This window comes from Massilia sp. 05N420 (assembly GCF_056397205.1).
In genome coordinates this window covers 1-57,052 of record NZ_JBFTMX010000026.1, presented here as the reverse complement: position 1 = coordinate 57,052, position 57,052 = coordinate 1, and the positions used below count along the sequence as shown (strand labels likewise).

Sequence of the window (57,052 nt, the reverse complement as noted above, 5' to 3'; positions counted from 1 at the left end):
CACAGCCAGCGCACCATCACCGGAATCGAGCCATGGGTGACCACCACCTGCTGCGCGCCGGTGGCTTCGATGGCGCTCAACAGACCAGGCCAGTCGGCATGGTCGGACAGCACGAAGCCGCGGTCGACGCCGCGCCGCCGGCGCGCCCCGCGCAGCAGCATCCAGCCGCTGGCAAAGGCATCGGAATAGTCGCCGAAGCGGCGGGTCCAGGTCGAGCCGGCGGCCGATGGCGGCGCCAGCACCAGGGCGCGCTTCATCTCCTCCTTGCCGGTCTCGCTGACCAGCCGGGTATCCGGCAAGGCAATGCCGCCCTCGCGGTAGACGCGGTTCAGCGGCTCGACCGCGCCATGGCAGACGATGGGACCGATCGAGGTATCCAGGCCGGACAGCACGCGCTGGGCCTTGCCGAAGGCATAGGCGTACAGCACGCTGGTGCGGCCTTCCTCCGCGTTGCGGCGCCACCAGCGGTTGATCTCGTCGAAGACTTCCTGCTGCGGGTCCCAGCGGTAGATCGGCAGGCCGAAGGTGGATTCGGTGATGAAGGTATGGCAGCGCACGGCTTCGAACGGCACGCAGGTTTTATCTGGTTCGACCTTGTAGTCGCCGGACGCGACCCAGATTTCTCCCTCATATTCCATCCGCACCTGGGCGGACCCCAGCACGTGGCCGGCCGGGTGCAGCGAGACCGTCACACCCTTGTGCACGATGCGTTCGCCGTAGGCCAGGCCGTCGATATCGATGTCGGCGCCCAGGCGCGACTTCAGGATGTTCACGCTCTGGCCGGATGCTAGGTAGTGCTTGTGCCCCCAGCGCGCATGGTCGCCGTGTGCATGGGTGATGACGGCGCGGTCCACCGGCCGCCAGGGGTCGATGTAGAAATCGCCTGGTACACAGTACAGGCCCTCCTTCCTTACGACGACCATGTCCGTCATGTGATCCTTTCTGCGGCTAGTGTATGTGTTCGACGAAATCCTTCACGAAAGACCGCTGTTCGCCGTCCGGGAATTCGATCGTCACCTGCTCCCCGACCGCGGCCAGCACCACACCCTCCCCGTACTTCGGCACCTTCACGCGGAGGCCTGCTTCGAAGATGGACGAGGGATCGGGCTCCGGTTCCGGCTCGCGGTCGAATTCGTCGTCGCGGATTTCGATCTCTTCCGTGAGCACGGCCGCCGGCGGGTTCAGGCAGTTGTCGCAGCGGCAGCACTTCTCGAAGCCTTCCACCTCGTCGCCGAAGTAATCCAGCAGCAGCTTCCAGCGGCAGAAGCCGCTGACGGCATAGCCGACCATCTGCTCCAGCGCCTCCTTGTCGCGCTCCTGCTTCTGGCGGTAGACCTCGGCCATGGCGGCGAACAGGCTGTCCTTCGGCGCCTGGGCGGTCACGTTGTAGGCCAGCTTGCGCGACTGGCGCAGCAGTTTCGCATCCTTCAGCAGCTTGAGGCAGACCTTCAGGTGCGGCCCGGCCAGCTCGCCGGCGACGTCGTCGACGCGCTCCGGGGTCGCGGTCTCGTTGTCCGCCAGTTCGCGCACGGCTTCGTAGACGGCGCGGATCTCGTCGGCCGTCGGGTAGTGCTTCACCAGGAAGAACTGCTGCACCCGCTTGTCGTCCTGCAGGAACAGCAGCGTGCATTCGGCATCCTTGCCGTCCCGCCCGGCGCGTCCGGATTCCTGGTAATAGGCTTCCAGGTTGGCGGGAATCTGCAGGTGGATGACGAAGCGCGTGTCCGGCTTGTCGATGCCCATGCCGAAGGCGTTGGTAGCCACCATCACGCGCCGTTCGTCGTCCATGAACAGGTCCTGGTTGGCCTTGCGCTCGGCGGACGGTAATTTGCCGTGGTAGATGGTGGCGGACTCGCCCTGCTCCTGCAGCAAGTGGTACATCTCTTCGGCCATCTTCACGGTGGCGGCATAGACGATGCCCTTGCCTTCGGTCTCGCGGACCAGGCGCAAGGCGGCCGAGAGCTTCTCGTCCGGATTCGTCACCTGCAGCACGCGATAGTGCAGGTTCGGGCGGTAGATGCCGGTATTGATGACCTTCATGCGCGGGCGGCCGAGCTGGCGGCCGATATCCTCGACCACGTCCTCGGTGGCGGTGGCGGTCAGGGCCAGCACCGGCGGCTGGTCCAGGGCGTCGATCGCGCCGGCCATCTCGAGGTAAGCCGGACGGAAGTCGTGACCCCATTGCGAGATGCAGTGGGCTTCGTCGATCACCACCAGGGCGATCTTCACGTGCTTCAGCACCTCGACGAACTCCGTCATCACCAGGCGTTCGGGCGTGCAGAACACGATCTCGCAGCGGTTCTCGCGGATCGCGGCCAGCGCCGCGCGCTCCTCTTCCGCGGACAGGCTGCTGTTGACCTGCACCGCGCGGATGCCCATCTCGTCCAGCTTTTCGAGCTGGTCCTTCATCAGGGAGATAAGCGGGGAGACGACGATGGTCATCCCTTCGAGGATGCGGGCGGGGATCTGGTAGCACAGCGATTTTCCGCTGCCGGTAGGCATGATCGCCAGCGTGTCCTTGCCGTCGAGGACGCTGTCGATCACGCGTTGCTGGCCGTCGCGCAGCTGTTCGATACGGAAGACGGTATTCAGGAGCCGGCGGATGGTGTTGCGGCGCACCGCAAGCAGGCCTTTGTGCAGGAGTTTGGGTTCGTGTCGGGTCATGATGACCCAACTTTAAAATGGGCCGAACTGGGCCGGTATAGGACGCAACCTACAGTTACCGTAGGAGGCGCACCAGAGCTTTCGACACGAGCTCAGACAGAGCGACAAGGTGTTTTCCTACAACTCGGCGGATTGCCCGCCGATAGTTGCTAGACAGCAGCCGACCTATGATGGAGGCATATTCTCCCCAAACCGGCATACCCCTGGAGGTTCATCATGATCCGCATCTTCCCCGCCACCTGGACCGCGCTCCACGTCGGACTGATCAGCATCGCCACCTGGCTGGTGGTGGAAACCGATGCCCTGAACGGCATGGCCCCCATGTTCTTCCACTGAGCGATGCTGCAGACCCCGCAGTCTTGCCGCATCTGCAGTTCCCAGGCGACGCTACCCTGAGTCCTCACGGGTCGGCGCGCTCTCCCACGTCCCTGCTCCTCCAGCCTGTTCAGGCATACGCCTTCGCCGAATCGTAACGATTCGGACGCGACTCCTGCACCCAGAACACGATCAGCACGATCCAGCCAATCAGCGGCACGACGGCCAGCAGCTGCCACCAGCCACTGCGGTCGGTGTCATGCAGGCGCCTGGCGCCAACCGCGAGTGAAGGCAGCAAGGTCAGGAGATTGAATGCCATTTGCAGCTTCTCGCTGAACACCCCGCATACGCAGGAACCCAGGAACAGGAACAGCGCGAACCACCAGTATTCGGAGCGTGCCGCCGTTCCTTCGAAGGTGGCGTATTTGCTGAAGCAGGTCTGGATCGATTCGAGAAAGGTCATGGCATCTCCGGTTGGCGGCCAGGACAGCCACCATGGCCGCCGGCGCTGTCTATCCTACATGGAATTTCCGCCCAGAAATCTCGCGAACTCTCACGAAACGTCCAATGTCAAAGGCTGTGTGCGCGTTGAATGGATCGCGAGCATCGCGCACCCCAGCGCGTGCATCGCTCTGATCGACATGGACGGCACCGAACTGGCGCGCCGCCTGCGGGCCCTGCCGGAAGCCACGCACGCGATCCCGGACCGCGTGCGTGCCTGATACCGCTGCCGATACTGCCTTGCGCGGCGCTGCTTACGCGGCTTCGACTGCCACCGGCATGCGGATCAGGTAGTCGAAAGCCGACAGTGCGCACTTGGCACCGTCGCCGGCCGCGATCACGATCTGCTTGAACGGCGTGGTGGTGGCGTCGCCACCGGCAAACACACCCGGGATATTTGTGCGGCCGTGGGCGTCGACCACGATCTCGCCGAAGCGCGACAGCTCCACGCTGCCCTTCAGCCATTCGGTATTCGGCACCAGGCCGATCTGCACGAACACGCCTTCCAGCTCCACGTGCTTGTCTTCGCCCGACACGCGGTCCTTGAAGCTGATGCCGCCCACCTTCTTGCCGTCCCCTAGGATCTCCGTGGTCTGGGCATTCACGTGGACGGTCACGTTCGGCAGGCTGTTCAGCTTGTTGACCAGCACCGCGTCCGCTTTCAACTGGTTCGCGAACTCGATCAGGGTCACGTGCTGGACGATGCCGGCCAGGTCGATCGCCGCTTCCACACCCGAGTTGCCGCCGCCGATCACAGCCACGCGCTTGCCTTTGTACAGCGGGCCGTCGCAGTGCGGGCAATAGTTCACGCCGGCGTTCTTGTACTCCTGCTCGCCCGGCACGTTGACGTTCCTCCAGCGCGCACCGGTCGACAGGATCACGGTGCTCGACTTCAGCGAACCGCCGTTGGCGAAGCGGACTTCGACCAATTCACCAGGGGCCGACGGCGGGATCAGCTGCGCGGCTTCCTGCTGGGTCATGATGTCGACGCCGTAATGACGGACCTGGGCTTCCAGCGCGCTTGAAAACTTCGGACCGTCGGTTTCCAGCACCGAGATGTAGTTCTCGATCGACATCGTGTCGTTCACCTGGCCGCCCATGCGGCCGGTGGCGATGCCGGTGCGGATGCCTTTGCGGGCCGCGTACACGGCCGCTGCCGAGCCGGCCGGGCCGCCGCCGACGATCAGCACGTCGTACGGCTCCTTGGCGTTCAGCTTGGCGGCGTCGCGTTCGCCGGCGCCCTTGTCCAGCTTGGCCACGATCTCTTCGATCATCATGCGGCCGGAACCGAACATCCCGCCGTTCAGGAACACCATCGGCACCGCCATCACCTGGCGCGCCTCGATTTCCTTCTGGAAGGCGCCGCCCTCGATGACGGTGGTCTTGATGCGCGGGTTCAGGATCGCCATCAGGGACAGGGCCTGCACCACGTCCGGGCAGTTATGGCAGCTCAGCGACATGTAAACGTCGAATTCGTAGTCGCCGTCGAGCGCCTTGATGGTGTCGATGACGTCCTGCTCGACCTTCGGCGGATGGCCGCCGGTCCACAGCAGGGCCAGCACCAGCGAGGTGAACTCGTGGCCCAGCGGCAGGCCGGCGAAGCGCAGGCTCGTGTCACTGCCGGTGCGCTGCAGGCTGAAGGACGGCTTGCGGGCGTCGTTGCCATCGAGGCGCAGGGTGATCTTGTCGGCGCGCAGGCCCTGGATGGTCTGCAGCAGGTCGAGCATCTGCTTCGAGGTCTCGCTGTCGTCGAGCGAAGCGACCAGTTCGAAGGGTTGCTGCACGCGTTGCAGGTAGGCGCCGAGCTGGGTTTTCAGGTCATTGTCGAGAACGCTCATGGTCATTTCCTTTTCTTCAGTCGTGTTCAGGCCGATGGCGGACACATATGAATTCACATGCGGGCGCATCCGGTAATCTAAATAGTGAATCTGGACCGGCAGATCGACTAGTTGGATCGCCTGTCAGTGCTGCGTGGCAGGTCCATCGTCATGGACTGCCTCTGAGGAGGGGTCGGCGCCGGCCGCCCCTCGCGGACGGCGCCTGGTACTGCTTGTACTTCTTGTACCGTAGGGTGGGCGCGGCCGGCGTAGGCACGCCGTGCCCACGCGCATTCGGCTTAGATCTTGCCGACCAGGTCCAGCGACGGCTTCAGGGTTTCGGCGCCTTCGGTCCACTTGGCCGGGCAGACTTCGCCCGGGTGCGCGGCGACGTACTGGGCAGCCTTGACCTTGCGCATCAGTTCCGATGCGTCGCGGCCGATGCCGTTGTCGTGCACTTCCATGACCTTGATCTGGCCTTCCGGATTGATGACGAAGGTGCCGCGCAGGGCCATGCCTTCTTCTTCGATCATGACTTCGAAGTTACGCGACAGGGTGCCGGTCGGGTCGCCGATCAGCGGGTAGTTCACTTTCTTGATGGCTTCCGAGGTGTCGTGCCATGCCTTGTGGGCAAAGTGGCTGTCGGTCGACACGCCGTAGACTTTGACGCCCATCTTCGCGAATTCCGGCTGGAAAGCAGCCAGGTCTTCCAGTTCGGTCGGGCAGACGAAGGTGAAGTCAGCCGGGTAGAACATCAGGACCGACCAGGTGCCCTTGAAATCGGCTTCGGTCAGGTCGATGAACTTGCCGTCGTGGAAAGCGGTTGCCTTGAACGGTTTGATTTCGGTGTTGATGATGGACATGAAAACTCCTCTTTCGGGGTTAAAAAAAACGTTAGGTACGCACTATACCGCGCACGCCGGTGAATGTGAAATTAATTGAACGGATTTCATCAATTGATTTTAGCTATCACGGCGCGTGGGCACGGGGTGCCACGTCAAGGGATTCAGGCGGAAGCCACCGCCGRCATCGCCGCCTCGGTACAAGGCAACAGCAAACTGAAGGTCGCCCCCTGCCCCGGCGTACTCTGCACCGTCAGTTCGCCGCCATGCGACGCAGCCAGCTGGCGCGAGATGTAGAGGCCCAGGCCGAGGCCCTTCGGTTCGCCGCTCCTGGCGCCGCGCTCGTAGGGTTCGAAGATGCGGTCGAGGTAGTCGGGGGCGATGCCCTTGCCGTGGTCGCGCACGTCGATGCGCACATTGCAGCCGACTTCCTGAACGTCGACCTCGACCGTGCCGCCGCCGCCGTAACGCAGGGCATTGGTCAGCAGGTTGACGATCACCTGTTCGATGCGGAACTCGTCCCACCAGCCTTCCACGGGTGCGTGCACGGACAGTTGCAGAGTCGTGTTCGCCGCGGTCGCCTGCAGGGACAGGTCGTTGACGACCCGCTCCAGCAAGCCCATCAGTTCGACCTTGCCCGGCCTGATCGACAGCGTGCCGCTCTTCATGCGCGAGACGTCCAGCATGTCGTCGATCAGGCGGATCATGGCCTTGATCTGGCGTTCGTCGCGCTTGATCATGTTCGCCATCTGCTCGGGGTCGAAGGCCGGCATATTGCCGCGCTTGAGCTGCAGGCTGCGCATCTGGGTTTCCAGGAACAGAGTGTTGAGCGGGGTCCGCAGCTCGTGCGCCACCAGCGACATGAAGTCGTCGCGCATGCGCAGCGAGCGCTGCAGCTCTTCCTGGGTCTTGTTCAGCTCGCGCAGCAGGGTTTCCTGTTCGCCCCGGCTGCGTTCCAGCGCCTCCATCTGGCGGCGCATCTCGCGGCGCTGCTGGTCGAGCGTGACGAAGACGTTGACCTTGCTGCGCACCGCGTCCGGGTCGAGCGGCTTGTAGAGGAAGTCGACGGCGCCCTGCTCGTAGCCCTTGAAGGCATAGTTCAGCTCGCGTCCGGCGGCCGAGACGAACACGATCGGGATGTTGCGGGTGCGTTCGGTGCCGCGCATCAGCTCGGCCAGCTCGAAGCCGTCCATGCCCGGCATCTGCACGTCGAGGATGGCGAGCGCGAATTCGTGCTCGAGCATCAAGGTCAGCGCTTCCTCGCCGGAGCTTGCCTGGAACACCTGGCGCTTGTCGTCGCGGATCAGGGCGTCCAGGGCACGCAGGTTTTCCGGCAGATCGTCGACGATCAGCAATTTGCTTGGGTCTTGTGCGCTCATGGCAATTCAGTCTCCAACATGGGCAGCAACGCCCCGATGCGGGCCAGGGGCAGGATCAGGTGCGGGGAAAAACGGTCGATGGCGCTTTGCGGCATCGTGGCCACCTGGGCGTCATCGGGGTCTTGCACGACGGTCAGGCCGCCGCTGGCATGGATGGCGGCCATGCCGGCGGCGCCGTCCTGGTTGGCGCCGGTGAGCAGGATGCCCACCAGGCCGGGGCCGTAGGCGTCGGCGCTCGATTCCATCAGCACGTCGATGGCCGGGCGAGCAAAATGCACGGGCGGCTCGCAGCTCAGCGAGAAAGTGAAATCCCGCTCCACCGACAGATGGTAGCCCGCACCGGCAAAGTAGACGGTGCCGGGCTCGATCGCCTGCTTGTCGGCGGCTTCCCTGACCGGCAGCGGCAGGCGTTCGCCGAACAGCTCGGGCAGCCGGCTCTCGCGGTCGGCCGGCAGGTGCAGGATGCACACCACCGGCAGGCGGTAGCCGGCCGGCAGCGTGGGCAGCAGCGTGCCGAGCGCCTCGACCCCGCCGGCCGAGGCGCCGATCACCACCGCTTCGATGCGGCGGCCGGCGAGCGCGGCGTGCAGGTCGGCGGTGTCCATCACGGCCCCACCTTGCGGAATACCCGCTCGCGCCTGGCCAGCGGTTCGAAGCGCTGGGCGTAGCTGGAGAAGTCGATGCTTTCCTTGCTGCCAAGGCCGAGGAAACCGCGGTGCACCAGCGATTCGTGGAACAGGCCCAGCACCCGGTTCTGCAGGCGGCGGTTAAAGTAGATCATCACGTTGCGGCAGCTGATGAAATGGGTCTCGGCGAACACGCTGTCGGTGGCCAGGCTGTGGTCGGCGAAGGTGACGTTCTCCACCAGCGAACGCTCGAACAGCGCGCCGCCATAGGCCGCCGTGTAATAGTCCGAGAAGGCGCGGGTGCCGCCCGCCTTCTGGTAATTCTCGGTGTACAGGCGCATGCGCTCGAGCGGCATCACGCCGCGCCGCGCCGCTTCCAGCGATTCCGGATTGATGTCGGTCGCGTAGATCAGGCTGCGCTCCAGCAGTCCCTCTTCCTTCAGCAGGATGGCCAGCGAATACACCTCTTCGCCGGTACTGCAGCCGGCCACCCAGATCTTCAGCGAGGGATAGGTCTCCAGGTGCGGCACGACCTGCTGGCGCAGCGCCAGGTAGTACTCGGGATCGCGGAACATTTCCGTGACCGGAATGGTCAGGAATTGCAGCAGCTGGGCAAAGGCGGCCGGCTCGTGCATCACCCTGGCCTGCAGCGCGGACACGGTGTCGCAGTCCATGGCGCGCATGGCGGCCTGCACGCGGCGCTTCTGCGAAGCGCCGGTATAGTCGCGGAAGTCGTAGTTGTACTTGAGATAGACAGCTTCGACCAGCATCCGCAGTTCGATGTCGATACTCAAATCCGCTCCAGGGTAGGCATCCATACCCGCAGCAGCGAGTACAGCCGGGTCAGGTCGATCGGCTTGGCGAGGTAGTCGTTGGCGCCCGCGGCCAGGCATTGTTCCTGGTCATCCTTCATCGCCTTGGCCGTGATCGCGATGATCGGCAGGCGCGTGAAACGCGCGTCCTGGCGGATCCTGCGCGTCGCTTCCAGACCGTCCATGCCGGGCATCATGACATCCATCAGCACCAGGTCGATCGCGTCCACTTCATTCAGCTTAGCAATGGCTTCGAAGCCATTGCGGCCCACCTCCACATGCGCGCCGCGCTGCTCCAGCGCGCTGGTCAATGCGAACACGTTGCGCACGTCGTCGTCCACCAGCAGGATGGTACGGCCTTCGAACACCCGGTCGCGCCCGCGCACGTTCTTGAGCATGGTCTGGCGTTCGGACGACAGCTGCGACTCCACCTTGTGCAGGAACAGCGTCACCTCGTCGAGCAGGCGTTCCGGCGAACGTGCACCCTTGATGATAATCGAGCGCGAGTATTTCAGCAGCTCCGCTTCCTCCTCGCGGGTCAGGTTGCGTCCGGTGTACACGATGACCGGCGGGAAGGAACACAGCTCTTCCAGCGACATGCGTTGCAGCAACTCGTTGCCCTGCATGTCGGGCAACTTCAGGTCGATGATCATGCAGTCGAAAATCTGCGTGCGCAACAGGGTCAGCGCTTCCTCGCCCGAGCCGACAGCCGCGATCTCGACGTCGTTATCGGAGATCAGCCGGACCACGCTGTCGCGCTGGCGCTCGTCGTCCTCGACCAGCAGCACCCGCTTGACCTTTTGCGAGGACTTGTCCTTCAGCTTGCGGAACACCTCCTCCAGCTGCTCGCGAGTGGTCGGCTTCAGGGCGTAGCCGATCGCTCCCAGGTGCAGGGCTTCGCCGCCGTTTTCCATACTCGACACCACGTGCACCGGGATGTGGCGGGTGGCCGGATTGTCCTTCAGTTGCTGCAGCACCGACAGGCCGGAACGGTCCGGCAGGCGCATGTCGAGCAGGATGGCGTCCGGGTTCTCGCCGGCCGCCAGTTCCAGGCCCTCCTGCGCGCTCAGCGCGACCAGGCAGCGGAAGTCCATGTCGTGGGCCAGGCCGTAGAGGATGCGCGCGAATTCCGGCTCATCCTCGATCACCAGCGCGGTGCGGCGGCCCGACGGCGCTTCGGCGCGGTCGTCGTCGAAGCGCGGACCGGCCGGGACGGCGGGTTCGGCTTCGGCCACGGCCGGCACCGGCACCGGCGCCTGTGCGCGCACCGGCTTGGCCGCATGCACCAGCTGGGGCGCCGGCGGGGTCGCGGCGACGGCGCCGTTGCGCGGCAGGCTCAGGGTGAAGGTGCTGCCCTCGCCCGTCGTGCTGGCGACCGTGAGCGTGCCGCCCAGCAGGCTGGTGAGGTCGCGCGAGATCGACAGGCCCAGGCCGGTGCCGCCGTACTTGCGCGCGGTCGAGCCGTCGGCCTGGTGGAAGGCGTCGAAGATCTTGTCCTGCTGTTCGGGCGCGATGCCGATACCGGAATCCTGCACTTCGAACTGCACCCAGCCCTCGGCATTCGCGCTGACCGTCAGGCTGACGCGGCCGGCATCGGTGAACTTGACCGCGTTCGACAGCAGGTTCTTCAGGATCTGCTCCAGGCGCTGGCGGTCGGTGTGGATGGCCACCGGCACGCCCGGCTCGACGGTGAGCGAGAACTCCAGGTTCTTCTGGTGGGACAGCGGCTCGAAGGTGCGCGCCAGGCCCTCGATCACGCGGCGCAGCGGCAGCTCTTCCGGCACCAGCTCCAGCTTGCCGGCCTCGACTTTGGAGAKGTCGAGGATKTCGTTGATCAGGTTCAGCAGGTCGTTGCCGGCCGAATAGATGGTCTGGGCAAAGCGCACCTGCTCCTCGTTCAGGTTGCCGCCGGCATTGTCCGCCAGAAGCTTGGCCAGGATCAGCGAACTGTTGAGCGGCGTCCTCAGTTCGTGCGACATATTCGCCAGGAACTCGGATTTATAGCGGCTGGCGCGCTCCAGCTCCAGGGCGCGATCGCGCAACTGTTCCTGGACCGTGGTCAGGGCTGCGTTCTTGAGGTCGAGGTTGGCGGCCTGCTCGGCCAGCTGCTCGTTGGTCTGCTCCAGCTCGGCCTGCTGGTTTTCCAGCGCCGTCTGCGATTCCTCGAGGGCGCGCGACTGCTCTTCCAGCTCCTCGTTGGCGGTGCGCAGCTCTTCCTGCTGCACCTGCAGTTCCTCGTTCATGGCCTGCTGCTCTTCCAGCGCCACCTGCAGGCGATGGCGGTAGACGACGGAGGCGACCGAGGCGCCGACGGCCGGGCCGATCAGCTCCATGAACTCGGTATCGCGCTCGCGCACCGCGTGCAGGAAGCCGATCTCGATCACGCCCTTGATCTTGCCGTGGTTCGAGATCGGCGCGATCAGCAGTTCGCGCGGCGCGGTTTCGCCCAGTCCCGAACCCACCTTGATATAGTCGGGCGGCAGCTCGCGCAGGGTCAGGATGCGGTTCTCGTTGGCGGCCTGGGCGGCCAGCGAATCCCTGGACCCGATTACCTTGGCATGGCCGTCCTGGTGGGCGAAACCGTAGGTCCCGATGCGGGTCAGGGTGCCGTCGTCGCTGCGCGCGTACATCGCGGCCACTACGCCGCCGAGGTAGGGAGTCACGAAATTCAGCACGGCGGTGGCCAGCGGCTCCAGCTCATGCATGTTTGCGGTCTTGCCGGCGAGTTCGGTCTGGCCGCCACGCAGCCAGTCCTGGTGGCGCAGCTGGGCATTGTGCTCGGCCTCGTGCGACAGGATCTCGCCATAGGAGTTTGACAGGCTCATCAACTCACGGCGGCCGAACAGGGCCAGCAGGCCGGCCACCGACAGGCTGAACAGCAGGAAGGCGCCGACCGACCAGCCGATCACGCTGCGCGAAGAGGTATTTCTCTCCTGCAGCAGACGCTCCTCGTTGGCGATGAAGGCGCCGAACTGGGTGCGCACCTCGTCGGTCAGCAGCTTGCCGCGGCCGCTCTTGACCAGCGCGATCACGTCGTCGTTCTTGGTGCGGCGGGCAATCACTTCTTCGGCATACCGCTGCCACTCCTGCTGCGCGGCGCGGATGCGCCGGACCCGATCGAGCTGATTGGGATTGTCCTCCACCATGCCGGCCAGCGAAGTGAGTTCGGCGTCGATCCTCGGCTTGGCCTGCAGATAGGGCGCCATGAAGTCGTCGTCGCCGGACAACAGGTAGCCGCGCATGCCGGATTCCATGTCGGCCGACATGCGGCTGACCTCGTTGGCCTTGCCGATCACGCGCTCGGAATGCTCGACCCAGGTGAGCACATTGATGAGGTAAGCGATGATGCCGACGAAGACCAGTGCGCTCAACACCCCCATGCCCAGCGGCATGGCGACATTGCGCGACAGGATGCGGCGGAACTGGCTGCTATCGATACTCGATCCGGTCATGCTTATATGTGTACTCTTAGGAAAAAAATATCCTAAGTGTAACGCAATTGCAAAATTCCGCGTGTTCTGTTGACTGGCTCTTCTTGCATTGCCGAGCAGAAATTAGCAGAAGATCCCGGGCTTTTATCGTAAATATTCAGCCAGATACGGTGCAGTTCGGCTGCGCCTGCTGGCCGCGATCCGCGCCGGCGGACCGGATGCCACCACCGTGCCGCCGGCCTCGCCCGCGCCCGGACCGATGTCGATCACCCAGTCGCAGGCGGCCGCCACCCGCATGGTGTGCTCGACCATGATGACGGTATTGCCGGCGTCGACCAGGCGGTTCAGCTGCGCCACCAGGCGGTCGGTGTCGAGCGGGTGCAGGCCGGTGGTCGGCTCGTCCAGCACGTACAGGGCGCCGCCGCGGGTGGCGCGCTGCAGTTCCGTCGCCAGCTTGATCCGCTGGGCTTCGCCGCCGGACAGCTCGGTGGCGCTCTGCCCCAGGCGCAGGTAGCCGAGGCCCACTTCGCGCAACACCTGCAGCGGCCGCGCCACCGCTTCCTGGTCTTCGAAGAAGGCGTGGGCCTCGTCCACCGTCATGTGCAGCACATCGGCGATGTTCTTTTCCTTGTAAGTGATCTTCAGGGTGTCGGCGTTGTAGCGCGCGCCCTCGCAGGTCGGGCATGGCGCGTACACGCTGGGCAGGAACAGCAGCTCGACCATCACGAAGCCCTCGCCCGCGCAATGTTCGCAGCGGCCCTTGGCGACGTTGAAGGAAAAGCGGCCGGCATCGTAGCGGCGCTTTTTTGCCGCCGGCGTCGCCGCGAACAGCTTGCGCACCTGGTCGAACAGGCCGGTATAGGTGGCCAGGTTCGAGCGCGGCGTGCGGCCGATCGGCTTCTGGTCGACCCGCACCAGGCGTTTTATCCCCTCCATGCCGGCGGCGATGCGGCCTTCCGTTGCGATCCGCGGCTCCTGTTCCAGGCCGGGCTCCTGCTCCGCCTCCTCGTCCGGCGCGCCCTGGCCCAGCGCCGCGGTCACCAGGTCGACCAGCACCTGGCTCACCAGGCTCGACTTGCCGGAGCCGGAGACGCCGGTCACGCAGCTCATCACGCCCAGCGGGAACTCGACCTTCAGCTCGTGCAGGTTGTTGCGGGTGACGCCTTCCAGCTTCAGCCAGCCGCTGGGCTCGCGCAAAGTGCGCGGCTCGGGCCGCACTTCGTCGAACAGGTAGCGCCGCGTATGCGAGCCATCGACTTTCTTGAGCCCATCGGGCGGCCCGCTATACAGAATCTGGCCGCCGCCCTCGCCCGCCTGCGGGCCGACGTCGACGATCCAGTCGGCGCGCCGGATCACGTCCAGCGCGTGCTCGACCACGAACAGCGAATTCCCGGCCGCCTTCAGCTGGGCCAGCGCCGCCAGCAAGGCCTCGGTATCGGCCGGATGCAGGCCGGCCGAGGGCTCGTCCAGCACATACACCACGCCGAACAGGCTGGAACGCACCTGGGTCGCCAGCCGCAGGCGCTGCAGCTCGCCGGGAGACAGGGTCGGCGTGCTGCGCTCCAGCGCCAGGTAGCCGAGCCCCAGGTCGAGCAGCACGCCGAGCCGCGCGCACAGGTCGGCGGCGATGCGCCTGGTGACGATCAGCTGTTCCGGGTGTTTGGCGGCGGCGGTATCGGGCGGCACCTCGCCCCTGGCGAAGGGCTTCATCAGCTGCGCCAGCCGCTCCAGGGGCAGGCGCGACATTTCCGTGATGTCCAGGCCGGCGAAGGTGACGGACAGGGCTTCCCGGCGCAGGCGGCGGCCCCGGCACAGCGGACACTCGGTACTGACCATGTAGCGCGCGACGCGCTTCTTCATCGCCGCGCTTTCGGTGTTGGCGAAGGTCTGCAGCACGTAGCGGCGCGCGCCGCTGAAGGTGCCCTGGTAGCTGGGCGTTTCCTTGCGCTTCAGGGCCCGCTTCGTCTCTTCCGGCGTCAGGCCGGCATACACCGGGACGGTCGGGGTCTCGTCGGTGAACAGGATCCAGTCGCGGTCCTTCTTCGGCAGCTCGCGCCAGGGCGTGTCGACGTCGTAGCCCATGGTGACGAGGATGTCGCGCAGGTTCTGGCCATGCCAGGCCGGCGGCCAGGCGGCCACCGCCCGCTCGCGGATGGTGAGGCTATCGTCGGGCACCATCGACTGCTCGGTGGCTTCGTAGACGCGGCCCAGGCCCGAGCACTGCGGGCAGGCGCCTTCGGCGGTGTTGGGCGAGAAGGATTCCGCGTACAGCAGCGGCTGGCCGGGCGGATAGTCGCCGGCGCGCGAGTACAGCATGCGCAGGGAATTCGACAAGGTGCTGACGCTGCCGACCGAGGAGCGCGCGGTGGGCGTGCCGCGCTGCTGCTGCAGGGCCACGGCCGGCGGCAAGCCGTCGATCTCGTCGACTTCCGGCACCGGCATCTGGTGGAACAGCCGGCGCGCATAGGGCGACACCGATTCCAGGTAGCGCCGCTGCGCCTCCGCGTACAGCGTGCCGAAGGCCAGCGAGGACTTGCCGGAACCGGAGACGCCTGTGAACACGACCAGCGCATCGCGCGGCAGGTCCACGTTGACGTTCTTGAGATTGTGCTCGCGCGCGCCGCGCACGCGCACGAAACCGTGGTCGGCTCGGGCCAATGGGTTGTCGGATGCCTTCATGCGCCTATTGAAGCCTACTCCGGCCTCGCTGGCGGTGCGCTGCCGCACGCAGTACTCCCTGCCGTCCCCGTTCAGGAATCAGGGAATCAGGCGCTCCGCCCGCAAGGCCGTGAACAGGTCGAAGAAGGAATCCTCGGTCGACTGCCAGTTCGAAAAGCCCAGCCGGCGGCTGTTGGCCATGTCGGTCATCACCTCGAGCGGGCGGCCGAGGTCGAGGTCGGTGTGCCAGGGCGAGGCCAAGCGCTTCAGATCGGCTTCCTGCAGGCGGTGGCGGCGCGCCATGTCGGCCCACAATTCGGCATCGTTCGCCATGATGTCTTCCAGCGGCTGCACCGTGCCGCTGAAGCCGGCCGCCGGCACGCCGAACCAGGCCGCCAGGCGGCGCCACAGCCAGCTCCAGCGGAAGTAGTCGCCGTTGGCGATGTTGAAGGCTTCGTCGCGCGCGGCGTCACAGTCGGCGGCCCAGCGCAGCTGCTTCGCCAGCATGCGGGCATCGGTGACGTCGGACAGGCCGTTCCACTGCGCCGCCGAACCGGGAAACTGGAAGGGGCGGCCGGTCTCCTTGCAGATCGAGGCGTACACGGCCAGGGTCGTGCCCATGTTCATGGCGTTGCCGACCGCCATGCCGATGACGGTATGCGGGCGGTGAACGGTCCAGGTGAAACGGTCGCGCGCCGCCGCGGCGTAGACCTCGTCTTCCTGGGCGTAGTAGAAATTCTCGATGGGCAGCCGCGGCTGCGACTCGCGCAGCGGGGTATCCGGCAGGGTGCCGGAGCTCGCATAGGCTTCGAAGGGGCCGAGATAGTGTTTCAGCCCGGTCACCAGGGCCACGTGGCGCAGCGACTTCTTCGGCGACAGCGCGTCGAGCAGGTTGCGCACCATGAGGGCATTGACGCGGATGTTCTCGGCCTCGCTGTCCTGGCGCATCCAGGTCGTGATGAAGACGTGGGTCGGGGCGACGTCCGCCAGGGCCGCCTGCAGGCCGACCTCGTCGAGCAGGTCGGCGACCACCGGAATCAGGCCCGGCAGGTCGCGCGGCGGGCGGCGCGCCAGCCCGTACACGATCCAGCCATGTGCCAGCAGTTCGCGTGCCGTGTAACGGCCGCCGATGCCGCTGGCGCCGACAACCAGTGCGCTTCGTTGCATAGTGATCCCTTCCATGTTTGCCGATGCCTCATTCTTGCGTGCTTCCCGGCTCGCTGGCGCGCCGTTGCCCTGGCTCATCGGCTGGCCTGGCCGGCCAATGCTTCCAGGCGCAGGCGCAAGCCCTGCAGCCCATGTCCGAGTGCGAAGCGGCGACTGATCTTGCGGCAGTGCGGGACCAGCTCCCGATCTCCCAGCAGCTGCTGCAGCGCCCGCGCCAGCCGCACGCCGTTGAGCCGCGGCGCCCTCGCACGAAAGGCCACGCCCAGCGCCGCCACGCGCGCCGCGTTGTCGAACTGGTCGTGCGCCAGCGGCACCACCAGCTGGGGCGTACCGGCGCGCAGGGCTTCGGCCGTGGTGCCGATGCCGCCGTGGTGGACCAGCACCATCGTCCGCGGCAGCAGGCGGCGCAGGGGCACGTAGTCCTGCCACAGGATGGAAGGCGGCAGCTCGGCGGGCAGCTGCTCGCGGTGCGGGGTCAGGAAGATGGCGCGCAGGCCGAGCAGTTCCACCGCCGCGCGCGCATGCTCGAAGTAGGCGCGCGACTGGGTGTTGCCGGTGCCGTGGGTGAAGACGACCGGCGCGCTGCCCTGCCCGTCGTCCAGGAAACATTCGAGTGCGGGCGACAGGGCCGCGTCCGGATGCGGGTCGAACAGGGGAAAGTCGGCGCGGTACAAGGGCTTGGGCCAGTCCGGCTGGGTCGGCGCGAACCATTCCGGAAACAGGGTCACCGACAGGTCCGGCACCGCGAACAGGTGCTCGAGCATGCCTGCCACCTCCGGCATGCCGCGCGCCCGGCGCGCCGCGTTCACCTCGCCCAGCGCCACCGGATCGATGAAACGCGCCGCCAGCCGCCGCAACAGCCAGCGCCGCAGCCCGAGCGGTACCCAGGGCGGCACTGGCCATGGTCCGAACATCAGCGGGTCGTGGACGGTCGGCAGGTTCTGCGGCGCCAGATAAGCCGCCGCCACTTTCAAACCGGGACGCGCGCCCCGGCACAGGTCGGCCTCCGGCAGCGCCAGCGGATGCGCCAGCAGCACCACCGCTTCGTCATGCGGCAAGGCGTCGACGAAAGGCACTATCCCGGCCATAGCCGGCCGCGTGGCGCGCCAGACCACCCCGAAGCCGCGCGTCGGATGCCAGAGGTCGGGGTCGAGCAGCACGGCCGGGTCGGCGGGCAGGCCGACAAAGTGCAGCCCGGTGCCGCGCACATAGGGTTCATGCTGTTGCGGCGCAAGGAAGCTGATCCGATGGCCCGCATCCCGCAGGACCAGGGCCATCGCCATGAAGGGGAACAGGTCGCCGGCCGAGCCGATGGTGACCACCACGAAATGCGTCCTGCCTGCTGCTGGCGTATCGATACCCGCTCCTCCTGTCCCTTGCGTTGCGCTGGGCATACTCTACGCGAAAAGCGGCCAGAGCACGGTTGGCGCAGGATTTCGGCAATGAGGTGCGGCGGATCCTGCTAGAATGACTGATCCATATACAAGGGGGATTCCACCGATGCGCCTGTAATGCCCGCTCTCGCGCCCGCCGCGACAGCACAGAAACCTCATCGCCACGTTCGCAAGGACCTGGTGCGGCTTCGACGCATTACAAGGAGTACTCATGGCCCATCCCTACCACCTGGCCCTGCACGGGGTCGACATCGCCCTCCCCGACGGGCGCATCCTGTTCCAGGACATCCACGACAGCTTCAAAGCCGAGACCGTCGCCCTGATCGGCCCCAACGGCAGCGGCAAGTCCTCGTTCGGCCGCGTCGTCGCCGGACTTGCGCAGCCGGCACGCGGCCGTATCGAGCGCGTCGTCCCCAGCCGTTACGTCGAACAGCAGACCGGCCCCACCTTCGCCGCCAGCCTGGCGCAGCTGGCCGGACTCGATGCGCCGCTGGAGGCGCTGCGGCGGCTGGCGGCCGGCGACGCGCGCGATGAGGACTTCGACCTGATCGGCGAACGCTGGGACCTCGAAGCGCGCTGGCAGGCGATGCTGGACCAGGCCGGGCTGGACGAGGCCATGACGCCGCAATCGCTGTCCGGCGGCCAGCGCACCCTGCTGTCCCTGATCGGCGCCTTCTGCAGCGAGGCGGGCCTGCTGGTGCTGGACGAACCCAGCAACCACCTGGACCGCGAACGGCGGCGCTTCCTGGTCGAGCAGATGCAGGCCTGGCGCGCGGCGGGCCGCGGGCTGCTGCTGGTCAGCCACGACCGCGAACTGCTGGAGCACGCCGAGCGCACGCTGGAAGTGCATGCCTGCGGACTGCGGCGCTATGGCGGCGGCTGGTCATTGGTCGAGGAGCAGCGCGGCGCCGAACTGGCGGCGGCCGGCGCGCGCCTGGAGCGGGCACGGGTCGAACGGAAAACCGCGGAGGCGGCGATGCGGCTCGATGCCGAACGCGCCGCGCGCAGGAACGCCCGCGGCGCGCGCGCAAAGGCGGCCGGCGGCCAGCCGAAGATCGTCCTCAACGCCCTGCCGCAGCGCGCCGAGAAAACGGACGGCGCACGCGCCGAACGCCATGCGCAGCGGCGCCAGGACCTGCAGCAGGACCTGCACGAGGCCTTCGACGCGCTGGACGGGGCGCTGGAGCGGCCCAGCTTTCCGATGCTGGACCTGCAGATTCCGGAGGGCCAGGCCGCGCTGGTGCTGGAAGAACTGGTCGCACCCTGGGGGCCGCGCCAGCCGCTGGACTGGGGCGTCCACGGCGCGGCCAGGATCGCCATCCGCGGACCGAACGGCTGCGGCAAGTCGACCCTGCTGCGCACCATCGCGGGCGAGATCGCGCCGCTGTCGGGCCGCTGCCGCACCTTATCTTCGGTGCTGCTCGACCAGCACCTGGCGCTGCTCGATCCGGCGCGCAGCCTGCTGGACCAGCTGCGCAGCACCGCCCCAGGGCACCACGAAGGCCGGCTGCGCCAGTACCTGGCCCTGGCAGGCCTCAAGCCGGACCGCGTGCTGCGCCCGGCGGACAGCCTGAGCGGCGGGGAAAGGATGCGCGGGGCGCTGCTGTGCGCGGTGCTGCGCGAACCGGCGCCGCGCCTGCTCCTGCTGGACGAGCCGACCAACCACCTCGACCTGCAGGGCGTCGAGGCGCTGGAAGCGATGCTGCAGTCATGGCCGGGAGCGCTGGTGGTGGTGTCGCACGACGAGCGCTTCCTGGCGCGGCTCGAACTCAGCCACCGGATAGACTGGACGGCGGCGGGCTGGCGCTGAGACTACAGGAAGCGGTCGAGGATCTTGCGGCTGCCCCTGTCGATCGCAAACATGTCGCGGATCAGGAAGTGGATGCCGTGGCTGTCCGCGATCAGCAGCRAGTAGGCGCCCAGGCGGCGGATGTCTTCCTCGCCCTTGAGCACGAATTCGGTATCGCCGCGGTCGGTCCTGACGGTCCAGGTGGAGGGGGTGGCGAAGCTGGACACGCCCTTGATCGACTCGATCTCGGGCATGAATTCGCGCCCTTCCAGTTCTTCGGTCACCAGCTTGCGGATCTCGGCCGGCATGGTTTCGAGGTCGTCGATCCAGCCGACTTCCTTGCCGCCCTCGCGCACCAGGGAGATGCCGCGGGTCGGCGCCTGCACCGGGAAGGATCGCACCGGCGCCACGCCGACGAATTCCTCGCCCTCGCTATTCGTCAGCACCAGCTTGCCGAAGGCGTCGCGGCGTAATTCAAAAGCAGTCATCATCATCAATCTTCCTGGCTGGAGTCGTCCGGATCCTGGTCGACGTTGCGCGCCTGCGCCTCGTACAGGCGGTAGTAGGCGCCTTCTTTCGCCATCAGTTCGTCGTGGTTGCCCTCTTCGACCACCACGCCGCGGTCCAGCACCACCAGGCGGTCGGCGCGGTGCAGCGTGGACAGCCGGTGCGCGATCGCGATCGTGGTGCGGCCTTGCACCAGGTTGTCGAGCGCCTTCTGGATCTCTTTTTCGGTTTCCGAGTCCACCGACGAAGTCGCTTCGTCCAGGATCAGGATCGGCGGGTCGATCAGCAGGGCGCGCGCGATCGAGATACGCTGGCGCTCGCCGCCGGACAGGCCCTGGCCGCGTTCGCCGACCATCGAATCGTAGCCCTGCGGCAGGCGCAGGATGAACTCGTGGGCGTGGGCGGCGCGGGCGGCGGCGATGATCTGTTCGCGGGTCGCATCCGGCTTGCCGTAGGCGATGTTCTCGGCGATGGTGCCGAAGAACAGGAAAGGTTCCTGCAGCACCAGGCCGATGTGGCGGCGGTAGTCGGACACGGCAAAGGAGCGCACGTCCTTGCCGTCGAGCAGAATGGCGCCCTCGGCCACGTCGTAAAAGCGGCAGATCAGGTTCACCAGGGTCGACTTGCCGGAACCGGAATGGCCGACCAGGCCGACCATCTCGCCGGCCTTGATCTTCAGCGAAATGCCGCGGTTGACCGCGCGGTTGCCATAGCGGAAGCCGACTTCGCGCAGTTCGATATTGCCGTCGACCTTGTCCAGCTTCACCGGATTGACCGGGTCCGGCACGCTCGACACGTGGTCGAGGATGTCGAAGATGCGCTTGGCGGCGGAGGCCGATTTCTGGGTCACCGACACGATGCGGCTCATCGAATCCAGGCGCACGTAGAAGCGGCCGCTGTAGGCGATGAAGGAGGCCAGCGTACCGACGGTGATCTCGCCGCGGCTGATCTGCCAGATGCCGAAGCACCAGATCACGAGCAGGCCCAGTTCGGTCAGCAGCGACACGGTCGGCGAGAACAGCGACCAGACCTTGTTCAATTTGTCGTTGACGGCCAGGTTGTGCTTGTTCGCTTCACGGAAGCGGGAAGCCTCGCGCTTTTCCTGGGCAAAGGCCTTCACCACGCGGATGCCGGGAATGGTGTCGGCCAGCACGTTGGTGACCTCGCCCCAGACGCGGTCGATCTTTTCGAAGCCRGTGCGCAGGCGGTCGCGCACGACGTGGATCATCCAGGCGATGAAGGGCAGCGGCACCAGGGTGATCAGGGCCAGCTTGGCGTTGATCGAAAACAGGATCACGCCCGTCATGATGATCATCAGGACGTCGGACAGGAAGTCCAGCAGGTGCAGCGACAGGAACACGCAGATGCGGTCGGAGCCGCTGCCGATGCGGCTCATCAGGTCGCCGGTTCGCTTGCCGCCAAAAAATTCCAGCGACAGGCGCAGCAGGTGCTCATAGGTTTCCGAGCGCATGTCCGCGCCCATGCGTTCCGACACCAGCGCCAGGATATAAGTACGACCCCAACCCAGCGCCCAGGCCAGGATGGCAGAGCCGAACAGGCCGCCCATGTACATATAGACCAGCGACGTATCGATCTGCTTGCCGTTCTGGTAAGGGATCAGGACGTTGTCCATCAGGGGCATCGTCAGATATGGCGGGATCAAGTGTGCGCCGGTACTCGCCAGCATCAGCAAGAATCCGACCAGGAGCTGGCCTTTGTACGGCATGGCGAAGCGCCACAGGCGGAACAGGGTCCAGGTCGACGGCGGGGTGTGCAGCACCTTGGTGCAGATCGGGCAGTCTTCCTGGTCCGGCTCGAGCGGCGCCTTGCAGCTCGGGCAGGTGTGCTGCTCGGGCGGCTGGACGGCGACGCCGCTCAGATAGCCTTCGACCTGGTCGTGGAACTGGTCCACCAGGCGGATGGCCTGCAGGTTCTGGCCGAGGGTAAAGCGCCAGGACGCCAGCAGGCCGTTGGCGTCGACCAGCTCGATGTGGCCGACGCCGGCGTGGTCGTAATGACGCAGGGCCAGGCCGGCCCGGTAAGGCCAGTCGCGCCAGTGCTTGTCGCCGGGGCTGAGAGTCAGTAGGCGGAGGCTGGTAACGACCAGTATCCCTTTGGTGAAACGTAATTTCGCGTCGAGGTCAACCTCAAGGGCGCTTAAAACGTTTTCCCCTGGCGCAAGCTTTTTCTGGACGTCCGCCTGCCAGTGCTCAGGCAGGAAACTGGCGGTGACCGCCAGCGGTGCGGAAGGAACAAGTTGTTGATTCGTCATGTGCTTTTGGAAACAGGGTTTGCGCTGAACTGCGCGGCGACCGCAAGGTCGTCAAGGTCATTGGGATGGAACGCTGAGCATGGCACGCCGGTTGACAGGCGTACGGTATTCTATCGGCGGGGCGTGACTGGCAGAATTCGGTTCAGCGCGGTAAGCTTCGTTCCCGCAAGTATACAACATGTGCACTGCAGCAAATGGGCCTCCCCGGTGGGGCAGACCATGGTGTAATGGCACAAACATAAGGCAACGCCGAGCGGTGAGTGAGCGGTCACTGCGGGGCAAGATATTTTTCATGACAAACAAGAAAGACATTAAGATTCTTCGTGTAACCCACTTGCGTGGCCCGAACATCTGGACCTACCGCCCGGTCATCGAGGCCTGGCTCGACATCGGCGAGCTCGAAGAATGTCCTTCGAACACCCTCCCCGGCTTCAACGAGCGGCTGACCGCCTGGCTGCCGGGGCTGATCGAACATCGCTGCGGCGTCGGCGAACGCGGCGGCTTCCTGGAACGGCTGCGCGACGGCACCTGGGCCGGCCACATCCTCGAACACGTGGTCCTCGAACTGCAGAATATGGCCGGCATGAAGACCGGCTTCGGCAAGACCCGTTCCACCGTCGACTACGGCATCTACAAGATGGCCTTCCGCACGCGCGACGAAGTGGTCGGCCGCGCCGCCCTCCAGGCCGGCCACGAGCTGCTGATGGCCGCCATCAACGACACCCCCTTCGACATGAAGACCACGGTGGCGGAACTGACCGAACTGGTCGACCGCTACTGCCTCGGCCCCTCGACCGCCAACATCGTCGATGCCGCCACCGCCCGCCGCATCCCCTCGATCCGCCTGACCGAAGGCAACCTGGTACAGCTCGGCCACGGCGCCGCCCAGCGCCGCATCTGGACCGCCGAAACCGACCGCACCAGCGCCATCGGCGAAAGCATCGCCAGCGACAAGGACCTCACCAAGACCCTGCTCGCCTCCTGTGGCGTGCCGGTACCGGAAGGCAGCGTCGTGCGCAGCGCCGAGCACGCCTGGGAAGAAGCCGAGGACATCGGCCTGCCGGTGGTGGTCAAGCCGGTCGACGGCAACCACGGCCGCGGCGTGACCCTGAACCTGATGAACGAAGCGGACGTGAAAGCCGCCTATGCGATCGCCGCCGAAGCGGGCGACTCCAGCGCCGTGCTGGTCGAGCGCTACGTGCCGGGCAACGAGCACCGCCTGCTGGTGGTCGGCTCGAAGGTCGTGGCCGCCGCCAAGGGCGAATCGCTGTTCGTGACGGGCGACGGCAAGTCGAACGTCATCGCGCTGTGCAACAGCCAGATCAATATCGATCCGCGCCGCGGCGAGAGCGAGGAACACCCGCTCGGCCTGGTCAATCCGAATGACGAAGAAATCAAGCTCGATCTGCAGCGCCAGGGCCTGAGCCCGGAATCCGTCCCGCCAGCCGGCCAGAAAGTGCTGATCCAGCCGAACGGCAACGTCGCCGACGACGTCACCGACGAGGTGCACCCGGACGTGGCCTATGTGGCGGCGCTGGCCGCGCGCGTGGTCGGTCTCGACATCGCCGGCATCGACCTGGTATGCGAAGACATTTCGCGCCCGCTCGAAGAGCAGCGCGGCGCCATCATCGAAGTCAATTCCAGCCCCGGCCTGCTGGCCCACATCAAGCCGGCCACCGGCCAGTCGCGCGAAGTCGGCAAGGCCATCGTCGAGCACCTGTTCGCGGACGCCGGCTACGTGGACGGCGAATGCGGCCGCATCCCCGTGGTGGGCGTGACCGGCAGCGCCGGCGCCAGCCTGGTCGCCAACCTGGTCGGCATGGTGCTGTTCCAGTCCGGGAAGCACGTGGGCGTGGCCAATCGCAATGGCCTGTTCCTCGACCAGCGCCGCGTCAGCGCGGCCGACTCCACCCGCTTCGACGCCGCCCAGCGCCTCCTCATCAACCGCAACGTGCAGGCCGCCGTGTTCGAATCGAACGCGCGCGCGATCCTGTCCGAGGGCCTGCCCTACGACCGCTGCCTGGTGGGCGTGGTGACCGACCTGGGCCGGGTGGCGGAGGTGGAAGACCTGTATGTGCGTGACGACGACGCCCTGTTCAACGTGGTGCGCAGCCAGGTCGACGTCGTGCTGTCCGAGGGCGCGGCCGTGCTGAACGCCGCCGATCCGCAGGTCGTGCAGCTGGCCGGACTGTCCGACGGCGCCGTGATCTTCTATGCAGTGGACGAAAACAACGACGTCATCAAGCGGCACCGCGCCGGCGGCGGACGCGTCGCCTTCCTGCGCGACCAGCACATCGTGCTGGCCCAGGGCAGCGAGGATGCACCGCTGCTCGGCCTGTCCAAGCTGAAGCCGGCCACGGCGAGCCAGCCGGAAGCCGTGCTGGCCGCCGCCGCCGCAAGCTGGGCGCTGGATGTGCCGACCGACCTGATCTGCGCCGGTCTGCGCAGCTTCGAGAACAAATAAAGGATTCGAGTTTTATGGAAGTATCACGCGTCCGGGCCCTGCGCGGCCCCAACCTCTGGAGCCATCACACGTCGGTCGAGGCGATCGTCTCCTGCACGGCGGACGAAGAATCGATCAGCGCCCTGCCCGGCTTCGAAGCGCGCCTGCGCGCCCTGTTCCCGCAGATCTGGCCGCTGCAGCCGACCGGGCATGACGACACCATCCCGCTGGCCCAGGTGCTGGAAGTGGCGGCCCTGGCCCTGCAGGCCCAGGCCGGCTGCCCGGTCACCTTCAGCCGCACCACCGCCACCGTCGAGCGCGGCATCTACCAGGTCGTGGTCGAGTACAGCGAAGAAGACGTCGGCCGCCTGGCGCTCACGCTCGCCGGGCAGCTGATCCAGGCTGCGCGCGACGACCGCTCCTTCGACCTCGACGGCGCCCTCCACCAGCTGCGCGAACTCGACGAAGACGTGCGCCTCGGCCCCTCGACCGGCTCGATCGTGAACGCCGCCGTCGCCCGCGGCATCCCCTTCCGCCGCCTGACCGAAGGCAGCCTGGTGCAGTTCGGCTGGGGCAGCCGCCAGCGCCGCATCCAGGCCGCCGAGATCGACGCCACCGGCGCCATCGCCGAGACCATCGCCCAGGACAAGGAACTGACCAAGAAGCTGCTCGACGCCGCCGGCGTGCCGGTGCCGCTGGGCCGCGTCGTGGTGGATCCCGATGACGCCTGGGCCGCCGCCCAGGAGATCGGCCTGCCGGTCGTGATCAAGCCGAAGGACGGCAACCAGGGCAAGGGCGTGACCGTCAACGTCAACACCCGCGAACAGCTCAYCGCCGGCTTCCATGCGGCGTCCGAATTCCGCGACGACATCCTGGTCGAAAAATACCTGCCGGGCCACGACTACCGCCTGCTCGTGATCGGCAACAAGCTGATCGCAGCGGCCCGACGCGACCCGCCGCACGTGGTCGGCGACGGCGTGCACACGGTGCGCCAGCTGGTCGACACCGTCAACCTCGATCCGCGCCGCGGCAGCGGCCATGCTACCTCCCTGACCAAGATCCGCTTCGACGACATCGCCCTGGCCAGCCTGGCCAAGCAGGGCTATGACGCCGAATCCGTGCCGCCGAAAGGCCAGCGCGTCACCCTGCGCAACAACGCCAACCTGTCGACCGGCGGCTCGGCCACCGACGTCACCGACGACGTGCATCCGGAAGTGGCCGCGCGCGCCATCGCCGCCGCCCACATGGTCGGCCTCGACATCTGCGGCGTCGACCTGGTGTGCGACAGCGTGCTGAAACCCATCGAAGACCAGGGCGGCGGCATCGTCGAAGTCAACGCCGCGCCCGGCCTGCGCATGCACATCTCGCCGTCCTTCGGCAAGGGCCGCGCGGTCGGCGAAGCCATCATGGACACCCTGTACGCGCCCGGCGACGACGGCCGCATCCCGGTGGTGGCCGTGACCGGCACCAACGGCAAGACCACCACCGTGCGCCTGATCGCCCACCTGCTCGGCGCCTCCGGCCTGCGCACCGGCATGACCAACACCGACGGCGTGTACATCCAGGGCCGCCGCATCGACAGCGGCGACTGCAGCGGTCCGCGCAGCGCCCGCAACGTGCTGCTGCACCCGGACGTCGACGCCGCCGTGTTCGAGACCGCGCGCGGCGGCATGCTGCGCGAAGGCCTGGCCTTCGACCGCTGCCAGGTGGCGGTGGTGACGAATATCGGCGCCGGCGACCACCTCGGGCTGAACTACATCACCACCCTGGAAGACCTCGCCGTACTCAAGCGCGTGATCGTGCAGAACGTGGCGCCGGGCGGCATGGCCGTGCTGAACGCGGCCGACCCGATCGTCGCCGCGATGGCCGAGAACACCCGCGGCGACGTCACCTACTTCGCGATGGACTGCTCGCTGCCGCTGATGCAGAAGCACCGCGCCCAGGGCCGCCGCATCGTCTACGTCGACGAGGGCCATCTGGTGGCGGCGCAGGGCAAGGCCGAAGAACGGATCCCGCTGTCCGAGGTGCCCATCACCCGCGGCGGCGTGATCGGCTTCCAGGTCGAGAACGTGATGGCCTCGGTGGCCGCGGCCTGGGCCGTCGGCATCGATTGGAACGTCACCCGCACCGGCCTGAAGACCTTCGTCGGCGAGAGCGACAACGCGCCGGGCCGCTTCAATGTGTTCGACTACAAGGGCGCGACCGTGATCGCCGACTACGGCCACAACCCGGACGCGATCCAGGCCCTGAGCAACGCCGTCGAAGCCATGCCGGCCAAGCGCCGCTCGGTGGTGATCAGCGGCGCCGGCGACCGCCGCGACGAAGACATCCGCGACCAGACCCGCATTCTGGGCCGCGCCTTCGACGACGTGCTGCTCTACGAAGACCAGTGCCAGCGCGGCCGTTCCGAAGGCGAAGTCGTGGCCCTGCTGCGCGAAGGCCTGCGGGAAGCGCCCCGCACCAGCCGCATCGAAGAGATCAGGGGCGAATTCGTCGCCATCGACCGCGCACTCGAGCTGCTGCAGCCGGGCGACCTGTCGCTGATCCTGATCGACCAGGTGGACGAGGCGCTGGCGCATATCGGCAAGCGGGTGGCGGAAGCGAAAGTCTGAACCCGACCGATGTTGGTTGAACGATGGGCGCTTCGGCGCCCATTTTCGTTTGCGTAAGCACGTCGTCCCCGCGCCTCACCTCGTCGTCCCCGCGAAGACGGGGACCCAAGTTTGCTCGCACACCACCCGTCCCACACGATTCAGTTGGCAATCGCACCAGCCGCAAACGCGTCATGCCTTACCATTGACCGATCACGATACCGGCAAGGCAGTGAGATCATGACCATTGACAAGCAAGCAAGCGAAGAAGTCCCGGAACTCCCCTTCCGCTCCCTGCTCTACCGCTTCCTCTTCTTCGACTGGCTGTTCCGCGACGTCAGCGCCGCGCGCACTCGCATCGAACGCCACGCCGCCTTCCAGCACAACCGCCGGATGAGCCGCTACCTGCCGGTCTACCTGCGCCGCTGGTCCTTCCTGACGGCCTTCGACTTCGCCCTCGGCCTGCTGTTCGAGAAAGTGCTGCAGGCCGGGCTGCTGTCCGCCTGGTTCTTCACCTGGAGCTGCGTGACCCTGGCCGGCATGGTGGTGATCACGGTGGCCTGGCTGATCCTGACCAACGTCCGCCTGTCGTAGATTTCTTGACGATAACTAATTTTTCCTATGCGCAAATGCGCGAAGATGCCTCTAGCGACAACCACCATGGAGGCAAACATGATCCCCAGAATGTATCCGGGCAAACGCAGCTTCGAGCGCCGCATCGACGAGCGCACCGCCAAGGACATCGGCGACGCCCTGCGCGCGGACAGCGTCCAGGCAGCGGCGATGGCAATGGAACATCTACAAGTCGACGTACAGGTGGCGCTGCGGGTGCTGGCCGGCACCAACGACGACCGCGGCGGCAAGCGGCGCGAGAACGGCCCCGGCACCTGAATCGTCAAACTTCCCCTCGTTATTTTTCGAAGTCCTGTGCCGGCATTGCCGGACAGGACTTTCTTCCTTCCACCCTAGCATCGCTTCCCGCCCGCACACCTCAAGACGACTGGTCTAATTGGTGCTATCATGTCTTCCATGAGTACCGAACAACACAGCGTGCGCCAGCATATCCTCGCCACCGGCAGATCCATCATCATGGGCAAGGGCTACTCGGGCGTCGGCCTGAACGAGATCCTGTCCGCCGCCGGCGTGCCCAAGGGTTCGTTCTACCATTACTTTAAATCCAAGGAGCTGTTCGGCAAGGCCATGCTCGAGGATTACGTCGACGCCTACCTTGCCGAACTCGATGCCATGCTCGCCGCCGACGGCAGCACCGGCCTGGCGCGCCTGATGCGCTACTGGGACAGCTGGCTGCTGCTGAACGACGACGCCTGCGCCGGCAGCAAATGCCTTGTGGTGAAATTGAGCAGCGAAGTGGCCGACCTGTCCGAAGCAATGCGCGGTGTCCTGCTGCAAGGCACGAACCGGATCGTCCAACGCCTGGCGGACTGCATCGCCGACGGCGTCAACGACGGCTCGATCCGCTCCGGCACGGCAGCGCAACCTACCGCCCTTGCCCTGTACGAAATGTGGCTGGGCGCAGCCCTGCTGACCAAGCTGCGGCGCGAGCCCAGTGCGCTGCAGAATGCCTTGCATGCCACCCGCGCCATGCTGGCGGCGCCCGGCTGACCGGCATGGCGGCTTGACGCCGCCATTTTTTTCGGTAGTTTCTAGACGACCAGTCTAATAGATTCGTGGAAATATTTACAAAGAGAGGACCATGACATGACCCAGGACCGTACCCGTAACCGACGCTTCGTGCTGCAACAGCGCCCGCATGGTGCACCCGACGACAGCACCTTCCGCCTGGAACAGCAGCCGGTGCCCACCCCGCAGGAAGGCCAGGTGCTGCTACGCACTCTGTTCCTGTCGCTCGACCCCTACATGCGCGGCCGCATCAGCGACGCGCCCTCCTATGCCGCGCCGGTCGAGATCGGCGACACCATGGTCGGCGGTACGGTGTCGCGGGTTGAAGCCTCGCGCAACCCCGACTTCGCGGTCGGCCAGCTGGTGCTGGCTTATAGCGGCTGGCAGGACTACGCGCTGTCCGATGGCGCCGGACTGAACAAGCTGAGCGGCGACGTCGCCCAGTCCTCTCGTGCCCTCGGCGTACTCGGCATGCCGGGCTTTACCGCCTATATGGGCCTGCTCGACATCGGCCAGCCAAAGCCAGGCGAGACCGTGGTGGTGGCCGCCGCTAGCGGCGCGGTCGGCTCGCTGGTCGGGCAGATTGCCGGGATCAAGGGTGCGCGCGCGGTCGGCATCGCCGGCGGCGCCGACAAGTGCCGCTACGTGGTCGAGGAACTCGGCTTCGACGCCTGCATCGACCACCGCGCGCCCGATTTCGCCGAGCAGCTGGCAAAGGCCTGCCCGGACGGCATCGACGTGTATTTCGAAAACGTGGGCGGGGCCGTGTTCGACGCCGTGCTGCCCCTGCTGAACAGCAAGGCCCGCATTCCGGTGTGCGGCCTGATCGCCGACTACAACGCGACCTCCCTGCCCGCCGGTCCGGACCGCCTGGGCCTGCTGGCGCGCACCATCCTCACCAAGCGCATCCGCATGCAGGGCTTCATCATCTTCGACGACTACGGCCATCGTTACGGCGAGTTCTTCAAGGAGATGAGCACCTGGCTCGCGGAAGGCAGGATCAAGTTCCGCGAAGACGTCGTCGACGGCCTGGAAAACGCTCCGCAAGCCTTCCGCGGCCTGCTCGAAGGGAAGAACTTCGGCAAGCTGGTCATCCGCGTCGCCCAAGATTGACTCACCACTGAAAGGAAACCGACATGAAAAAGATTCTGATGGTATTGACCTCCCACGACCAGCTCGGCGACACCGGCAAGAAGACCGGTTTTTGGCTGGAGGAATTCGCAGCCCCCTATTACGCGCTGAAGGATGTGGGCGCCGACATCACGGTGGTGTCGCCGGCAGGCGGCCAGCCGCCGCTCGACCCGAAGAGCGACGAGCCGGACGCCCAGACCGACGCCACCCGCCGCTTCAAGGCCGATGCCGCCGCCCAGGCCGTGCTGGCCTCGACCGGCAAGCTGTCCGAGGTGAAGGCGGACGACTTCGACGCCGTGTTCTACCCGGGCGGCCACGGCCCGCTGTGGGACCTGGCCGAGGACAAGGACTCGATCGCCCTGATCGAAGCGATGGTGGCGGCCGACAAGCCGGTCGCTGCGGTGTGCCACGCGCCCGGCGTACTGCGCAATGTGAAAGCGGCCGACGGGAGCCCGCTGGTGAAGGGCAAGAAGGTAACAGGCTTTACGAATACCGAGGAAGAGGCGGTCGGACTGACCAAGGTCGTGCCCTTCCTGGTCGAGGATATGCTGAAGGCCAATGGCGGCGCCTATACCCGCGGCGCCGACTGGCAATCCTACGTGGTCACGGACGGCAAGCTGGTCACCGGCCAGAACCCGGCCTCGTCGGAAGCGGGCGCGGAAGCCCTGCTGAAGCTGCTGGCCTGAGCTTACTCGGCTCCGGGCGCCGGCCTGCGCCGCCACCTGCGTAGGCCGAGCGCGACAAAGGCGATGGTCAGCCCGGCCAGCGCCAGCATCTCCTGGCTCACCTCGGCCAGCGATGCGCCCATCTGGTTGGTGGCGACGAAGCCTTGGATCGCCGCGGTCGACGGCAGCAGCCAGCGCAGGCCTTGCAGCGGCAAGGGCAAGGCTTGCGCCGGCCAGGCCAGGCCGGCCAGGAACAGGATCGGCATCGAGCTGGCCACCAGCAGCTGCACGCTGCGCTCGCGGGTGCGGAAGAACAGTCCCATGTAGATGCCGAGCGCCGCCACACAGACGCTGTACAGCAGGGTCAGCGCCAGGCTCGCGCCGGGATTGCCGCCGCGCGGATAGTCCTGGAACCAGAACACGAAGCCGAAGAACCAGGCTGCGTTCAGTACCACCACCAGCGAAAACGCGGCCAGCGCGCCGGCATACGCGGCAACGCGCGGCGCATACGGATAGCGGCCTTCGCTGGTCCAGCTGCCGAACAGCAGGCCGATCCCCAGCAGGAAGGTCTGCTGCATCAACAGCACCACCACCCCCGGCACGATGTAGGAGGCATAGCCTTCGCGTACGTTGAACATCGGCAGCGTCTCGACCGACACCGGCTGGCGCTGGGCCTCGGCCTGGGCCGCCAACGGCGTGGCCGCGCCGAGGCGTTTCAACTCCACCCCGGCCGACAGTGTGCCCACCACCTCGGCCAGGCCGTTCAAGGCCACCTTGTTCAACAGCGGATAGGTGCCGATCCCGCCCACCTCCACTTCCGGCTGCCTGCCGGCCAGCAGCTTGCGGCTGAAGTCTTCCGGGATGATCATGACGCCGGCCGCCTCGCCGCGCCAGATCCAGTCCCGGGCCTGCTCGGGGCGGGTGGTGACGCCGGCCACCGCCAGGCCGGGATGGGCGCCGGTCCAGCGCACCAGTTGTCGCGACAGCGCCGATCCGTCCTGGTCGACGATCGCCACCGGCACCCGGCGCACCGTCTCGGCGCTGTAGGGCAGCGGGTAGAAGAACGAATAGATGATTCCGGAAACGAAGAACAGCAGCAGCGCCGCCTTGTCGCCCAGGATCGCGCGCCAGGTCTGCCCCCACGCCTGCAGGGCGGCATCCGGTGCTTTCATGTCCGGCCCCAGCTGTCGGGCTGGCGCACGCGGGTGCGCAGGCGAAGATAAGCCGCGGCGCCGAAGCCCGCCGTGAACAGCGCCAGCGCCGCCAGCGCGCCGAGGCCGTAGCGCAGTGGCGCGCCGCCCAGCCAGGTGTTGTTCACCAGTCCCAGGAAGTGGGTCAGCGGCAGCGCCTCGGCCCAGACGCGCGCCGCCAGCGGCATCGCCCGCATCGGGAATCCCTGGCCGGAAAAGGCGAAGGCCGGCGCCGTGATGAAGGCGCAGGCCGACAGTGCCGCGCGCAGCGAAGCGCTCCAGGCGACGAGGCAAGCGCCCAGCGCCAGGTAGGCGCTCACCAGCAGCACCGTACCGACTGCCATGGCCAGGAAGCTGCCGAGGACCGGCCAGCCGAGCAGCGCGCCGAAAGCCAGCGTCAGCAGCACTCCCTGCAGCATGAACACGCCGAACGGGATCGCCAGCTTGGCCAGCAGCGCCAGCCCGAGCCGGCCGTCGGCGGCGGCCAGCCACTGCGGCACCGTGGCGTTGCGCAGTTCGCGCCCGACCGCGGTCAAGGCTGCCAGCGCCACGAAGATGTGGAGCAGGCTCCATACGGCCGGCAACGCCAGCGAGGGTACGATGCTGCCGCTTTCATTGAACAGTCCCACCGGCCGGGTGGCCACCGGCTCGAGCTGCTGCACGGCCTGCATGCCGGCGCTGCCGCGTTTGGCGCGCCCCTGCAGCTCGGCGCCGGCCGACAGCGTCGCCACCACCGCGCGCACGTCGCGCGTCATGGCACCCGTATGCGAGGGGTACTGGGCGTTGTAGGCCCACCCCAGCGTGACATGCTCGCCGCGCGCCAGGCGCTCGCCCATGTGCGCCGGAATCGACAGGATGCCGAAGACGCGTCCGGCGCGCAGCGCGCCCAGGGCCTCGGCGTCGCTGGCAGCAAGCACCGGCTGCAGGCCGGGCGACTGGTCCAGCATGCGCAGCAGGCTGCGCGACTGCGCCGAGTTGTCGAGGTCGCGCACCGCCAGCGGCAGCTCGCGTGCGATCCCGGCCGAGAAGATCCACCAGGTCAGCAGGTACAAGACCAGCGGAATCCAGCCCAGCATGGCCAGGTCCCAGCGGTCGGCGCGCAGGCGCGCCCACTCGCGCGCGAGCGAGGCCGACCAGGGAGAAGAGGCGGAAGCCGGCATGCTCTTGCGCTCAGCGGTCGAACACCACCGTCATGCCCGGGCGCAGGCCCGGCACTGCCGCCGTCGGACGCAGCCRCACTTCGAATGTGCGCAGGTCGGTACCGCCGGGACGGGCCGCGCGCCAGGTGGCGAAGGCCGGCAGCGCCGCCACCGCAGTCACCTTGAAGCGGGCGCGCGTCTTCAGCGCCGGAATATCGGCTTCGTGCACAGTGTCCTTGGCGAAGGGCTTGAACATGTCCTCGCGCACCGCCAGCACCGCCCAGACGTCGTTCAGGTCAACCAGGGTCACCACCGGGAAGCCTTGCGGCGCCAGCTCGCCGGCCTGGATCGCCAGCTTGGTCACCTCGCCTGCAGCGGGCGCGACGATGCGGGTCTCGGCCAGTGCCGCGTCGGCCTCGGCCACCACCCCGTCCACCTGGCGCGCCTGGGCCTGCGCGGCCTGCTTGTCTTCCTTGCGCGCGCCCTGGCGCGCAAGGTCGTACTGGGCGCGCGCGGCGCTCGCCAGTTCGCGCGCCGAACGCGCCTGCGCCTGGGCTTCGTCGCCCTTCTGGCGCGCCAGCACGCCTTCGGCGACCATCGCCCCGACCCGCTTGTAGGTCACGTCGGCCAGCCGGGCGCCGGCCTCGGCGCGCTCCCAGTTGGCGCGTGCGGCGGCGATTTCCTCGGGCCGCGCACCGGCCTGCGCCTTCTGCGCAACCGCGCCGGCGGCCTCGCGCGCGGCCTGCGCCTGGGCCACCTTGGCCCGCACTTCCGGGCTGTCCAGCTCGAACAGCAACTGGCCGCGGCTCACCATCTGGCCCAGCTGCACATGGACTTGCCCGACGCGCCCGGGCACCTTCGATGAGACATTGATCTCCTGGGCTTCTGCCTGCCCCTGCAGCGCATCCGGCACCGGCTGCAGCGAGCGGTACAGGCCCCAACCCAGCAGGCCGAGGAAGAGGATGCCGGCCACTCCGGCCAGCGCGCGTTTGCGGTTTGCGTTTGCCATGTTCTTCATTCCTTGTCCGGGTCGACCACGTGGGTCGCGCTGCGCGCATGTTCGGCAAGGCGCCCGGGACTGCCTGCGGTGCCAAGCAGGCGCGCCAGCGCCAGCACATAGTCGTAGGCGGCCTGGGCCCGCTCGATCGAGGCCTTGGTCAGGTTCAGCGACGCATCGTCGACCTCGGCCGTCGTGGCCTGCGCATTCTTGAACGACACTTGCGCCAGGCGCAGGGTTTCGCGCGCCAGTTCGATCGCCGAGGCCATCGACAGGTAGCGCTGGCGCGCGTCTTCCATCGCGCGCCACTGGCTCTCGGCCAGTGTCGGGATGTCGCGCCCGGCCTGCTCGGCGGCCACCTCGACCCGCTGCTGCTCGAGACGGGCGGCAGCGCCCAGCCTGGCGCGGTCGACCCGGTCGACCAGCGGCACGTTGAGCGCCACGCCGACCAGCCAGTTGGCGCGCGCCGTGCCGCCGCGGTTCAGGTTGTAGTTGGCGACCCCGATCACGGTCGGGCTATATGCCTGGCCCTGCAGCTTGACGCTGGCGGCCGCCTGCCGGCGCTTGCTCTCGATCTGCTTCCAGGCCGCGTTCGAGGCCAGCGCCGCGTCGACGAAAGAAGCCAGCGAGCCGACCGCGCGCTCGTGCACGAACAGCGGCGTCGCCGGATCCACCTGCCGCTCTTCGGCCAGCATGCGGCGCAGCGCCAGTTCGGCCACCTCCAGGTCGCTGGCCGCCTTGGCGGCTTCGCGCTGGGCGTTGTCGACCGCGACGTCGGCCTTCAGGCGCTCGACCTTCGCGATCAGTCCGGTGCGCTCGAGCTTGCGCGCCATTTGCTGGTGCTCCCGCGCCACCGTCACCGCGTCGGCGCGCAGCCGGCTGGCCTTGCGCGCCAGTTGTACCCCGAAATAGCGCTGCGCCAGTTGCAGCGCGGCCTCGTCCTGCGCGCTCCGCAGCGCGGCGCCGGCTTCGTCGGCGCGGCCCGCGGCGCCCTCCTTGAGCGCCTGCAAGCGACCGCCGGTGTACAGCGGCCAGACCGAGCCCAGGCCCAGCGAACGGATATTGAAAACGCGGTTGGCCTCCAGTGTGCCGGGCACCTCCGGCAAGGCCAGGCCAGGCACTGGCGGCAGCAGTTCCAGCACCGGCGCCAGGGCCGGCTCCAGGGCTTGCGTGATACGGCTGGTGTCGACGCTCAAGGTGGTCGACATGCGCCCGGCAAAGCCGTTCAGGCGCAGGTCCGGACCGTCGATGCGGCGCAAGGCCTGGGCCTGCAAATCCTTGGCACGGTAGTCGAGTCTGGCGCCCTCGATCGCGCCGGAGCGCGCCTCCAGCCGGCGCAGTGCCTGCCCATAGTCCAGTGGAAGGACCTCCTGGGCCGGCGCCGGCACGGACAGCGCCATCGCTGCGCCGGCCAGTATGAAGATGCGAAACTTGATCGATTTCACTCGTCCCCCGCCCTCGAGCTTCGTTGTATTTATATAAATAATACCGCTGTTTTGCCGAGCTCGGCGACACGCTCCGCGCGCCCATCCGGTAGGCTCCGCGCAGCTTTTACTTTATACTGGCGCCCCCCGGCCTCCCGAACTGCTAACCGGCCAATCGGGCATGGTAAAGTGCTCGTCTGGCGGCAGCTGCCCCGCCGCGCGGCGCCGCGCGACATATCCCCACCCTGCGCAGGTCTGGCGTGGCTCCCGGCGGCGCCCGCACACCGAACAAAGCAAGAATACTCAAAGAAATCATGAAGTTAGGCGACAACATGCCGTTAGATCAGGAAGTTACCAAGCCCGGAAAAAGCCAACACACGCCGATGATGCAGCAGTACCTGCGCATCAAGAGCGAGTACCCATCCATGCTGGTCTTCTACCGCATGGGCGACTTCTACGAGCTGTTCTTCGAGGATGCCGAGAAGGCCGCGCGCATCCTGGGCATCACGCTGACGGCGCGCGGCAACTCGAACGGCAATCCGATCAAGATGGCGGGCGTGCCCTTCCACTCGCTCGACCCCTACCTGGCCAAGCTGGTCAAGCTGGGCGAGTCCTGCGCGATCTGCGAACAGATCGGCGATCCGGCCCTGTCCAAAGGGCCGGTCGAGCGCAAGGTGGTGCGCGTGGTCACGCCGGGCACCCTGACCGATTCGGACCTGCTGCCGGAGAAGGCCGAGCGTCCGCTGCTGGCCGTGTGCACGGTCCCGAACCGCAAGCAGGTGACCACCGGCCTGGCCTGGCTGTCGCTGGCCAGCGGCGCATTGAAGCTGATGGAGTTCACGGCGGATTCGAAGACCGCCGCCCTGCGCCTGGTGCAGGAACTGGAACGGATCGCACCGGCCGAAGTGCTGCGCGCGGACGCCAACGGCGGCGACATGTTCGAAGAGACCAGCATCGGCCACAACCAGCGCGTGCCCGAGTGGCATTTCGAAGTGGTGCACGGCCACAAGGCCCTGCTCGACCAGCTCGGCGTGTCGACCCTGAGCGGCTTCGGCGCGGACGGCCTCGGCGCCGCCTTCGGTGCGGCCGGCGCGCTGCTGCGCTACGCCCAGTCGACGCAGGGACGCGGCCTGCAGCACGTGAAGAGCCTGGCCGTCGAATCCGAGAGCGAATTCATCGGCCTCGATGCCGCCACGCGCCGCAACCTGGAACTGACCGAGACCATCCGCGGTACCGAAGCACCTACCCTGTTTTCGCTGCTGGACGGCTGCCGCACCGCGATGGGTTCGCGTCTGCTGCGCCACTGGCTGCACCATGCGAAGCGCGACCAGTCGGTGGCGCGCGGCCGCCACGAGGCGATCGCCGCGCTGGCCGAACACGATGCCATGGCCACCCTCTCGGGCACGCTGGCCCATGTGCCGGACGTCGAGCGCATCACCACCCGCATCGCCCTGCTGACCGTGCGCCCGCGCGACCTGGCCGCCCTGCGCGACGGCCTGAAACAGCTGCCGGTGCTGCGCGAGCAGGTGGCGCGCTGCTTCATCCCGGGCGACGCCAAGCTGCTGCGCGACATTCATGAAGCCATCGCGATCCCCGAGGATTGCCTGGACCTGCTGGCCCGCGCCATCGCCGAGGAACCGGCCGCCATGGTGCGCGACGGCGGCGTGTTCGCACGCGGCTTCGATGCCGAACTGGACGAGCTGCGCGCGCTGTCCGAGAACGCCGGCCAGTTCCTGGTCGATCTCGAGACCCGCGAACGCGCCCGCACCGGCATCGCCAACCTGCGCGTCGAGTACAACAAGGTGCATGGCTTCTACATCGAAGTCACCAACGGCCAGGCCGACAAGGTGCCCGAGGACTATCGCCGCCGCCAGACCCTCAAGAACTGCGAGCGCTACATCACGCCGGAACTGAAGGCCTTCGAAGACAAGGCCTTGTCTGCCCAGGACCGCGCCCTCTCGCGCGAGAAGCTGCTGTACGACCAGCTGCTCGGCGACCTGGCCCCGCACATCGTCTGCCTGCAGAAGGTCGCCGGCGGCATCGCCCAGGTCGACGCGCTGGTGGCGCTGGTTTCGCATGCGACGCGCAACAACTGGTGCCGTCCGCAGCTGGTGGATGCCCCTTGCCTGACCATCGTCGAGGGCCGCCATCCGGTGGTCGAGAACCAGATCGAGCGCTTCATCGCCAACGATTGCGCCCTGTCGAACGACAAGCGCCTGCTCCTGATTACCGGTCCGAACATGGGCGGTAAATCGACCTTCATGCGCCAGGTCGCCCTGATCACGCTGCTGGCCTACGTGGGCAGCTATGTGCCGGCGACCCTTGCTACCATCGGCCCGATCGACCGCATCTTCACCCGCATCGGCGCCTCCGACGACCTGGCCAACGGTCGCTCCACCTTCATGGTCGAGATGACGGAATCGGCGGCGATCCTGAACGGCGCCACCGAGCATTCGCTGGTGCTGATGGACGAAGTGGGCCGCGGCACCTCGACCTTCGACGGCCTGGCCCTGGCCTGGGCGATCGCGCGCCACCTGATCGACAGCAGCCGCAGCTTCACGCTGTTCGCAACCCACTATTTCGAGCTGACCCAGCTGCCGGAAGCCCATCCGAGCGCGGCCAACGTGCACCTGTCGGCGGTCGAGCACAAGGACAGCATCGTGTTCCTGCACGCGGTGCAGGACGGCCCGGCTTCGCAGAGCTACGGCCTGCAGGTGGCGCAACTGGCCGGCGTGCCGCCCGCGGTGATCCGCGCCGCGCGCAAGCACCTGGCGCGGCTGGAATCGCAGGCGCTGGACGCCACGCCCCAGCTCGACCTGTTCGCCGCACCGCCCTGCGACGATGCCGATGCCGAACCGGCGCCCGCCACCGCGGCGCAAGCCACGGCAGCGGCGGCGCCGGCAGCCGAGGAGTCGCCCGCCCTGCTGCTGCTCGACACCATCGATCCGGATGCCCTGACCCCGCGCGAAGCGCTCGAGCGCCTGTACGAGCTCAAGCGCCTGGCCAGCGCATAATGCGCTTGACCGGTCCACGCGCGCGCCGGCGCATCGGCATCCTGCTGGCCGCCTTGCTGGTCTCGGCCGGCGCGCTGGCGGCCAAGGATACGAAAGGCGCGAAAGCCACGAAGGAAGCCGACGAGGCGCACACCTTCGCGGTGATCGGCCACAGCTTCGCCGACGGCTTCGAAGGACGCCTGAAGCAGGCCCTGGACCAGAGCGACGACCAGTCGAGCGCCTTCATGGTGGTCACCGGCATCAAGGGCGTGAAGGAAGCCTGCAGCGACAAGGTCTACCAGCAGCGGCGCGAGCTGATCGGCGATGCGCGCCGGCCCGCCATCGTGGTGCCGGCCGCCAGCGACTGGACCGAGTGCCGCAACAGCGCAGGCCGCTCGAATGCGATCGAGCGCCTGAACCGCATGCGCGAACTGTTCTACGGCGAGCCGAAATCGCTGGGCGCGCGCAAGCTGCCGCTCACGCGCCAGTCGATGAGCCCGCGTTTTCGCAGCTATGCGGAGAATGCCCACTGGTCGGTCGGCAAGGTGCTGTACGCCACCCTCAACCTCCCGGCCAACAACAATCACTACCTGACGGAAGCGGGCCGCAACAGCGAATACGAAGACCGGCTGGTGGCCAACCGCTTCTGGCTGAACCGCCTGTTCACCATCGCCCGGCGCGACAAGGCGGAGGCCATCGTGCTGTTCAGCGAAGGCGACCTGAAGGCGCTGTCGCAGCCGACCGGCCTGCGCGCCCTGCTGCGCCGCGCGGTGCCGGACAACGACGGCTTTGCCGAGACGCGCCGCCAGGTGCTGGCGCTGGCGCAGAAATTCCCGGGCAAGGTGCTGCTGGTCGACGGCGCGCCGCTGGCCAAGGGGGCGAAGCCGGCGATCGAATGGCGCGGCAACCTGGGCCATCTATCGGTCGGGCATGACGAAATCGACGTCGCGGTGGATCCGGGGGCCAGGACCCTGTTCAAGGTGAGCGAGCTGGAAGATACCGGCGCGAAGGCGAGGCCGGAAAAGCAGGACAAACAGGACGACGGGCGTCATCCCAAGGCGGTCAAGGAAGCAGGCAAGGACAGCGCCAAATAAGTGCTCAATCGAGCAGAAAAAAGTGCGCAAATGAGCACGGACCGCGCGTTGCGGTCCGTTGCCGGGCCGGGCCGATCAGTTCAGCGGCTGGCTGCGGAAGTGGTCGCCTTCCTCGCCGTCGTCCATGTCGTCGTCATGGCCGTGGTGGTGGCCGTGAGCGCCGTGCACGTGACCGTGGGCGATTTCTTCCGCCGTGGCGGCGCGCACGTCGATGACCGACAGGTCGAAGCGCAGGGCCATGCCGGCCAGCGGGTGATTACCGTCGAGCACGACCTTGTCGTCCGCGATTTCGGTGACGGTGAAGATGGTCGGTTCGTCTTCCCCGCCCTCGGCAACGCCTTCGAACTGCATGCCGACTTCGAGCGGCTCCGGCAGGCGCGAACGCTCTTCGACTTTCAGCAGGGTCGGGTCGTAGTCGCCGAAGGCGTCTTCCGGCTCGATCTGGATGGTCGACGAGTAGCCCACTTCCTTGCCGTCCAGTTCCTCTTCGATCTTCGGCAGCGTGTTCTCGTAGCCGCCGTGCAGGTACACCATCGGCTGGGCGCCATCTTCGATCAGGTTGTTCTGGGCGTCGGACAGCTTGTAGTTGACCGATACTACCGTGTTCTGGGCAATCTTCATTGCGCTTCCTTTCGTGGATAAGGCTCGGATTATAACCCCGCTAACGCGGAAGCCTCGCAAACCTGCCGCGCGTTGCACTGTCGGCCTGCGATGCTCGCCGAAGCCTTCCGAGCACTGGTTATAATGTCGCATGAAAAAATTACAGCTCCTCGGGAACATTACTCCCGCCCAGTTTCTTCGTGATTACTGGCACAAGAAGCCGCTGCTGATCCGTCAGGCCATCCCCGGTTTCAAACCCCTGCTCAAATTCGACAAGCTGGCCGAACTGGCCAAGCTCAACCACGTCGAATCACGCCTCGTCACCCAGACCGGCAAGCAATGGGACATGCAGCACGGCCCGCTCCAGGAACTGCCGCCGCGCAGCGAGCGCGAGTGGACCATGCTGGTCCAGGGCGTCAACCTGCACGATCCGAAAGCCGACGAACTCCTGCRCGAATTCCGCTTCGTGCCGGACGCGCGCCTGGACGACCTGATGGTCAGCTTCGCCACCGACGGCGGCGGTGTCGGTCCCCACTTCGATTCCTACGACGTGTTCCTGCTGCAGGCCCAGGGCCGGCGCCGCTGGCGCATCGGCGCCCAGCAGGACCTGAGCCTGGTCGAGGGCCTGCCGCTGAAGATCCTCGCCAACTTCGAACCGGAAGAAGAATTCGTGCTCGAGCCGGGCGACATGCTCTACCTGCCGCCGCACTACGCCCATGACGGCGTGGCCGAGGGCGAATGCATGACCTATTCGATCGGCTTCCGCTCCCCGTCCTTCCAGGAACTGGGCGAAGCCTTCCTGCAGTTCATGGCCGATTCGATCGACCTGCCGGGCCGCTACGCCGACCCGGAACTGCAACCGGCCAGGAATCCGGCCGAGATCCCGAAGGACATGCTGAGCAGCATCACCGAAGAACTGAACAAGGTGCGCTGGGACGAGGAAGACGTCACCATCTTCCTGGGCGAATACCTGTCCGAACCCAAGCACAATGTGTTCTTCACGCCGGTCGCCAAACCGCTGACCGTGGGCCGCTTCATGGAACAGGCCGCCAAGCGGGGGCTGAAGCTGTCGGCCAAGACCCTGATGCTCTACCGCGGCAAACACGTGTTCATCAACGGCGAATCGTTTGCCGTTGGCCGTGCGGACAAGGCCGTGCTCGACGTGCTGGCAAACCAGCGCGGCCTTGACGGCGCGATGCTGGACCAGGCCTCCGATGACGTGCTGGAAGCGCTCCACACCTGGTATTCGGACGGCTGGCTGGAACTGGGTTGAAGGCGTAGACTGAGCACGATGGACATCCTGCGCTTCGACACCCGTGCCGAGTTCCAGCGCCAGCTGCGCGCGGTGCTGGAGCGGGCGCAGGCCTCGCTCGACATGTTCGATCCGGATTTCTCGCTATTCCCGCTGGGCGATCCGGATGTCGACACTACCCTGCGCCGCTTCTTTCTGGGCGGCGGCCGGTTGCGCCTGGCGATGCATGACAGCGCGCACACCGAGCGCCACTTTCCGCGCTTCCTGCGCCTGCTGCGCGACCACGGCCACCGGATCGAATGCCGGCTCACCGGGCGCGGCATCCGCCAGCTCACGGATTCCTTCTGCATCGCGGACGGCGTGCACCTCGTGCGGCGCTTCCACAGCGACCATTTACGGGGCGAAGCGGCGTTTGATGCGCCACAAGAAAGTGAAATCCCGCGTGAGCGTTTTGCGGCAATCTGGGAAGAATCGCAGCCGGGTTTGCCCCCGTCCACGACCGGGCTGTGAGCCGGTTTTCCCTATGACACGCTAGCTGCACATTCGTGTTACAAGTTGATACAATATGAATGTTGTTGTTACCTCTAAACGTGCCATCCTGGCATGAGTTTTCTATTGCGATTCAGTAAATTTGGCTATAATATCGGGTTAGGAAGATTCCGTATCGAAATTCCTAACGAGCGATAATTACCGGTAATTATTCATCGCATTAGATGTACCTTACCTTTTGAATTTACTAAGGAAAAATCATGAAAAAATCTCTGCTGATCGTGTCCCTGCTGGCTGTTGCTCTGGCTGCTTGCAGCAAGAAAGAAGAAGCTCCTGCTGCTGCTCCGGCACCGGCTGCTGAAGCCACCGCTCCGGCTGCTGCTCCGGCCGCTCCGGCTGACGCCGCTGCAACCCCGGCCGCTCCGGCCGCTGCTGATGCTGCCGCTTCGGCTGCTTCGGCTGCTGCTTCGGCCGCTTCGGCTGCTGCTGACGCTGCTGCCGCTGCTGCCGCTCCGGCTGCTTCGAAGTAATTCTGAATTGCTTCAGAAAAAAACCGGCCTGCGGGCCGGTTTTTTTACGCCTGTACTAGCCGAACACCTCATTTCCGCGAATGCGGGAATGACGCTTTGGAGTCAACAATAAAAAAACCGGCCAAAGGCCGGTCTTTCTTTGGGCTCGAACCCGATTATTTCAGCTCATCCGCCAGCAGCTTCAGGATCTTGGCACCGGTTTCCGAGGTCTCCGGCTTGCCGTCGTTGCTCTGGACGGTGATGTCGGTGGTGGTCGCGTTCGGGACCGCCGAGACCAGCACGCGGTAGCGCTGGGCTTCCTTGTTCTTGTCTTCGCTGCCGAACAGCTTGCTGAAGAAGCCTTCCTTGCTTGCCTTGTCCGGATCGACATAGCGCACGAAGTAGATGCCCTGCACGCGGTCGCGGTCTTCGACGGTGAAGCCGACGCGGTCGAGTGCCAGGCCGACGCGGCGCCATGCGCGGTCGAAGCCTTCGTCGACGACGACCTTGCCGTTTTCCAGCTTGGCGTGCTGGGCTTCCGGCGCGGCGCTGGCGACGGCCTCGGTGGCCTGCTTGACTTCCGCCGGCTTGATCTGGCCGGTCAGCTGGGCCATCAGGCGGCCCAGGAATTCGGCTTCCAGGCCCGGATCGCTCGGACGCGAGGTCCAGGTCGTGCTTTCCTTCTGCGGACCAACCAGCACTTCCTCTGCACCGCGGTGGCTGATGTAGATCTCGGTCGAGCCGTCCGGACGGCGCTCCAGGCGGGTGCGGTACTTGTCGCGCTCGCCGGTCGAGTAGGCCGAATCGAAGACCTTGCCGATGGTGCGGCGAATGATGTCTTGCGGGATCTTGGCGCGGTTCTCGGCCCAGTTGGTCTCCATGATGCCGGTCTGGAGGTTCTCGGATTCCACCGTGAAACCGACGCTCGGCCAGAAGGCCTGGAGCTGCGGCCACAGCTGTTCCGGGGTCTCCTTGACCACCAGCCAGCGCTGGTTGCCGGCGCGCTCGATGCGCACGGCATCGGTCGAGACCGGACCCACGGCGCCGTTCACGGCTGCCGGGCCGGCGGCCGGGGTGCCGCGTGCCTGCTGGAAGCCGGAAGCGGTGGCGATGCCGCGGCCGTCAGGCACGGCGTAGCGGTTGTCCTTCTGGAGTTGGGTCAGATCGGGCGGGATGTCCAGCGGCGCGGCTTTCTTGGCCGAGCGGTAGTCCACTTTATCCGATTCGAACACGGTCGTGCAGGCGGCCAGGCTGAGCGCCACGGTGGCCAGGGCGACGGTGCGGGCTGCGTGGTGAGTCTTGAACTTGCGATTCATCATGTCGTTCTGAGTCTGAAGCTATCAAAGGACGCCGGAGTCGCGCAACGCGGCGCGTACGGTGTCGTGGTATTGCGCGGACAGCGGCGCCAGCGGCAAACGCAGGCCCGCCGGCATCTTGCCCATTTCAGCCAGCGCCCATTTGACCGGGACCGGATTCGGTTCTACGAACAGCTTGCTGTGCAGCGACAGCACGCGGTTATTGATTTCCACAGCACGGGCAACCTGCCCCGCCATCGCCGCCTCGCACAGCTCGTGCATGGCGCGCGGTGCGACGTTGGCCGTCACCGAGATATTGCCGGCGCCGCCCATCAGCATCAGCGCCATTGCGGTCGGATCGTCGCCCGAATACACGCCGAAAGGCTTGCCGCCGGCGAAGGAGCGATCGAGGTCGCGCAGCAGCTCGGCCCCGCGGCCGATGTTGCCGGTCGCATCCTTGATGCCGACGATGTTGTCGATCGGCGCCAGCCGCAGCACGGTCTCGTTGCTCATGTCCGCCACGGTACGGCCCGGCACGTTGTACAGGATCACCGGCAGGTCGACCGCTTCCGCGATCGCCTTGAAGTGCCGGTACATGCCTTCCTGGGTCGGACGGTTGTAGTACGGAACTACCTGCAGCGAGGCGTCGGCGCCGACGTCCCTGGCATGGCGGGTCAGTGCGATCGCTTCGGCGGTCGAGTTACCGCCCGAACCGGCGATCACCGGAATACGGCCAGCGACGTGCTCGACCGTCAGCCTGATCAGTTCGCAGTGCTCTTCCGGGCTGACGGTGGCGGATTCGCCGGTCGTGCCGACGATGACGATGCCGTCCGTACCCTCCGCAACATGCCAGTCGATCAGTTTGCGGAGGCTGTCTTTGTCCAGACTGCCGTCTTCAAACATCGGAGTGACGATTGCTACTATGCTGCCCTTAATCATAATCAGTGGACCGTGCCGTTAATAAATAAAAATTCGATTGTACTGGATAGCCCGCGGTTATGGTTCATTACACCTTAGATAAATGACCTCACTTATCGGACATTTACAGCTCAGTTACAAATTACCCGAAACCAAATTTGCCATGCCGGGATCGAAGGCCGCCCCCACCGCGCACAGGCGCTGTACGCGCGCAGGTTTCGGCGCATCGATGACGCCATCCTCGTAAGCCACCACGCGCAAGCCGCCGCGCGCGGCCAGTTCCAGCAGCTCAACCGGATTCAGCAGGAAGTCCGGGTTCGACGGCTTGCCGAAGATTTCGTTCCCGCGGGCGAAAGTTTCGTAGATCAGCACCCCATCCGGCGCCAGCGCCGCGGCGATATCGCCGAACAGCGGGCGGTGCAGGTAGTTGGTGACGACGAGTCCCGCCAGGCTGCCCGGCGCGATGGGCCAGACCGCGCCCGGCGCTTCCAGGTCGTGTTGCAAGGTCGCGATGCCCGGCCCTGCCGCGGCGGCCAGCGCCCCGGCATCGCGGTCGAGTGCGGTCACGGGATGGCCCAGGCCGGCAAACAGGCGTGTATGGCGGCCGCTGCCGCAGGCCAGGTCGAGCACCCGTCCGTTCGGCACCAGCGGCGCCCAGCGCGCCACCCATGGCGACACCTCGGACATACGCTCAGACATACGACAAGCCCATCGCTTCGCGCACGTCGCGCATGGTTTCCTGGGCCAGCTTGCGCGCCTTTTCGCAGCCGTCGGCGACGATGGCGCGCACCAGCGAAGGATCGTCCAGGTATTGCTGGGCGCGCTCGTGCATCGGCGCCTGCTCGGCCAGCACGGCTTCCACCACCGGCTGCTTGCACTCCAGGCAGCCGATGCCGGCGCTGGTGCAGCCCTTCATGACCCAGTCCCTGGTATCGCTGTCCGAATAAACCTCGTGCAGCTGCCACACCGGGCACTTGAGCGGATCGCCGGCGTCGCTGCGGCGCACACGCGCGGGGTCGGTCGGCATGGTGCGGATTTTCCTGGTGCTTGACGCCGGATTCTCGCGCAGCGAGATCGAATTGCCGTAGCTCTTGCTCATCTTGCGGCCGTCCAGGCCCGGCAGGCGGGAGGCCTCGGTCAGCTTGACCTGGGGCTCGACCAGGATGATCTTGTGGCTGCCTTCGAGGTAGCCGAACAGGCGTTCCCGGTCGATGTTCGACAGGCTGCCGGCATCGATCAGCATGGCCTGCGCCTGCTCCAGCGCGGCGGCATCGCCTTCCTGGCGGTAGGCGGTGCGCAGCTCGGTGTAGAGCCTGGCGCGCTTGCTGCCGAGCTTTTTCACGGCATCCAGCGCCTTCTGCTCGAAGCCCGGCTCCTTGCCGTACAGGTGATTGAAGCGCCGCGCAATCTCTCGCATCATCTCGATGTGCGGGACCTGGTCCTCGCCCACCGGCACCTGGGTCGCGCGGTAGATCAGCACGTCGGCCGCCTGCAGCAGCGGATAGCCGAGGAAGCCGTAGGTGGCAAGGTCGCGGTTGGCCAGGTTCTCGATCTGGTCCTTGTAGGTCGGCACGCGCTCCAGCCAGCCCAGCGGCGTGGCCATCGACAGCAGCAGGTGCAGCTCGGCGTGCTCGGGCACGCGCGACTGGATGAAGATGGTGGCCTGGGACGGATCGATGCCGGCGGCGAGCCAGTCGATCACCATGTCCCAGGTGCTCTTTTCGATGATGCTCGGGTCGTCGTAATGCGTGGTCAAGGCATGCCAGTCGGCTACGAAGAACAGGCAAGGCAGTTCGGACTGCATGCGGATCCAGTTCTTCAGGGCTCCATGGTAATGGCCGAGGTGCATGTGCCCCGTCGGGCGCATGCCGGAAACGACACGATCGGGAAACATGGGCTTAGCCGAGAACGAGATTCAGCGGATAGACGATCAGCTGCAGCAGCAGGTTCGCCACCGCCATGATCGGCACCACCCAGTATGCCAGCAGCTTCAGCAGCATCAGGCCCAGCAGGATGAAGAAGCCGTAGGGCTCGATCTTCGCGTATTTATAGGCCAGCTTGTTCGGCAGCAGGCTGAAGACGATGCGGCCGCCGTCCATCGGCGGGATCGGCAGCAGGTTGAAGGCCAGCAGCACCAGGTTGGTGAGGACACCTGCCTTGGCAACCCGGTTCGGGAATGGTTCGGAGACGCCGAAGTATTCGAGGAAAATCCCGAGCAGCAGCCACAGCAGCGCCATGGCGAAGTTGGCGGCGGTGCCGGCCAGCGCCACGAAGGCCATGTCGCGCTTCGGGTTGCGCAGGCGGCCGTAGTCGATCGGCAGCGGCTTGGCGTAGCCGAAGGCAAAGCCGGAGACCAGGTACAGCATGATCGGCAGGATCACGGTACCGAAAGGATCGATGTGCGCCAGCGGGTTGGTGGTGACGCGTCCGGCGGCGAACGGCGTCATGTCTCCGAAGTATTTTGCGGCATACGCCTGGGCGGCGTTGTGCATCGTGATCGCAAAAAGAACGGGCAGTGCATAGACTGCGAGGTTGCGTATGAGTTCATCCATAAAGGAGATTCTAACAGACGCCGCGACCGGGCCGGCCGTCAGGGCCGGCTAGAGGCCGAAGACCGCCGGATCGCCACGGCCTTCGCGCAGCAGCACAGGCTCGTCGCCGGTCAGGTCGACGATGGTGGTGGGCTCGAGGGTGCCGGCGCCGCCGTCGATGATGAGGTCGAGCTGCTTGCCGAGGCGCTCCCTCACCTCTTCCGGATCGGACAGCATGTGGTCGTCCCCGGGCAGCTGCAGGGTGGTGCCGATCAGCGGCTCGCCCTGCTCTTCCAGCAGGGCCAGCAGGATCGGGCTCTCGGGCACGCGGATGCCGATCGTCTTGCGCGAAGGATGCGACAGGCGGCGCGGCACTTCATGGGTGGCGTCCAGGATCAGCGTGTAGGGGCCGGGCGTGACCGCCTTCAGCAGGCGGTACTGGCGGTTGTCGACGCGCGCATAGGTCGAGATTTCGGACAGGTCGCGCACCAGCAGGGTCAGGTGGTGCTTCTCGTCGACGCCGCGGATGCGGCGCAGCTTCTCGACCGCGCCCTTGTCGTCGAGGCGGCAGACCAGGGCATAGGCCGAGTCGGTCGGGACGGCAACGATGCCGCCCGACTGGATGATCTGGGCGGCCTGGCGGATCAGGCGCGGCTGCGGGTTTTCCGGATGGATCTCGAAGAATTGGCTCATCGTGCAAACCCCGGCTGTTGCAGGGTTTGCAGGGCCGCGATCCGCTCTTCCATCGGCGGGTGGGTGGCGAACAGGGCGCCCCAGCCACTGCCGCCGCCGGCAATGCCGGAGGCCGCCATCGACTGCGGCAGGCCGCCGGCGTGGATGCCGCCCAGGCGCATCAGCGCATGCTGCATCGGCAGCGGGCTGTTCAGCAGACGGGCCGAGCCGGCGTCCGCGCGGAACTCGCGCTGGCGCGAGAACCAGGCCACGATGATGGACGCAACCAGGCCGAACACGATCTGGCACACGAACACGGTAATGGCATAGCCGATGCCGGGACCGCGGTCGCTGTCGCCCCGGCGCAGCATGCTGTCGACGAAGAAGCCGACCACCCGCGCCAGGAACACGACGAAGGTGTTGACCACGCCCTGGATCAGGGTCAGCGTGACCATGTCGCCATTCGCCACGTGGGCGATCTCGTGGCCGAGCACGGCCTCGATCTCTTCATGGTTCATGCTGGCCAGCAGGCCGGTGGACACCGCCACCAGCGAGGAGTTCTTGAAGGCGCCGGTGGCGAAGGCGTTCGGCTCGCCGTCGTACACGGCCACTTCCGGCATCGCGATGCCGGCGCGCTCGGCCAGCGAACGCACGGTATTCAGCAGCCAGGCCTCGGTGCCGTTGCCCGGCTGTTCGATCACGCGCGCGCCGGTGCTCCACTTGGCCATCGGCTTGCTCATCAGGAGCGAGATGATCGAACCCGTGAAGCCGACCACCAGCGAGAATACCGCCAGGGCGCCGATGTTGAGACCGCCCGGCCCCACCGTGCGCCCGACGCCGAGGACGTTGAGCACGATGGTCAGCACGAGCACCACCGCAAGATTGGTGGCCAGGAACAGGATGACTCTTTTCATGAGATGAAGCCTCCTCTCAGAACCAGTCGTGCCAYACCGGGGTCAGGCCCGCCGGCAGCGGCGCCAGCTTGTCGAATTCGACCCTCGCCTCGCCCGGCGCATGGAAATCGGTGCCGCGCGACGCCAGGAAGCCGTAGCGGCGCGCGGTCTCCGCATAGGTCTCGTACTGGTCCGGCGTGTGGCTGCCGGTGACGACTTCGATGGCATTGCCGCCCAGCTGCTTGAACTCGTCGAACAGCGCGCCCTCGGCCACCGGCGTGAAACGGTAGCGGCCCGGGTGGGCGATCACGGGAACGCCGCCGGCCTTGCGGATCCAGCCGACCGCCTCGGCCAGGCCGGCCCAGCGGTGCGGCACATAGCCGGGCTTGCCTTCGGTCAGGTATTTGCGGAACACCTCGGCGGTGCTGCCGCAGGCGCCGATCTCGACCAGGTAGCGCGCGAAATGGGTGCGCGACAGCAGGTCGGGATTGCCGACGTACTTGAGCGCGCCCTCGTAGGCATTCGGAATGCCGGCGCGGTCGAGCTGGGTAGCGATCTCGCGGCCGCGCGCATCGCGCCCATGGCGGGTTGCCGCCAGGCCCTGCACCAGCGCGGGCTCGTCCTCGTTCACCTGCAGGCCGACCACGTGCACGGTTTCGCCGCCCCAGGTGACGGAAATCTCGACACCGGGCACGAAGCGCATGCCGAGCTCGCCGGCAGCCTGGCGCGCCGCCTTGATGCCGCCGACCTCGTCGTGGTCGGTCAGCGCCCAGGCGTCGACCCCGCCCTTGCGGGCGTAGGCCGCGACGGCGGCTGGCGCGAGTACGCCGTCGGAGACATTGGAATGGCAGTGGAGATCGACTTTCAGCATGCCTTCATTGTACCTGCATCGGGCGGTCACGATGCGTTACGCGTGGGCACGCCGTGCCCACGCCTTACCTCATACCGCCAGGAACTCTTCGATCATCCGCGCCAGCATTTCCGGCTGGTCATGATGCAGCATGTGGCCCGCATCCGGCATCATGCGCGGCGTCACCTTCGCCAGGTGGCCCATGCGGCGCTCGACTTCGCTGCGCGCCTCCTCCTTCGGTCCCATCCACAGCCACATATTCGTGTGCTCGGCCTCGACCCACAGCACCGGCGCCGTGACGCGGCGCCAGCAGGCCAGCACCTCCTCGATGCGGTACAGCAGCGGGCCGCGCATCTTGTGGGCCGGGTCGCCCAGGATCTCCCATTGGCCGTCGGCGTTCTGCGCTGCCCAGTGCGGCGCCAGGAAGGCGGCACGCTCCGCCGGCAGGCGCGGATTGGTCTTCCGCAGGCGCGACGCCACCTCCTCGAGGCTGGCGTAGGGACGCATGGCCGGCGGCGATTTGAGTTCGTCCAGCCAGGCGGCGTAGCGGCCCGGCGCCGATTCCGGGCGGGTCGCCGCCAGGCCGAAGCCTTCCAGGTTGATCAGGCGCGCCACGCGCTCCGGCCGGATGCCCGCGTACACGCTGACGATGTTGCCACCCATGCTGTGCCCCAGCAGCTTGACCGCCTCGCCCGGCGCGTAATGGTCGAGGATGGCGTCGAGATCCGCAAAGTAATCCGGGAACCAGTAGGTGTCCGTGCCCGGACGCTCGGTCAGGCCGAAGCCGCGCCAGTCGTGGGCGATGACGTGCCAGTCGCCCTGCAGGGCGTCGACCACGAACTGGAAGGAAGCCGACATGTCCATCCAGCCGTGGGCCATGAAGAGCTTGGGTGCGCCCTCCCGTCCCCAGTGCCGGACGTGGGTGCGCAGACCGCGGATGGTGAGGAATTCGGAACGGGAAGGAGTCATGACGAGCCTGCTTGAATGGTGGAAAATAGAACGACCGTTCAGATTATATGCCGGAAGCTTGATTTGCCGCTCACCGTCCCCATCTCTGCCCCTTGCCGGACGACAGCTGGCACGAGGGCGTAAAATAGCGGTATTACAACCCCTTTACTCTTCTGCGAGCACATCCATGGCAATCTACCAGCTGGGCGAGCATGCGCCCGAGATCGACGCTTCGAGCTATGTCGCCGATTCGGCCAACCTGATCGGCAAGGTGACGATCGAAGCGAAAGCCTCGGTCTGGGACGGCGTGACGATCCGCGGCGACAACGAGCGCATCACGGTCGGCGAGAACAGCAATGTACAGGAAGGCACGGTGATGCATACCGACATGGGCTATCCGCTCACGCTCGGCAAGAACGTCACCGTAGGCCACCAGGCCATGCTGCACGGCTGCACCGTCGGCGACGGCTCGTTGATCGGCATCCAGGCGGTCATCCTGAATGGCGCCAGGATCGGCAAGGCTTGCCTAGTCGGTGCGGGCGCCCTGGTCACCGAAGGGAAGGAATTCCCGGACCACTCGCTGATCCTCGGGACCCCGGCCAAGGTAGTGCGTACCCTCACGGAAGAAGACCTGCTCCGCCTGCAAGGCAATGCCGCCAGCTATGTCGAACGCGGCCAGCGCTTCAAGGCGGAGCTCAAGAAAATCGGATAAAGAATGACGACTGATACCAGCAAGGACATCCTGCAAAAATTCATCTTCGACAACGCCGCCGTGCGCGGCGAGCTGGTCGAGGTTTCCAAGGCCTGGGCCGAGATCCAGTCGCGCCACACCTACCCTAAGGCAGTGAAGAGTCTGCTGGGCGAGATGGTCGCAGCCAGCGCGCTGCTGTCGGCCAACCTGAAGTTCAACGGTTCGATCGTGATGCAGATCTTCGGCGACGGCCCGGTCAAGCTGCTGGTGGTCGAGTGCGACGCCGAGCTGCACCTGCGCGCCACCGCCAAGCTGAGCCCGGGCGCCGTGGTACCGGACACGGCTTCGGTCACCGAGCTGCTGAACGTGGGCGGCCAGGGCCGCTTCGTGATCACCCTCGATCCGAAGGACAAGGTGCCGGGCCAGCAGCCCTACCAGGGCGTGGTGCCGCTGCACGGCGAGGACATCGCCACCGTGATCGAGAACTACATGCTGCGCTCGGAACAGATGGACACCAAGCTGTGGCTGGCGGCCGACGACAAGGTCGCACGCGGCCTGCTGCTGCAGAAGCTGCCGCGCAACAGCGAGGTCGAAGGACAGGTGGCCCAGGCGACCGAGGAAGAAGACATCGAGACCTGGAACCGCGCGCTGGCCCTGGGCGGCACCCTGAAGCAGGAGGAGCTGCTGAGCGTGGACGTGGAAACTCTCTTGAAGCGCCTGTTCTGGGAAGAGACGATCCGCGTGTTCGATCCGCTGCACCCGGAATTCCACTGCAGCTGCTCGCGCGAAAAGGTCGGCAATATGCTGAAGATGCTGGGCAAGGAAGAAGTCGATTCGGCCCTGCACGACCTCGGCCAGCTCGCCATCAACTGCGACTTCTGCGGCAAGCACTACGAGTTCGATGCGGTCGACTGCGCCCAGCTGTTCGCAGCCGACCTGACTGCCGACGCGATCGCGCCGGCCTCCGATGTGAAGCACTAAAAGGTCCGCATGCGCGACACGCCCCGCTCCGCCTTCCCGCATTTTTGCGAGATCGCTACCCGCTGGATGGACAACGACGTCTACGGCCACGTCAACAACGTCCATTACTACAGCTACTTCGATACGGCGGTGAACCGCTTCCTGATCGAACGGGGCGTGCTCGACATCCGTGGCGGCAAGACGGTCGGTTTCGTGGTCGAGACCGGCTGTTCCTATTTCCGCTCGATCGCCTTCCCGGACACCGTCCACGTGGGCGTGCGCGTGGCCAGGCTGGGCAACTCCAGCGTGCGCTACGAGATCGGCCTGTACCGCAACGACGACGAGCTGCCGGCGGCGGCCGGGCATTTCGTGCATGTTTATGTGGATCGGGAGAGCAACCGGCCGGTGCCGATTCCGGAAGAAACCAGGGCACTGCTCGGCACGCTTTCCTAGGGCGGGCTCTGCGAGCCCACGCGAACGCATGCATATCCATTTGTTGTTGCATTGACACATACATAATCCCCATACTTGGCAGCAATCCATCACCAAGGAGCTGCCATGCCGTCCCTACGCCACCTCATCCTGCCCGCCCTGCTCGCGGGCCTGTCCCTGTCTTCCCAGGCCGCCGTCCACCAGGTCGACGTCGGCACGCCGCTGCCGCGCTTCGACCTGCTCAAGCCCGGCACCCACCACTATCTCCGCTACGTCAGGACGCTGGACGGCGCCAACACGCCGGTGGACATCTGGGCGCGCGAAGTGCGTTTCGATGAGCGCGACGGCAAGCGGCAACTGCACATCGTGCAGCGCTGGGATGGCGCGGCCGCTGCACCGGCCTCGCCAGGCTATGTCAGGAAGCTCGACTCCTGGTTCGACACCGCCACCTTCCGTCCGCTGAGCCACGTGCGCGTCACCGAGAAGGAGGGCAAGAAGGTGGTCGAAGGCTTCCTGTTCGCGCCGGACCGCGTGAGCGGCATGCAGGACCTGGCCGAGAACACGCAAAAGGCGCTGTCGGTCGCATCGGGCGAGCCGACCTTCAACTTCGAGACCGACATCGAATTCCTGCAGGCGCTGCCGCTGGCCGAAGGCTATGAAGCCAGCATCAACTTCTACCATCCGGGCGGGCCGGCGCCGAAACGCTACAACTTCAAGGTGGCGGGCTCCGAGCGCATCGCCGGACCGGGCGGCCCGATCGACTGTTGGGTGGTGACGACCGATTACGGCACGCCCGGCGCCGATGCGAAGTTCTGGTTCGCCAAGGGCAGCCAGGTGATGGTGCGCCAGGAAAGCGCGCCGCGCGACGGCAAGGTGATGGTCAAGGCCCTGATCGACTAAGAAAGCGCTGTGTCGGAATTCCCTGAATCAAGAACGTGATTCCGGACAAGTTGAGCAACATCAATTGGTTTGAATCAACAATGCGGTCCAATGGGCGGCCAGTGTACGAACCCGTGCACACCGTGCCGGGACAATGTCGCTTTTTTACAAAGGCGGCATTGGCCCGGTCAGTCGAATCCGTCGTTTTGGAGATCAGGATGAACAAGGCAGCACTCAAGGACACTTCGCATATTTTGCTCTCGCAGACACCGTACGGCGCCGCCCCGCTGCCGCGCAAGGTCGTCGCCCGCTACCCGATCGCGACCATCGGCTCGCGCACCAGCCGCGGCGGCGAGGTGGTACTGGCATCGAACGACCAGGTCGCCGACGATTACCGCATCGCCTGCGTCGGCGACCGCGTACGCTACCCGGACGGCAGCGAAAGCGTGATCACCTCGGGCGCCGGCCACGCATCGACCTTCGCCAACCGCCCGATCGCCCTGGTCGGCAGCCATGTCGCCAACGGCGACCGCATCGTCACCCGCGCCCAGAGCATCGGCGAGATCGTCGTCCTGGAAGGTGAGCCGGTGCCCGGCCTGCTCGAACCCGGCTACGTGCCGCCGCTGGCGGGCAGCGCCGCCTGAGCATCCGGCGCCCGGGCTGCCGTCGCCGGAGCGGCGTCGGCGGCTCAGGCCGGATTCGCCTTTCTGCTGATCTCGGCAAAGGTGACGATGTCGAGTGCGCCGGAAAACTCGATCACGTCGCCGCCCTTCACGCGCTCCGGATCGATCCTGAGGACCTTGCAGTTGCCGATGGTGGCGTCGGCCACCGATTTGCCGTCGATGAGGATGTCGCCGCCGGCGTCGAGGAAGCAGGCTTTAATGGCGTCGTGCTTGTCGCGCTTGAGGTGACGCAGGCGCTGGTTGAAGTAGGAAATCTTCCCCAGCAGCGTATCGATCTGCTGCGAGGCCTTGCCGAGGTCGGCGTAGCGGATGCGCTGGCCGGCGCCGACGCGCAGCGAAAAATACAGGTACAGGGGCTTGGTGGTCGGCTCCCTGAACAGGATGCTTCCCTCCTCCGTATATGCGGCCTCCAGGTCGGGCGGCACGAAATAGCCGCCGCGGCGCACCGGCACCGTCACGTCCACCGAGCGGCTGACGATGGCCACGCCCCACTTCTTGGGCAGGTAGGCGTCCTGTTCGACGTCGGACATCGACGGATAGCGCGCCCGCACCAGCACATCGACCAGCCGCGGCTCCGGCGGCTGGTAGGACTGCAGCAACCGGAAGCTGTCGATGAAGGGACGGTAGGGCAGCTCGCCGAATTTCCTCGATTCCTTGATCGTGACCGTGAACGCGGGCTTGGCCTCGGCCTCGGGCGCGGGCGCTTGCGGGGATGGCTCATGCTCCTGGGCCGCGCCATGGGCGGCGCCCAGGCAGGCCAGGATGCCGCACACGAGACGGGGAAGTGTCCAGACGGGGACGAAATGCAAAAGGTCTCCTAAGCAATTGGCTTAAAGGAAACTATTGTATTTTAGAATGATTTAAACGTCACTTATTGGCGGCTTAAAAGCGGGCGGCTTAAAAGCCAGCTCTGTCACGGCATGTGCAGGTCGATCACCTTCATGATCGCCAGCGTGGTGTCGAGGCTCATCTCGCCTGCGCGCATGGCGTCCGCGAGCTGGGCGCGCGGCAGGCTGGCGGCGGCTGCAAGCAGCGGCAGGCCGTCGGAGTCGGCCACCTTGGCCAGCGCCGCGCTCATGGCGTCGGCATCCCCGCTTTCGAAGGCGGCGGCCAGGCAGGCGGCGACGGCTTCCAGTGTGTTCAGGGTGTCGGACATGGGTTCAGTCGTCGGGCGGCTTTTGCGGTTTGGCGCCCTTGGCGCCCTTGGGTTCGCGCGGCGGCGGCGGCGGGGTCATCATGACCGCCGGCTTCTCGTCCTTGCGCAGCACCTGCACGAAGATCTCGTTCTGCTTGATCATGCCGAGTTCGTAGCGGGCACGCTCTTCGACGGCTTCGGTGCCGTCCTTCAGGTCGCGTACTTCGGACTCGAGCTTGGCGTTGCGCGCCTTCAGCTGGTCGGTGCGGGCGCGGCTGGCGGCGAGCGTGCGTTCCAGCTCGCCGACGTCGAGCCAGCCCCCTTTCCCCAGCCAGAGCGGGTACTGAATCAGCAGCAGCAAAGCGGCAAGGGCAAGGGTAATAATGCGCATGGTGAGGATGATGTAAAAATTCGGAAGACAATCCGGCCGGCCTTTGGCCGTGCGGAATGGCTCCCGAATCTTCGGCTACTGCATGACCCGATTACTTCAGGTTGTAGAACGCGTCGCGGCCCGGGTAGCTGGCGATGTCGCCCAGGTCTTCCTCGATGCGCAGCAGCTGGTTGTACTTGGCCATGCGGTCCGAACGCGACATCGAGCCGGTCTTGATCTGCAGGGCGTTCAGGCCAACCGCGATGTCGGCGATGGTCGAGTCTTCGGTCTCGCCCGAACGGTGCGAGATCACGGCGGTGTAGCCGGCGCGCTTGGCCATCTCGATGGCGGCGAAGGTCTCGGTCAGGGTGCCGATCTGGTTGATCTTGATGAGGATCGAATTGGCGATGCCCTTCTGGATGCCCTCTTTCAGGATCTTGGTGTTGGTGACGTACAGGTCGTCGCCCACCAGCTGCACCTGCTTGCCCAGGCGGTCGGTCAGGATCTTCCAGCCGTCCCAGTCGCCTTCGGCCATCGCGTCCTCGATCGAGATGATCGGGTACTTGTCGCACCAGGTGGCCAGCATGTTGGTGAAGTCGGTTGCCGACAGCTGCAGGCCGCCTTCGCCTTCCAGCACGTACTTGCCGTCCTTGTAGAACTCGCTGGCGGCGCAGTCCAGGCCGATCGCGATCTGGGTGCCGGCTTCGTAGCCGGCCTGCTCGATCGCCTGCATGATCAGCTTGATCGCTTCTTCATGGTTGGCAACCGACGGAGCGAAGCCGCCTTCGTCGCCGACGGCGGTGTTCAGGCCCTTCGAGTGCAGGATCTTCTTCAGGGTGTGGAACACCTCGGCGCCGTAGCGGACCGCTTCCTTGAAGGACGGGGCGCCGACCGGGATGATCATGAATTCCTGGATGTCCAGGTTGTTGTCGGCGTGGGCGCCGCCGTTGATGACGTTCATCATCGGCACCGGCATCTGCATCGCGCCCGAACCGCCGAAGTAGCGGTACAGCGGCAGGCCGGCTTCTTCGGCGGCTGCCTTGGCCACGGCCATGGAGACGGCCAGCATCGCGTTCGCGCCCAGGCGGCTCTTGTTCTCGGTGCCGTCCAGGTCGATCAGGGTGCGGTCCAGGAATGCCTGTTCGTTGGCGTCCAGGCCCATGATGGCTTCGCTGATCTCGGTGTTGATGTTCTCGCAGGCCTGCAGCACGCCCTTGCCGAAGTAACGCTTCGGATCGCCGTCRCGCAGCTCGATSGCTTCGCGCGAACCGGTCGATGCGCCCGASGGCACGGCSGCGCGGCCCATSRYGCCMGATTCSAGCAGMACRTCGCACTCGACGGTSGGATTGCCGCGCGAGTCGATGATTTCGCGGCCGATGATATCAACGATAGCACTCATGGTTCTTTGGTCTCCAAAAAGTAAGAAATCGGTAACGAGGCACGTAGCCGCAGGTGCCTCATCG

General features: G+C 66.3%; 51 protein-coding genes (1 of these 51 cut by a window edge). 19 read left to right on the top strand and 32 right to left on the bottom strand.

Annotated features, from left to right (window positions below; all coding sequences use genetic code 11):
- From AC1DIX_RS17625 to AC1DIX_RS17615, 3 genes are all read right to left on the bottom strand, one after another.
- Positions 1-932: the 5' portion of a ligase-associated DNA damage response exonuclease gene (locus AC1DIX_RS17625; RefSeq protein ID WP_477326105.1), read on the bottom strand. It extends 136 nt beyond the left edge of the window; 932 of the gene's 1,068 nt are visible here — the first part of the coding sequence; the start codon lies at positions 930-932; its stop codon lies off the left edge, out of view.
- Positions 933-948: 16 nt separating this feature from the next.
- Complete coding sequence (locus AC1DIX_RS17620; protein WP_477326103.1) at positions 949-2,664, bottom strand: RecQ family ATP-dependent DNA helicase; 1,716 nt, start codon at positions 2,662-2,664, stop codon at positions 949-951.
- 445 nt (positions 2,665-3,109) lie between these two features.
- Positions 3,110-3,442, bottom strand: coding sequence for a DUF805 domain-containing protein (locus tag AC1DIX_RS17615; RefSeq protein ID WP_477326101.1), 333 nt, complete (start codon positions 3,440-3,442; stop codon positions 3,110-3,112).
- Here AC1DIX_RS17615 and AC1DIX_RS17610 point away from each other — a divergent pair.
- Complete coding sequence (locus AC1DIX_RS17610) at positions 3,441-3,701, top strand: hypothetical protein (protein ID WP_477326099.1); 261 nt, start codon at positions 3,441-3,443, stop codon at positions 3,699-3,701. The genes AC1DIX_RS17615 and AC1DIX_RS17610 overlap by 2 nt on opposite strands.
- Positions 3,702-3,734: 33 nt before the next feature.
- On the opposite strand, the gene ahpF is transcribed toward AC1DIX_RS17610, so the two are convergent.
- The 9 genes from ahpF to AC1DIX_RS17565 all read right to left on the bottom strand — a co-directional run bounded on the left by ahpF (position 3,735) and on the right by AC1DIX_RS17565 (position 17,537).
- A complete protein-coding gene (gene ahpF, locus AC1DIX_RS17605; protein WP_477326097.1) occupies positions 3,735-5,318 on the bottom strand; it encodes an alkyl hydroperoxide reductase subunit F in 1,584 nt (527 codons plus the stop codon).
- Positions 5,319-5,596: 278 nt separating this feature from the next.
- On the bottom strand, positions 5,597-6,160 hold the full coding sequence (gene ahpC / locus AC1DIX_RS17600; protein WP_477326095.1) for an alkyl hydroperoxide reductase subunit C: 564 nt from the start codon (positions 6,158-6,160) through the stop codon (positions 5,597-5,599).
- Positions 6,161-6,303: 143 nt separating this feature from the next.
- Entirely contained in the window at positions 6,304-7,518 is a 1,215-nt protein-coding gene (locus tag AC1DIX_RS17595; protein ID WP_477326093.1) for a hybrid sensor histidine kinase/response regulator, read from the bottom strand.
- On the bottom strand, positions 7,515-8,123 hold the full coding sequence (locus AC1DIX_RS17590) for a chemotaxis protein CheB (RefSeq protein WP_442123523.1): 609 nt from the start codon (positions 8,121-8,123) through the stop codon (positions 7,515-7,517). The genes AC1DIX_RS17595 and AC1DIX_RS17590 overlap by 4 nt, the downstream gene beginning before the upstream one ends.
- The gene (locus tag AC1DIX_RS17585; protein WP_477326091.1) at positions 8,123-8,962 is read right to left on the bottom strand and encodes a CheR family methyltransferase; all 840 of its coding nucleotides are present in this window, start codon (positions 8,960-8,962) and stop codon (positions 8,123-8,125) included. The genes AC1DIX_RS17590 and AC1DIX_RS17585 overlap by 1 nt, the downstream gene beginning before the upstream one ends.
- The gene (locus AC1DIX_RS17580; RefSeq protein WP_477326089.1) at positions 8,935-12,408 is read right to left on the bottom strand and encodes a response regulator; all 3,474 of its coding nucleotides are present in this window, start codon (positions 12,406-12,408) and stop codon (positions 8,935-8,937) included. The genes AC1DIX_RS17585 and AC1DIX_RS17580 overlap by 28 nt, the downstream gene beginning before the upstream one ends.
- Positions 12,409-12,531: 123 nt before the next feature.
- Entirely contained in the window at positions 12,532-15,066 is a 2,535-nt protein-coding gene (locus AC1DIX_RS17575) for an excinuclease ABC subunit UvrA (protein ID WP_477326087.1), read from the bottom strand.
- A gap of 78 nt (positions 15,067-15,144) precedes the next feature.
- Positions 15,145-16,212, bottom strand: a complete 1,068-nt coding sequence (locus AC1DIX_RS17570) for an SDR family oxidoreductase (protein ID WP_477326085.1) — start codon at positions 16,210-16,212, stop codon at positions 15,145-15,147.
- Between the two features lie 74 nt (positions 16,213-16,286).
- Entirely contained in the window at positions 16,287-17,537 is a 1,251-nt protein-coding gene (locus AC1DIX_RS17565) for a glycosyltransferase (protein ID WP_477326083.1), read from the bottom strand.
- 280 nt (positions 17,538-17,817) lie between these two features.
- On the opposite strand from AC1DIX_RS17565, the gene AC1DIX_RS17560 reads away from it, so the two are divergent.
- Positions 17,818-19,416 (top strand): ATP-binding cassette domain-containing protein, encoded by a 1,599-nt coding sequence (locus AC1DIX_RS17560; protein ID WP_477326081.1) that lies wholly within the window; start codon positions 17,818-17,820, stop codon positions 19,414-19,416.
- 2 nt (positions 19,417-19,418) lie between these two features.
- On the opposite strand, the gene AC1DIX_RS17555 is transcribed toward AC1DIX_RS17560, so the two are convergent.
- On the bottom strand, positions 19,419-19,886 hold the full coding sequence (locus AC1DIX_RS17555) for a cyanophycin metabolism-associated DUF1854 family protein (protein ID WP_477326125.1): 468 nt from the start codon (positions 19,884-19,886) through the stop codon (positions 19,419-19,421).
- A gap of 2 nt (positions 19,887-19,888) precedes the next feature.
- A complete protein-coding gene (locus tag AC1DIX_RS17550) occupies positions 19,889-22,174 on the bottom strand; it encodes a cyanophycin metabolism-associated ABC transporter (RefSeq protein ID WP_442123515.1) in 2,286 nt (761 codons plus the stop codon).
- A gap of 292 nt (positions 22,175-22,466) precedes the next feature.
- On the opposite strand from AC1DIX_RS17550, the gene AC1DIX_RS17545 reads away from it, so the two are divergent.
- The 7 genes from AC1DIX_RS17545 to AC1DIX_RS17515 all read left to right on the top strand — a co-directional run bounded on the left by AC1DIX_RS17545 (position 22,467) and on the right by AC1DIX_RS17515 (position 30,666).
- Entirely contained in the window at positions 22,467-24,638 is a 2,172-nt protein-coding gene (locus tag AC1DIX_RS17545; protein WP_477326079.1) for a cyanophycin synthetase, read from the top strand.
- 14 nt (positions 24,639-24,652) lie between these two features.
- Positions 24,653-27,229: a cyanophycin synthetase gene (gene cphA, locus AC1DIX_RS17540; RefSeq protein WP_477326077.1), complete on the top strand. Its 2,577-nt coding sequence runs from the start codon at positions 24,653-24,655 to the stop codon at positions 27,227-27,229.
- A gap of 219 nt (positions 27,230-27,448) precedes the next feature.
- Positions 27,449-27,802, top strand: coding sequence for a hypothetical protein (locus AC1DIX_RS17535; protein ID WP_477326075.1), 354 nt, complete (start codon positions 27,449-27,451; stop codon positions 27,800-27,802).
- Between the two features lie 78 nt (positions 27,803-27,880).
- Entirely contained in the window at positions 27,881-28,099 is a 219-nt protein-coding gene (locus AC1DIX_RS17530) for a hypothetical protein (protein ID WP_442123511.1), read from the top strand.
- Between the two features lie 138 nt (positions 28,100-28,237).
- On the top strand, positions 28,238-28,831 hold the full coding sequence (locus AC1DIX_RS17525) for a TetR/AcrR family transcriptional regulator (RefSeq protein WP_477326073.1): 594 nt from the start codon (positions 28,238-28,240) through the stop codon (positions 28,829-28,831).
- Positions 28,832-28,927: 96 nt separating this feature from the next.
- Positions 28,928-29,962: an NADP-dependent oxidoreductase gene (locus AC1DIX_RS17520; RefSeq protein WP_477326071.1), complete on the top strand. Its 1,035-nt coding sequence runs from the start codon at positions 28,928-28,930 to the stop codon at positions 29,960-29,962.
- A 23-nt stretch (positions 29,963-29,985) separates the two neighbouring features.
- A complete protein-coding gene (locus tag AC1DIX_RS17515; protein WP_477326069.1) occupies positions 29,986-30,666 on the top strand; it encodes a type 1 glutamine amidotransferase domain-containing protein in 681 nt (226 codons plus the stop codon).
- A 2-nt stretch (positions 30,667-30,668) separates the two neighbouring features.
- Here AC1DIX_RS17515 and AC1DIX_RS17510 read toward each other — a convergent pair whose 3' ends face one another.
- From AC1DIX_RS17510 to AC1DIX_RS17495, 4 genes are read right to left on the bottom strand one after another with little or no spacing between them, the layout of a single operon-like run.
- On the bottom strand, positions 30,669-31,817 hold the full coding sequence (locus tag AC1DIX_RS17510; RefSeq protein ID WP_477326067.1) for an ABC transporter permease: 1,149 nt from the start codon (positions 31,815-31,817) through the stop codon (positions 30,669-30,671).
- The gene (locus AC1DIX_RS17505; RefSeq protein WP_477326065.1) at positions 31,814-32,995 is read right to left on the bottom strand and encodes an ABC transporter permease; all 1,182 of its coding nucleotides are present in this window, start codon (positions 32,993-32,995) and stop codon (positions 31,814-31,816) included. Before AC1DIX_RS17505 ends, AC1DIX_RS17510 begins: the two co-directional genes overlap by 4 nt.
- 10 nt (positions 32,996-33,005) lie before the next feature.
- Positions 33,006-33,983 carry an HlyD family secretion protein gene (locus AC1DIX_RS17500; protein WP_477326063.1) on the bottom strand — a complete coding sequence of 326 codons (978 nt, stop codon included), beginning with the start codon at positions 33,981-33,983 and terminating at the stop codon, positions 33,006-33,008.
- A gap of 5 nt (positions 33,984-33,988) precedes the next feature.
- Positions 33,989-35,416 (bottom strand): TolC family protein, encoded by a 1,428-nt coding sequence (locus AC1DIX_RS17495; RefSeq protein WP_477326061.1) that lies wholly within the window; start codon positions 35,414-35,416, stop codon positions 33,989-33,991.
- A 311-nt stretch (positions 35,417-35,727) separates the two neighbouring features.
- On the opposite strand from AC1DIX_RS17495, the gene mutS reads away from it, so the two are divergent.
- Positions 35,728-38,409, top strand: a complete 2,682-nt coding sequence (gene mutS / locus AC1DIX_RS17490; RefSeq protein WP_477326059.1) for a DNA mismatch repair protein MutS — start codon at positions 35,728-35,730, stop codon at positions 38,407-38,409.
- The gene (locus tag AC1DIX_RS17485) at positions 38,409-39,482 is read left to right on the top strand and encodes a hypothetical protein (RefSeq protein ID WP_477326057.1); all 1,074 of its coding nucleotides are present in this window, start codon (positions 38,409-38,411) and stop codon (positions 39,480-39,482) included. Before mutS ends, AC1DIX_RS17485 begins: the two co-directional genes overlap by 1 nt.
- Before the next feature lie 75 nt (positions 39,483-39,557).
- Here the strand turns inward: AC1DIX_RS17485 and AC1DIX_RS17480 are convergent, their stop codons facing one another.
- Positions 39,558-40,103, bottom strand: coding sequence for an FKBP-type peptidyl-prolyl cis-trans isomerase (locus AC1DIX_RS17480; protein WP_442123507.1), 546 nt, complete (start codon positions 40,101-40,103; stop codon positions 39,558-39,560).
- Between the two features lie 130 nt (positions 40,104-40,233).
- Here AC1DIX_RS17480 and AC1DIX_RS17475 point away from each other — a divergent pair, with 130 nt between their 5' ends.
- The 3 genes from AC1DIX_RS17475 to AC1DIX_RS17465 all read left to right on the top strand — a co-directional run bounded on the left by AC1DIX_RS17475 (position 40,234) and on the right by AC1DIX_RS17465 (position 42,353).
- Entirely contained in the window at positions 40,234-41,355 is a 1,122-nt protein-coding gene (locus AC1DIX_RS17475; RefSeq protein WP_477326055.1) for a ribosomal protein uL16 3-hydroxylase, read from the top strand.
- 18 nt (positions 41,356-41,373) lie between these two features.
- Positions 41,374-41,844, top strand: coding sequence for a DUF7931 domain-containing protein (locus AC1DIX_RS17470; protein ID WP_477326053.1), 471 nt, complete (start codon positions 41,374-41,376; stop codon positions 41,842-41,844).
- 239 nt (positions 41,845-42,083) lie between these two features.
- Positions 42,084-42,353, top strand: a complete 270-nt coding sequence (locus tag AC1DIX_RS17465; protein ID WP_477326051.1) for a hypothetical protein — start codon at positions 42,084-42,086, stop codon at positions 42,351-42,353.
- 155 nt (positions 42,354-42,508) lie between these two features.
- Here the strand turns inward: AC1DIX_RS17465 and bamC are convergent, their stop codons facing one another.
- The 9 genes from bamC to AC1DIX_RS17420 form a co-directional block, all read right to left on the bottom strand.
- Positions 42,509-43,648, bottom strand: coding sequence for an outer membrane protein assembly factor BamC (gene bamC / locus AC1DIX_RS17460; RefSeq protein WP_442123541.1), 1,140 nt, complete (start codon positions 43,646-43,648; stop codon positions 42,509-42,511).
- 24 nt (positions 43,649-43,672) lie between these two features.
- On the bottom strand, positions 43,673-44,566 hold the full coding sequence (dapA, locus tag AC1DIX_RS17455; protein ID WP_442123503.1) for a 4-hydroxy-tetrahydrodipicolinate synthase: 894 nt from the start codon (positions 44,564-44,566) through the stop codon (positions 43,673-43,675).
- Positions 44,567-44,680: 114 nt separating this feature from the next.
- Positions 44,681-45,244 (bottom strand): class I SAM-dependent methyltransferase, encoded by a 564-nt coding sequence (locus tag AC1DIX_RS17450; RefSeq protein ID WP_477326049.1) that lies wholly within the window; start codon positions 45,242-45,244, stop codon positions 44,681-44,683.
- On the bottom strand, positions 45,237-46,439 hold the full coding sequence (locus AC1DIX_RS17445; protein ID WP_477326047.1) for a tryptophan--tRNA ligase: 1,203 nt from the start codon (positions 46,437-46,439) through the stop codon (positions 45,237-45,239). The genes AC1DIX_RS17450 and AC1DIX_RS17445 overlap by 8 nt, the downstream gene beginning before the upstream one ends.
- Before the next feature lie 4 nt (positions 46,440-46,443).
- Positions 46,444-47,097 (bottom strand): site-2 protease family protein, encoded by a 654-nt coding sequence (locus AC1DIX_RS17440; protein WP_442123500.1) that lies wholly within the window; start codon positions 47,095-47,097, stop codon positions 46,444-46,446.
- 48 nt (positions 47,098-47,145) lie between these two features.
- Positions 47,146-47,769, bottom strand: coding sequence for an L-threonylcarbamoyladenylate synthase (locus tag AC1DIX_RS17435; protein ID WP_477326045.1), 624 nt, complete (start codon positions 47,767-47,769; stop codon positions 47,146-47,148).
- The gene (gene htpX, locus AC1DIX_RS17430) at positions 47,766-48,662 is read right to left on the bottom strand and encodes a protease HtpX (protein WP_477326043.1); all 897 of its coding nucleotides are present in this window, start codon (positions 48,660-48,662) and stop codon (positions 47,766-47,768) included. Before htpX ends, AC1DIX_RS17435 begins: the two co-directional genes overlap by 4 nt.
- A gap of 16 nt (positions 48,663-48,678) precedes the next feature.
- Positions 48,679-49,512 (bottom strand): 3',5'-nucleoside bisphosphate phosphatase, encoded by an 834-nt coding sequence (locus tag AC1DIX_RS17425; RefSeq protein WP_477326041.1) that lies wholly within the window; start codon positions 49,510-49,512, stop codon positions 48,679-48,681.
- Positions 49,513-49,581: 69 nt separating this feature from the next.
- A complete protein-coding gene (locus tag AC1DIX_RS17420; protein ID WP_477326039.1) occupies positions 49,582-50,460 on the bottom strand; it encodes an alpha/beta fold hydrolase in 879 nt (292 codons plus the stop codon).
- 166 nt (positions 50,461-50,626) lie between these two features.
- Here AC1DIX_RS17420 and AC1DIX_RS17415 point away from each other — a divergent pair, with 166 nt between their 5' ends.
- The 5 genes from AC1DIX_RS17415 to AC1DIX_RS17395 all read left to right on the top strand — a co-directional run bounded on the left by AC1DIX_RS17415 (position 50,627) and on the right by AC1DIX_RS17395 (position 54,045).
- A complete protein-coding gene (locus AC1DIX_RS17415) occupies positions 50,627-51,151 on the top strand; it encodes a gamma carbonic anhydrase family protein (protein ID WP_442123495.1) in 525 nt (174 codons plus the stop codon).
- A gap of 3 nt (positions 51,152-51,154) precedes the next feature.
- Complete coding sequence (gene hslO / locus AC1DIX_RS17410; protein WP_442123494.1) at positions 51,155-52,111, top strand: Hsp33 family molecular chaperone HslO; 957 nt, start codon at positions 51,155-51,157, stop codon at positions 52,109-52,111.
- 9 nt (positions 52,112-52,120) lie between these two features.
- The gene (locus tag AC1DIX_RS17405) at positions 52,121-52,543 is read left to right on the top strand and encodes an acyl-CoA thioesterase (protein ID WP_442123493.1); all 423 of its coding nucleotides are present in this window, start codon (positions 52,121-52,123) and stop codon (positions 52,541-52,543) included.
- 105 nt (positions 52,544-52,648) lie between these two features.
- Positions 52,649-53,422, top strand: a complete 774-nt coding sequence (locus AC1DIX_RS17400) for a DUF3108 domain-containing protein (RefSeq protein ID WP_442123492.1) — start codon at positions 52,649-52,651, stop codon at positions 53,420-53,422.
- Positions 53,423-53,619: 197 nt separating this feature from the next.
- Entirely contained in the window at positions 53,620-54,045 is a 426-nt protein-coding gene (locus tag AC1DIX_RS17395; protein ID WP_442123491.1) for a PAAR domain-containing protein, read from the top strand.
- A 44-nt stretch (positions 54,046-54,089) separates the two neighbouring features.
- On the opposite strand, the gene AC1DIX_RS17390 is transcribed toward AC1DIX_RS17395, so the two are convergent.
- The 4 genes from AC1DIX_RS17390 to eno form a co-directional block, all read right to left on the bottom strand.
- Positions 54,090-54,893, bottom strand: coding sequence for a hypothetical protein (locus tag AC1DIX_RS17390; RefSeq protein WP_477326036.1), 804 nt, complete (start codon positions 54,891-54,893; stop codon positions 54,090-54,092).
- A 104-nt stretch (positions 54,894-54,997) separates the two neighbouring features.
- Positions 54,998-55,240, bottom strand: a complete 243-nt coding sequence (locus AC1DIX_RS17385; protein ID WP_477326034.1) for a hypothetical protein — start codon at positions 55,238-55,240, stop codon at positions 54,998-55,000.
- A gap of 4 nt (positions 55,241-55,244) precedes the next feature.
- Positions 55,245-55,610, bottom strand: a complete 366-nt coding sequence (gene ftsB, locus AC1DIX_RS17380) for a cell division protein FtsB (protein ID WP_442123488.1) — start codon at positions 55,608-55,610, stop codon at positions 55,245-55,247.
- A 91-nt stretch (positions 55,611-55,701) separates the two neighbouring features.
- Complete coding sequence (eno, locus tag AC1DIX_RS17375) at positions 55,702-56,988, bottom strand: phosphopyruvate hydratase (RefSeq protein WP_477326032.1); 1,287 nt, start codon at positions 56,986-56,988, stop codon at positions 55,702-55,704.
- Between the last annotated feature and the right edge of the window lie 64 nt (positions 56,989-57,052).

Excerpts from the sequence above, each read along its gene's own strand:
- AC1DIX_RS17510 (WP_477326067.1), bottom strand. The coding sequence starts at position 31,817 with ATGAAAGCACCGGATGCCGCCCTGCAGGCGTGGGGGCAGACCTGGCGC.
- AC1DIX_RS17385 (WP_477326034.1), bottom strand. The coding sequence starts at position 55,240 with ATGTCCGACACCCTGAACACACTGGAAGCCGTCGCCGCCTGCCTGGCC.
- AC1DIX_RS17400 (WP_442123492.1), top strand. The coding sequence starts at position 52,649 with ATGCCGTCCCTACGCCACCTCATCCTGCCCGCCCTGCTCGCGGGCCTG.
- AC1DIX_RS17560 (WP_477326081.1), top strand. The coding sequence starts at position 17,818 with ATGGCCCATCCCTACCACCTGGCCCTGCACGGGGTCGACATCGCCCTC.
- AC1DIX_RS17440 (WP_442123500.1), bottom strand. The coding sequence starts at position 47,097 with ATGGATGAACTCATACGCAACCTCGCAGTCTATGCACTGCCCGTTCTT.
- AC1DIX_RS17405 (WP_442123493.1), top strand. The coding sequence starts at position 52,121 with ATGCGCGACACGCCCCGCTCCGCCTTCCCGCATTTTTGCGAGATCGCT.
- AC1DIX_RS17450 (WP_477326049.1), bottom strand. The coding sequence starts at position 45,244 with ATGTCTGAGCGTATGTCCGAGGTGTCGCCATGGGTGGCGCGCTGGGCG.
- AC1DIX_RS17505 (WP_477326065.1), bottom strand. The coding sequence starts at position 32,995 with ATGCCGGCTTCCGCCTCTTCTCCCTGGTCGGCCTCGCTCGCGCGCGAG.
- AC1DIX_RS17610 (WP_477326099.1), top strand. The coding sequence starts at position 3,441 with ATGGCATCTCCGGTTGGCGGCCAGGACAGCCACCATGGCCGCCGGCGC.
- AC1DIX_RS17415 (WP_442123495.1), top strand. The coding sequence starts at position 50,627 with ATGGCAATCTACCAGCTGGGCGAGCATGCGCCCGAGATCGACGCTTCG.
- AC1DIX_RS17570 (WP_477326085.1), bottom strand. The coding sequence starts at position 16,212 with ATGCAACGAAGCGCACTGGTTGTCGGCGCCAGCGGCATCGGCGGCCGT.
- ftsB (WP_442123488.1), bottom strand. The coding sequence starts at position 55,610 with ATGCGCATTATTACCCTTGCCCTTGCCGCTTTGCTGCTGCTGATTCAG.
- AC1DIX_RS17530 (WP_442123511.1), top strand. The coding sequence starts at position 27,881 with ATGATCCCCAGAATGTATCCGGGCAAACGCAGCTTCGAGCGCCGCATC.
- AC1DIX_RS17420 (WP_477326039.1), bottom strand. The coding sequence starts at position 50,460 with ATGACTCCTTCCCGTTCCGAATTCCTCACCATCCGCGGTCTGCGCACC.
- AC1DIX_RS17620 (WP_477326103.1), bottom strand. The coding sequence starts at position 2,664 with ATGACCCGACACGAACCCAAACTCCTGCACAAAGGCCTGCTTGCGGTG.
- bamC (WP_442123541.1), bottom strand. The coding sequence starts at position 43,648 with ATGAATCGCAAGTTCAAGACTCACCACGCAGCCCGCACCGTCGCCCTG.
- hslO (WP_442123494.1), top strand. The coding sequence starts at position 51,155 with ATGACGACTGATACCAGCAAGGACATCCTGCAAAAATTCATCTTCGAC.
- AC1DIX_RS17480 (WP_442123507.1), bottom strand. The coding sequence starts at position 40,103 with ATGAAGATTGCCCAGAACACGGTAGTATCGGTCAACTACAAGCTGTCC.
- AC1DIX_RS17485 (WP_477326057.1), top strand. The coding sequence starts at position 38,409 with ATGCGCTTGACCGGTCCACGCGCGCGCCGGCGCATCGGCATCCTGCTG.
- AC1DIX_RS17575 (WP_477326087.1), bottom strand. The coding sequence starts at position 15,066 with ATGAAGGCATCCGACAACCCATTGGCCCGAGCCGACCACGGTTTCGTG.
- AC1DIX_RS17525 (WP_477326073.1), top strand. The coding sequence starts at position 28,238 with ATGAGTACCGAACAACACAGCGTGCGCCAGCATATCCTCGCCACCGGC.
- AC1DIX_RS17470 (WP_477326053.1), top strand. The coding sequence starts at position 41,374 with ATGGACATCCTGCGCTTCGACACCCGTGCCGAGTTCCAGCGCCAGCTG.
- ahpC (WP_477326095.1), bottom strand. The coding sequence starts at position 6,160 with ATGTCCATCATCAACACCGAAATCAAACCGTTCAAGGCAACCGCTTTC.
- AC1DIX_RS17535 (WP_477326075.1), top strand. The coding sequence starts at position 27,449 with ATGACCATTGACAAGCAAGCAAGCGAAGAAGTCCCGGAACTCCCCTTC.
- ahpF (WP_477326097.1), bottom strand. The coding sequence starts at position 5,318 with ATGAGCGTTCTCGACAATGACCTGAAAACCCAGCTCGGCGCCTACCTG.
- AC1DIX_RS17585 (WP_477326091.1), bottom strand. The coding sequence starts at position 8,962 with ATGGATGCCTACCCTGGAGCGGATTTGAGTATCGACATCGAACTGCGG.
- AC1DIX_RS17520 (WP_477326071.1), top strand. The coding sequence starts at position 28,928 with ATGACCCAGGACCGTACCCGTAACCGACGCTTCGTGCTGCAACAGCGC.
- AC1DIX_RS17545 (WP_477326079.1), top strand. The coding sequence starts at position 22,467 with ATGACAAACAAGAAAGACATTAAGATTCTTCGTGTAACCCACTTGCGT.
- AC1DIX_RS17395 (WP_442123491.1), top strand. The coding sequence starts at position 53,620 with ATGAACAAGGCAGCACTCAAGGACACTTCGCATATTTTGCTCTCGCAG.
- mutS (WP_477326059.1), top strand. The coding sequence starts at position 35,728 with ATGCCGTTAGATCAGGAAGTTACCAAGCCCGGAAAAAGCCAACACACG.
- htpX (WP_477326043.1), bottom strand. The coding sequence starts at position 48,662 with ATGAAAAGAGTCATCCTGTTCCTGGCCACCAATCTTGCGGTGGTGCTC.
- AC1DIX_RS17465 (WP_477326051.1), top strand. The coding sequence starts at position 42,084 with ATGAAAAAATCTCTGCTGATCGTGTCCCTGCTGGCTGTTGCTCTGGCT.
- AC1DIX_RS17515 (WP_477326069.1), top strand. The coding sequence starts at position 29,986 with ATGAAAAAGATTCTGATGGTATTGACCTCCCACGACCAGCTCGGCGAC.
- AC1DIX_RS17435 (WP_477326045.1), bottom strand. The coding sequence starts at position 47,769 with ATGAGCCAATTCTTCGAGATCCATCCGGAAAACCCGCAGCCGCGCCTG.
- AC1DIX_RS17615 (WP_477326101.1), bottom strand. The coding sequence starts at position 3,442 with ATGACCTTTCTCGAATCGATCCAGACCTGCTTCAGCAAATACGCCACC.
- dapA (WP_442123503.1), bottom strand. The coding sequence starts at position 44,566 with ATGATTAAGGGCAGCATAGTAGCAATCGTCACTCCGATGTTTGAAGAC.
- AC1DIX_RS17445 (WP_477326047.1), bottom strand. The coding sequence starts at position 46,439 with ATGTTTCCCGATCGTGTCGTTTCCGGCATGCGCCCGACGGGGCACATG.
- AC1DIX_RS17590 (WP_442123523.1), bottom strand. The coding sequence starts at position 8,123 with ATGGACACCGCCGACCTGCACGCCGCGCTCGCCGGCCGCCGCATCGAA.